Genomic DNA, 49970 nt, shown 5'->3' on the forward strand with positions numbered 1-49970 from the left:
AGTTCAACTTCATTTGCATTAAGTATACCATTCTCATGGAGATTATCCAATTCCTTTTTGCGTCAAGCTTAAAATGATATAGGGCTTCGGCGAGCTTTAATTTTGTTCTTTCTGTATAATGTTTTGCTTTTAACATACGGCTGTATAGTTGCACCTGTTGGAAGGGGATTAAGAGATACATTTTCTTTCTCGAAAGTTCGGATACAGTTTCACTGGCGGATATACAGGGAAGGTCGTAGGTGACCATCTTGCCATCCGGCAGGTGCAGATTGACAGTTATCTTATATAATACATACAAGCCAATGCTGGTTAAAAAAGATAAATGAGGTTGTTAATAAAAATTTTAGAACTATACAAAATGTACTGTTTGACTTACACATATTCCATCGTACATGAATAGAAATTTTATATACCTTAAAAACAAAACCCCACCCGGCAATCCACTTAATTTTATTAAGAATTAAAATTAGGACTTGATTTTTTTGACATACAGGAGTATCCTACTGCTATCGAATAAATAACGAACTTGAACAAAGGTGTTCTCATTAGTTGAGGACACCTTTTTTGTTATTTAGAAGTAGTATTAGGATGTTTCAACAGAAAGGAAGTAAAGTGTATGATGAACAAGATTTCAGCCGTGTTTGGCTCCCATGTATTTTCAGATCAGGTAATGAGAGAGCGTCTTCCAAAGGCAGTATATAAATCTCTTAAGGAAACTATAGATAAGGGTGCTCCCCTTGATACATCTATTGCAGATTCAGTTGCAGCAGCAATGAAGGAGTGGGCAATGGAGCTTGGTGCTACTCACTACACACATTGGTTCCAGCCACTTACAGAGACAACAGCAGAGAAGCATGACTCATTTGTAAGTACTGTCGGTGATGGCGGTGTTATCCTGCAGTTCACAGGAAAGGAGCTTATAAAGGCTGAGCCGGATGCTTCATCATTCCCTTCAGGCGGTCTTCGTGCAACATGTTCAGCAAGAGGATATACAGCATGGGATTGTACATCACCTGCATTTGTCAAGACAACAGCAGAAGGTACATGTATCCTTTGTATCCCGGCTGCATTCACATCATATACAGGAGAGTCACTTGATTATAAGACACCACTTCTCCGTTCCATGGATGCCATAAGTGATCAGGCAATCCGTGTACTGAGATTATTTGGAAATACTACAGCTAAGAAAGTAACGGCTTCAGTTGGACCTGAGCAGGAATACTTCCTTGTAGATAAGGAGAAATTCGCAGGAAGAACAGACCTTAAGCTGTGCGGACGTACATTGTTCGGTGCAATGCCACCAAAGGGACAGGAGCTTGACGATCAGTACTTTGCATCTATCAAGGACAAGATCGCAGGTTATATGACAGAGTTAAATGAAGAGCTCTGGAAGTTCGGTATCCTTGCAAAGACACAGCATAACGAGGTTGCTCCGGCACAGCATGAGCTTGCACCAATCTTCTCAACAACAAATATTGCTACAGACCAGAACCAGTTGGTTATGGAGACAATGAAAAAAGTTGCTCATAAGCATGATCTTGAGTGCGTGCTTTATGAGAAGCCATTTGCAGGGGTAAATGGTTCAGGTAAGCACAACAACTGGTCGATTTCAACAGATGAAGGTGAGAACCTTATTGATCCTGGTAAGGAGCCAGAGAAAAATCTCCAGTTCCAGTTATTCCTGGCTGCTGTTATTGCCGCAGTAGATGAGAATGCAGAGCTCTTGAGACTGTCAGCTTCATCAGCAGGTAATGATCACAGACTCGGTGCAAATGAAGCACCACCTGCAATTATTTCAGCGTATCTTGGAGAGCAGCTTGAAGCGGTAGTTGACCAGATCATAAATGGCGGCGAGGCTAAGGAATCTCCTAAGGGCAAGAAATATGTATCAGGAACAAGAACACTTCCTACATTTACAATGGATGCGACAGATAGAAACAGAACTTCACCATTTGCATTTACAGGCAATAAGTTCGAGTTCAGAATGGTTGGTTCAACCCAGTCTATAGCATTTCCAATGATGGTTCTTAATACTATAGTTGCAGATCAGTTGGAGAAGATAGCCGATGAGCTTGAGAAGGCAGATGACTTCGAGGCAGCAGTAAAGGCAAAGACCAAGGAATTACTTACAGCGCATCAGAAAGTTATCTTCAATGGTAACGGATATTCAGAAGAGTGGGTAGAGGAAGCAGCTAAGAGAGGACTTCCAAACATACCATGTATGGTTGAGGCTGTTCCATATCTTGCCTCAGAGAAGAGCGTATCAATATTTGAAAGACTTGGTGTAATGAATAAGGCAGAGCTTGAAGCCAGAGCAGAGGTAATGCTTGAGAATTATGCTAAGAAGATCAACATTGAGGCACTTACAATGATAGAAATGGCAAATGAAGAGATCATTCCGGCAGTTATGGAATATCAGGCAGATCTTGCCAAGGGTGCAGCCGAGATCAAGGCACTTGGCATTGAACCATCAGTACAGATATCATTGCTTAAGACAATATCAGAGAAGCTTGCAGAACTTAAGGCTGCTACAGTTGCTCTTGAAGATAAGGTTGCCGGTGCTCATGCCCTTGAGGATGACATACCTGCATGGTCTAAGTACTACCATGATGAGGTGTTCGGATCCTTCGATGCAGTAAGAAAGCCTGCCGATGAACTTGAGAAGGAGCTTCCTAAGGATGCATGGCCATTCCCAACATATGAACAGCTTCTGTTTGAGCAGTAATGTCCATATGAAATTATGGGACGGCATTTAATGCTACAGGTTTTGTGAATAAAACATATAAATCTACATATAATACAGCTTATAAGATCACCTTGTTTCCTACGCGGAGGCAGGGTGGTTTTTTTTCGCTCCGGATATACACTTGCGTACCGAAGAAAGATATGATCTGCCTATAAGCAGGCTGCGGCCATTTGACATATATGCGTTGTTTCCCCGTATGTGTTCAACATGCCTGATGTTGATTATACTTGACTTATGGCATTGTACGAATTGGGATGGAAGCTTGGCCAATACACCGGACAGGGATGTACGTTCGTTGTAGGTCTGCCCTGTAGTGGTACAGATATGTATATAGTGTGCCGACTTTGCTATGCATACAATGTCATCAAAGGCAATCTGTGTAATATGACTTCTGTCGTTTATGTAGTAGAAATTGCCGAGCTGGGTATCTATCGCACGCTTCATAACACCCGATAAGCTGTCGTGGGAAAGGGGCTTTAAGATGTAGCCTGCAGCACTGACATCATATCCCTTAAGGGCATAATCCCTGTTATTTGTCAGGAACACCAGACTGTTATGATATCCAAGCTCGCGTAATTCTCTGCATATAATGAAACCGGAACCGGTGTGATCAAGATCTATATCTGCAAATAATATATCAAATTTATCTTCTGTGAATGTTTTTAATATCTGATCATCTGTAAACCTTATTATAGCTGTATTTATACCCCGCTCCTGAGACCACTCACTTATAAATAAGCAGGCATTTTCAAAATCTTCGTTGTTGTCTTCAAGTATTGCAACCCTTAAGCTCATTGTTCTCCTCCATAGCATAAAACCCCATAAAATGGAAGGCTGAATTTAGTAATATTATTAAGTAATGGCAAAAATGTTTCTCTGAAATATGCAAGAAAACTCATATGAGAATTGGTATTGATTATAGTGCGGTGAAATGCTACTTTAAAAAACTTCTTCCCAAACATATAATCTTGACTATATAAAATCCCTTTAAAACATGTCATCATGGTAATTATATCACGGCTCATAATTTAATTAAACACTAAAAACGCAATAAAAATGCAGTTCACGACCATTTTTATGCTGTTCACGCCAAGAGGATTGATAGAACTCGAAAAATGTTGTAAGCTTAAAATGTAATGCATTACATCTTAAAAAATATACTGTATTCAGTATCGAAAAAATAATTACGTACAAGGAGGGAAAACAATGTTTTCAATTAAGAAAAAGATAATAACATGTACACTGGCTGTAGCTATGGCAATGGGGGCTCAGGCAGTGCCGGTAAATGCAACAACTATAACTACTGATGTAAAAAGCACATCCGGAGGGTATACATACTACGTTAGGAAATCAGGAACTGGTGCAGAGTTAGGAACCATGAAACTGTGGAAGGACAGCGGTACTGTGTATAATTTATTCACTGCGAGTACAAAATGCAGTGTAGTTAAATCTTATGTTTCTCAGAATAATTCCGGATTTAAATCCAATACTGCATATGATGTTGGAGCTAGTGCATCCGTGCTTGCAACTAAATCTGTAAGCAATCCGACAAAGATATATGGATATTGCAGCGTAACATATTAAGATTTAAAAGATAAAAACTAAATAAATTGCCATGCCCAAGGTGCATTGTGCCTTGGGCATGGTCAGTGTTATTAAAAGTCAATATATTGTATTTAGTGCATATTTAGAAGGTGAAAGGATGGGGCTATGAGGAAAAAAATAATTATTATATCATGTGTAATTTTAGGAATACTGCTTATTGCTACCGGAGTGTATGTAATTCCACGATTGTTGAGGAGATTTCCTGATAAGGCGGCATATGCAACTTATTTAAAATGCTACAGTGAGGACGGGCTGTATTATAAGAAGGGCAATAAAATATATTTTCTTGATGCAGATACCCATAAGAGTGCCGTGGTGTGTAGTAAGGCTAATTGTAATCACGATTCAGAGGACTGTAATGCCTATATTGAGGGTGCCAACATGTTCATGTATTATGATGGCTATGTGTATGTATCAAGTTTTGTAGTTGATGCTAACTCCGATAATGGTGAAGTTGAGTTTTTCGGTGGGGCAAGGTTGGATGGCATATCCTGTGATGGATCAAAGAGGGTGAATATATATAACGCTGATTGCGGGGCTGTTTTGTCTGTAAAGGCGATAGACGGGGATATTTATTTCACAGCGTATAAATTCAGAAATGAAAAGGATTTTACAGATCCGGTGCATGATAATTATCTGTATAAGTATGATCTGAGATGGAACAAGAGTACATGCTTGTATGAATATAATGACGATTCGGAGAGCCAGTATAGTTCGGCATTAGAGATTGCAGAGGGGGATTCGAAGAATATATATATACAACATAGCTGGTGTACCGATAGCAGTGGCTCAGAACCCGATATAAATGTTGATCTTTTTAAACTGGAAGATGATCAGATGCAGCTTTTGGATAGTTGGGAAAATGTTTATTGGATAAATGTTTTGGATAATGAAGAGTATGGAATTGCATCTGTAAAGGGGCAGGAAGAAGATGCAGATACGATCATCTATGAATTTAAAGACGATAAGATTGGTGAAACTGAGCTGATGAGGATAAAAGATGGATATGGAGATATTATGCATGAATACATAAGTGTTGTGAACACAGATTATAAAAAACTGCTTTATGATATAAAAAATAATAAATACTACATAGCGAATACCACATTTACAGAAGAGGGAACGTATATCTCCGATGTGCATGATATTGACGAAGAACATAACAGGATATACATAGATAATCATGATTATACAGGAATGTTGCCTGGAACTGTTTATACTGAAGATATGAGTGATTATGGCGTGGTGGATTTTGATGTGTTCAGAGACACCTTTTACACAGAACTTGATGATCTCACAGATGAGCAGAGAAAGCAGTTTGATGCTATGGATTGGATAGTTATCGGGGAAAGGTAGATTTGTTCAAACAGGGGAGGATATGGTTATGGAATTGGCGTTAAAAGGGATTACGAAGCAATATGGCAGCAAGAGGGCACTGGATGATTTCTCATATTCCTTTGAGGAGGGAGTATATGGATTACTGGGTCCTAACGGTGCCGGAAAGAGCACACTTATTAAGATAATAACCCATAGTGTAAAGCCCACAGGAGGCGAGATCACTCTGGATGGTGACGATATATTTAAGCAGAAGGAGGAGTATAGAAAACGTATAGGTTATATGCCGCAGCAGCAGACTATATATCCGTTTTATACCGGAAGGCAGTTCCTTAATTATATGGGATTGTTAAAGGGAGAGGACAGGAAAAGCCTTGATGACAAGATACAGTTCTATCTTGAGAAGGTAAATCTTATATCTGTGGCGGATAAGAAGATCGGTACATATTCCGGAGGTATGAAGCAGCGTCTGCTTATTGCCCAGACCTTTCTTGGAGATCCGGATATAATGATCTTTGATGAGCCGACTGCAGGACTTGATCCTAAGGAGAGGATACATGTCAGAAATCTTATACATGATAATTCTGCAGGCAAGATAATTATTGTTGCTACCCATGTTGTACAGGACATAGAAAGTATTGCGGATTGTATAGTACTTCAGAAGGAAGGAAAGGTTGCGGAGGCTGATGCACCGGACAAGCTGGTAGAAAAGATGGGGGTTGATCCGGATCAGGGACTTGAAGGAGTATACATGAAGGTGTTTGAAGAGACAGAGCTTAAATAGGAGGTAGGATATGGTATGTTTAGTTAATGAACTTAGAAATATGCTGCATAACCGTAAGATCTGGATGGCCTTTTTGATACTTTTGTTTCTGAATGGTGTATTTTATGTTCTGTATATTAATGCTGATACGCTGGATCATTCCACATACAGGGATATGTGCAACAGGATAAACACAGGAGAACTTGAGATTGGTGATATCCTCATGGAAGCCCAGGAGTCCGGTGAAGCCCAGGACATAATTGATGAATATATGGCAGTGGCTGATTATGATATTTATCTTGAGAAGGTACAGACTGAGGCGGATAATAACAGAGATATATCTATATTCCAGAGCAGATATTCTATTAACAATATAGAGAAGACAAAACAGGCTTATGCCAAGCTTAAGGGTGTTCAGCCTGAGTTCTTTGGATCACGTGGAATATGCAGATTTTTCGGATATTATGGAATGATCATAGTGGTGGTTATATTTGCAGCAGTGTTGTCTATAGAAGGTGTGATGAGAGATAAGAAGAATGGTCTTCTTAACCTGTATAAGACAACAAGGAAGGGCGACAGCAGGCTCGTCATAGGCAAGTACCTCGCATCCGCAATAATACTGCTTCTGATGTGGGCGTGTGTGTATGTATCCGATATATTTATAACCGAGATCATGTATGGTGCAGTGGATAAGAGCCTGCCGGTACAAAGTCTGGCAGACTATATTGATTTCGGCTACAGGATGAATATATATCAGTTTATGCTGGCAGATTTCCTGTGTAAGTATATAGGGCTTCTTGCCGTACTTTCCCTGATAATGCTTATGAACATGATATCGGCAAATGAAGCTATGGCCTTTGTGAAATGCATCATAATAGTCGCCTTGGCAGGTGCTGCATCAGGGGTGGCGAAGCTGGCTGGAAATGAGCTTGGATACAGAGTGTTTGGAGGCAGCATATTTAATAGTGAAAGGTTCTTCGGATACCTGAATTACAATATATTTAATAATGCCGTAAGTGCAATTATGGTTGACATAATTATATTTGTAGTAATCATTGTTGTTGGCATATGTATTTCGTGCGTATATTTCATGAACAAGGAGATCTACTATAATCAGATAATGATTGGAAGCAGACTGAAGGCAAGGCTTTTTGGAGGCTACAGGATCCGGGGGCTTGGGGCGTTGGAGTCTTATAAGCTGTGGATTGGATATAAAATGATATTCGTTCTGTTGCTTCTGGTGTTCATAATAGGCTATATGTATTATGGTAAGACCATGAAATGGGGGATCAGTGAAATTTACTATAGGTATTATGTAAACCAAATCGCCGGAGATGTCACTGAAGAAAAGATGGATTATCTGGAGTCGGAGAAAGAGAATTTTGATAAACTCAGACTTGAATATGAAGAAGTAATTCAGAAATATGATGCCGGAGAGATATCCTATGATAAGTATAACAGGGCAAATGACAGTATCCAGGAACAGTTAAATAAAGAACCGGGGTTTGACCGGTGCAGAGAGTATGTTGAGTATGTTGTTGAAAAGAATAAGGACAATGATGGAGCGGAGCTTGGCTTCGTGTATGACAGAGGCTATGATCTGCTTATTGGGGATAAATCAGTAGAATCCCGCAGACTTAATGCCATAATGTTTCTGACATTTGGATTTATAATCCTGTCATTTATGTATCTGTCAGATTACAAGGATAAGATAAATGAACTGGTGATGACTACAGAGAAATACAGGACGTTAGATAGCATAAAGACAATAAAGTCGGTTGCTGTTCTTGTGTTTGCTTATGTGGCTATCTATGGGACGGAGTTCTTGTGGATCACGAAGAACATAGACCTTGAAGGCAGCGGTTACAGTATCTACAGCCTGTACAGTATGAGAGAGACAGCTTTTAATGTGACGATATTACAGTATCTGATCATAGTGCAGCTTGTGAGAATATTGATATTTGCCCTGTTGTCGGTATTGTTTGTCTTTATAGGAAAGAAGGTTAAGAATACATTTTATATGCTTGGTGGAGCACTTTTGATCGTAGTGCTGCCGCTGGTATTCATGTATGTGTCAGGAATGTAACATTAATAAAAGGGTGATGGTTATCATATGTATCGAGCAGGCTTCTGCCTGCTCGATTTTTTGCTTATATTGTTTCAAAAAAGCTCTGTTTGATATATAATGGAGAGAAATGAAAAAATTCCGGAGGTAATATTTGAAGAATTTATATATAGCAGAGAAGCCCAGCGTGGCAAGACAATTCGCTGATGTGCTTCATGTTAATGGAAATGGAAGAGATGGATATCTTGAGTCGGAGGACTCTATCGTTACCTGGTGCGTAGGACATCTTGTCACTATGAGTTACCCGGACGCCTATGATGAGAAGCTTAAGCGGTGGAGCCTTGACACTATTCCGTTTGTTCCGAAAGAATACAAATACGAGGTTATACCTGCTGTTGCCAAGCAGTTTAACATAGTGAAGAAGCTCCTGAACAGAGAGGATGTAGGCTGTATATATGTGTGCACTGACTCCGGACGTGAGGGAGAGTACATATACAGGCTTGTGGACGACATGGCGGGACATCCTGATAAGGATAAGCGTCGTGTATGGATAGACTCCCAGACTGAGGAGGAGATACTCAGAGGCATCAGAGAGGCCAGGCCGGAATCAGAGTATAACAGCTTAAGTGACGCCGCATACCTCAGGGCGAAGGAGGACTACCTTATGGGTATAAACTTCTCCAGAGCTTTGTCACTTAAGTACAGCTATGTGGTGAAGAGTTATCTGGGCCTGGACAAGTGTGTCATAGCTGTAGGCAGGGTGATGACCTGTGTCCTTGGAATAATCGTTAAGAGGGAGCGGGAGATAAGGGAGTTTGTCAAGACTCCTTTCTATCGTGTTGTGGGAAATATTGCACTGTCAGACGGACAGTTTGACGCAGAGTGGAAGGCTGTGAAGGACACAAAATATTTTCAGTCCCCGCTTTTGTATAAGGAGAACGGCTTTAAGAAAAAAGAGGACGCCGAGAAGCTTATAGAGGAGCTTAATGCAGGCGGAATGGACGCCAGGGTGCTTTTCGTGACCAATAAGCAGGAGAAGAAGGCACCACCGTTGTTATATAATCTGGCGGAGCTTCAGAATGACTGCTCCACACTTTTTAAGATAAGTCCCAGCGACACTCTTAAGATAGTTCAGGAGCTTTACGAGAAGAAGCTTGTGACATATCCGAGAACCGACGCCAGGGTATTGTCCACGGCAGTTGCCAAGGAGATATATAAGAACATAAATGGTCTGACAAGGGTACAGAATATGCAGGGCTATGCTGCCGAGGTGCTGCAGATGGGAAGCTATAAAAAGATAGCGTCCACAAGGTATGTGAATGACAAGCAGATCACAGATCACTATGCAATCATTCCTACCGGGCAGGGACAGGCTGCGTTAAATGGTGTGTCTGATATCCATAAAAAGGTGTATGAGATAATATGCAGGAGATTTTTAAGTATATTCTACCCTGCGGCGGTTTATAAGAAGACTGCTCTGGAGGTACTTAAGAATGGCGAGCATTTATTTGCCAATTTCAAATATCTTATGGACCGGGGGTATCTTAAGGTGGCAGATAACAGCTATTCCAAGAAGAAGGATGAAGAGAAGTACAGCCCTGAATTTGTTGAGGCATGCGGCAAGGTGAAGAAGGGAGACATCCTTCAGGTGAACAGCTTTCAGGTTAAGGAGGGTGAGACCACACCTCCTAAGAGGTATAACTCCGGTTCTCTTATCCTTACCATGGAGAATGCCGGCCAGTTCATCGAGGATGAAACCTTAAGAGAGCAGATCAAAGGTGCGGGGATTGGAACCAGTGCCACAAGAGACGGAATAATAACCAAGCTGGTGAATAACAAATACATATCTCTTAACAAAAAGACACAGATCGTTACACCGACACTTCTTGGAGAGGTGATCTATGATATTGTATATTATTCCATCAACGGATTGTTGCGGGCGGACCTTACAGCGTCCTGGGAGAAGGGGTTGTGCGGTGTGGCTGACGGAAGTATATCCGAGCAGGAATATACTGATAAGATGACTTCGTTTGTGATCAGGTATACCGATATGGTGAAGAAGATCAACAATCAGAACCGCATAACGACAGTATTTGACCGGGCGAAGAAGTATTATAAGAAATGATCAATAACCTATATTATATAAATGATCACAGGAGGAAATGATGATGGAAGCAGTAGAAAACAGAGTGACAATAAAGGAATTATATAAGGAGCTTGACGAGACAATGGCGAAGGAGCTGCTTGACAGCCTCGTATATCCATGGGAGGCACTGCCCCTTATTAAGGACTACATACTTAAGATAGGAGCCACATTAAGTGAGGATGAGTATGACAAGAGGGCTGATGATATCTGGATCCATAAGACCTGTAAGGTATATGAAACCGCCAGTATTACCGGACCATGTATCATAGGTGAGAAAACAGAGGTGAGACCATCAGCCTTCATCAGAGGTAATGCTCTTGTGGGTAAGAACTGCGTTATAGGTAATTCCACAGAGCTTAAGAATGTTATCATATTCAACAATGTGCAGGTGCCACATTACAATTATGTGGGAGACTCTATCCTTGGATTTCATTCCCATATGGGAGCCGGAAGTATCACTTCAAATGTTAAGTCAGACAAGACCCTTGTATGTGTAAATGGTGATGGCTTCAAGCTTGAGACAGGAATGAAGAAGTTTGGTGCCATGCTTGGTGATTATGTAGAGGTTGGTTGTAACAGCGTGCTTAATCCCGGTACAGTAGTGGGAAGCCACACTAATATCTATCCTCTGTCAAGAGTAAGAGGCTATGTGCCATCAGACAGTATCTACAAGGATAAGGATGATATTGTGAAGAAGCACTAGGCAGCAGACTATTCAACCACTGCTGCTGTAAGGGCTTCCTTAATGGCGTTACATATGACGGATGTGGTGTACACGTTGTCAGATGAACAGGTTATGTCATCAATGGAATTTACATATTCAAGCTGGGTGTTTATATCCTGTATGGTTTCTTCCATAAGAGGATACATGGTCTTGACCGCGTCATCCATGTTGGACAGAGATACGGAGGTTACGGATTCTTCATTACATGTGACCATTACACTTAAGGAGCCGTCACCCATTGACAGGGTTGCACTGTAGGTTCCGGGCTTGTAATGTACACCTGACATGTCCCCTGTATCAGTTGTGTCAGCCACGGCTTCATCCTCTGTTGCAGAGTCTCCATCAGGCTGGACGGTGGCTGTTTCTTTGGTGGCTGAGTTACCGGCCTGATCGTTTTTTCTGTCGGCAGATGGTTTGAACATGGATTTTAATATTATTATCATCAGTACCACAAGCCCTATAAACACAGCCGTGTACAGGATTTCTTTGGATTTAAGCACGATTAATTTAGTATTTGCCATGAGTATTCTCCCGTAATATATAAGTTTAATACTATACTTTATTCGGGGGTATGGGAGAATATGAATACAATTTTCCCCTTTTTTATGACATGAAATATCAGGAGGCATAATGTCGGTTCAGTTTGTTTTTGGTGTATCCGGTTCAGGTAAATCGGAGGAGATATACAGAAGAATAATAGAGGCGTCCATGGAACATCCGGACAGGAATTATTATCTTGTTGTTCCGGAGCAGTATACTATGGAGGCTCAGAGAGATCTGGTGGCGAGACATCCCAACGGAGGGATATTAAATATTGACGCCATTGGCTTTAACAGGATGTGCTACAGGATATTTGACGAGTTAAATGAGCCTGTGGAGTCTGTGCTCATGGATTTCGGTAAAAGCATGCTCATAAAAAAGGTTCTTGATAACCACAGGGATGAGCTTATGGTCTATGGCAGATGTGCAGGGAAGATCGGCTTTGTTGATGAGATGAAGTCCATGATGTCTGAGCTGTTCCAGTACGGTATCACAAGAGATCAGGTGGCACAGGTTATGGAGGGGCTTGACCCGGAGTCTGTGCTGTATAAGAAGCTGGCAGATCTTCTGTGTGTGTATGACGGTTTTACTGAGGAGACCGGCAGGGCGTATATTGTGGCCGAGCAGCTTATTGAGAAGCTTATACCCGTGGTGTCAGGTTCCCGGATAATGAGGAACAGCACCCTTTATTTTGATGGGTTTACAGGCTTTACCCCGGTTCAGATGAAGCTTATAGGCGAGCTTATGGGCATATGTCCTGATATGACATTTTCATTTACCATGGATCCTGATGATATATCCCTTGCTGCCATAAAGCCCTATGAATTGTTTTATCTCAGCAAGCAGTCGGTAAAGGATATAACCCACATGGCCATGGAGGCGGCCTGTGAGATACTTCCTCCTGTTCTGATGAGAACAGATTCTGCAAACAGGTTCTCGGACAACCCTGAGCTTGCCCATCTGGAGAGCCAGATATTCAGATTCCCCTATAAGAAGTATAAGAAAAGTTTACATAACATAGAGATGTGGGCTTCTTCCGACCTTAACAATGAGATACGTTTTGTGGCGGATAAGATAAGTGAGCTGGTGAAGAGCGGCAGATATCGTTACAGGGATATAGCGGTTGTTGCGGGAGATCTGGAGACTGCGGTCCACGGCTACAGCAAGATAATGGAGGAGTATGGTATTCCGGTATATATAGATACGAATACTGTCCTTGGGGCAAATCCCTTCACTGAAACCATAAGAAGTGTAATATCCCTGTACAGTGAGAACTTCTCCTACGACAGTGTCATGAGATATCTTAAGGCGGGGATGACTGGAATAGATAACAACAGCATTGAGTATCTGGAGAATTATATTATAAAACGCAATGTCAGAGGGTATGCCGCATGGAACCGGGAGATACCGGAGAAATATGAGAAGTATCCGTTTGTGAGTCTTGAGGGCTGCCGGCAGGAGTTTATGGCAACTTTGGTTGACATAACTAATTGCTTTAAAAAGCGGAATGCTACAGTGAAGGACTATGTTGACGGTCTGAGGGCATTTGTGAAATATATCCACATGGAGGACAAGCTGGAGCTTAGGTGCAAGGAACTTACAGGATCCGGAAGACTTTCGGAGGCGGAGGTATATGGACAGGTTTATGAGAAGCTTGAGAATTTATTCGACAAGATAGATGAGCTTATCGGCACTGAGAAAATGAAGATAAAGGAGTTCTACGACATAGTTGATGTGGGACTTTCAGAGCTTGAGATAGGTACTGTACCGCCGACCACCGACAGGGTTGTCATTGGAGATATAACCAGATCGAGACTTAACCATATAAAGGTGCTGTTCCTTACCGGTGCAAATGAAGGCATAATCCCGAAGGCTGCCAAAAAGGGCAGGATATTGTCGGATACTGACAGGGAAACTCTCGAGGCGAAGTCCATAAAGCTTGCTCCGTCAGAGAAGATAAATGCATTTGTGGAGCAATTTTATATCTATCTTGCCATCACAAAGCCTTCGGACAGGTTTTACCTGTCCTACAGAAAGGTGAGTGAGTCCCTTAAGGCCATGAAGCCTTCGTATCTTATAACCAGAATAACAAATCTTTTCGAAGACATTAAGATCAATGAGTATGATCCCATGGAACGGAGGCCCGGCAATATTGGGGCTGCCTTAAGATATGTTACAGGCAACATCTGGAACAGGGATAAGCAGGTGCTTAATAATACCTATGCCAGGATATTAAGGGAGCAGGGCTTTGATACATATATTAATGCCATGCTTAAGGGTGCCAGGTATGTGAATACGGAGAAGCCTTTAAGCAATGAGACGGTGAAGCTGTTGTACGGAGAACAGCTTAAGCAGTCGGTGTCCAGGCTTGAGACATTTGCAGAGTGCAATTTCAAATACTTCCTCAGATACGGGCTGGGACTTAATGAGCGTGACACCTATGAGGTGGACAGCCGCAATGTGGGAACCATATTACACAGTGTAATGGAAAAGGTGTTCTATAATGTAAAGGATCACCATAATAATGACTGGAACACCATAGATGATGAACTCAGGGATGATCTGGTGAAGAAGGCTCTGGCTGAGGCGGCAGAAAGTGTCAGTGGAAGCTTCTTCCGGGATGTTGCCAGAAATGAATACATGTATCATATGCTGGAGCGTATATCCTTAAGAACCATGAAGGTGCTCCAGCGTCAGATAAAGCTTGGAAGCATGAAGCCTGTTATGATCGAGGAGACCTTTAATTCCGAGAGGATCAAGGACTCGGGATATAACTATATACTTGAAAATGGTATGAAGATGTCCCTTACAGGTAAGATCGACAGGGCGGATATGGTTTTGGAGGACGGAATTGTGTATGTGAAGCTGGTGGATTACAAATCTTCCTCCATGGATGTAAAGTTTGATGAGATAATCCAGGCAAGGAAGCTGCAGCTTATTGCCTATTCGGGAATAGTGAGGGAACTGGTAAGGGCAAATTACAGGGATCATGATGTTGATATGGCAGGCATACTGTACTATGCCTTTGACGACCCTATAATAGACGGAAGCCTTGATGATGAAGATCATGAGGAGGCGGCTATGAACAGTCTTAAGATGAAGGGATTTGTTCATTCAAGCACTGACGTGATAAAGCTTCTTGACAGGACCATGACAACGGCTGTTCCCGTGTCCCTTAAGACAGATGGTATAAAGAATACCGAGAGCACCCTTACAAGGGAGCAGATAGATAATCTTATTGAGACCACAAGGGAGAATATAGGTGCCATAGGCAACATGATGGTCAGGGGTGATATAAGCAACAGCCCTTTAAATAAGTCAAATGCCTGTGATTATTGTCCCGGAAGGAATGTGTGCAGATTTGATGTGAAGTACGGAGGAAATTCCGTGAAATACAGTGTGTTTGAGGAAGGAGGTGCAGCCCATGAAGTGGACAAAGGGACAGAGTGATGTTATTACCTCCAGAGGCGGCGACCTTCTTGTATCAGCGGCGGCAGGCTCCGGTAAGACTGCTGTTCTGGTTGAAAGGATAATCAGGATGGTGCTTGGAGATGAGAGTGAGGATGGTGCTTCTTGCGGCATAGATATAGATGAGCTTCTGGTGGTGACATTTACCAGGGCTGCGGCTTCCCAGATGAAGGAGAAGATCGAGGCTGCCCTTGAGAAAAAGGTGGAGGAGAGACCTTTTGATGAGCACCTTATAAAGCAGTTATCCCTGATACACAGGGCAGATATAACCACCATAGACAGCTTGTGCCTTAACATTGTGAAGGAGAACTTCAATGTGGTGGGACTTGATTCTTCCTTCAGCATAGGAGATCCCGGAGAGCTGGAGCTTCTGGCAGGGGATGTTATGAAGGATTACATGGAAGAGCTTTATGGCAGTGGGGACAGTGACTTTTATGATCTGGTGGACTGTTTTTCCAGGAAACACTCCGATATGGCTGTTGAGAATATGATAAGGGATGTAGTGAAGGTGGCAGACAGCTATCCCGATCCCAAGAGATGGTACAGGAACGCCCTTAAGGCACTGGAGATAAACACTGTGGAGGAGCTTGATGAGACTCCGTGGATGAAGGATTATCTTGAAAATGTAAACAATACCCTTAAGTCCGTGGTGCTTGACATAAGGGGTTATATAGATATGTGTAATCTGCCGGGAGGACCTTATACCTATGAGGGAACTCTTCTTGAGGATATAGGTCTTATAGAGAGCGTAGGCTGTGTGAAGTCGGTAAGCAGACTTGCAGGCCGGGACATTAAATTCCCAAGGATGGCAAGGAAGCCTGCGGATTCCGATCCGGACATTGTGGACTATATCACAAAGGGCAGGAAGAAATACAAGGATACGGTTACAGGACTTTTTCTAAAGAAGGATGTGGATACCATACTGCTGGAGCAGAAGTATATCGGAAATCTCATGAGCACGCTGGTAAGGATAGCAGATGGCTATCGGGACAGGCTGCTTGAGGCTAAGAGGGACAAGAATATATTTGACTTCTCGGATATAGCACAATTTGCCCTGTCTGTGGTGTGCGACGGCTATGACAGCGAGGGAAACTGTATCCCTTCCGTTGTGGGCAACAGGATCTCGGAGCAGTACCGGGAGATATTCATTGACGAGTATCAGGACAGTAATTTCCTTCAGGAGGATATAATCAAATGTATATCCGGTCATGGTGAGGGAATAGATAATATGTTCATGGTTGGAGATGTGAAGCAGAGCATATACCGTTTCAGAATGGCAAGACCTGACCTGTTCATAAAGAAGTACAATACCTATGGTGCCCCGGGGGATGAGGATCACAAGCGTATACTGCTGTCAAATAATTTCAGAAGCTCTGAGATAATATTAAATACAGTCAACAGTATATTTGCAGGGATAATGGGGGCAGATCTTGGAGAGATAGAGTATGATGAGGCGGCAAGCTTAAAGCCGGGACTTATAAGACCGGAGCTTAACAGGGATACATACAGATCCGAGCTGTTGCTTATAGATATGGATGACAAAGAGGCTGAGACCGGTAGTGTGACAGGTACTCTTGACAAGAATGAGACAGAGGCTGTTGCCATTGCCAGAAAGATAAAGGAGATCGTGGATGGTCCGGATCCCCTTATGGTCACAGACGGAGAGGACGAACAGGGAAATACCCTGTTCAGGAAGGTCAGATACGGAGATATCGCCATACTCCGGCGTGGGGTTAAGGACATATCCACGACCTATGATTATGTGTTTGAGGAGTATGGGATACCCCTCTATCAGGAGAGTGACAATGGATATTTTGACGCTACGGAGATCCGTGTGCTCCTGTCAATGCTTGCGGTTATCGATAATGCCCATCTTGATTATGAGCTGGCGGCAGTGCTGAGATCACCTATAGGGAATATGGACTCCAATGAGCTTGCCTTGGTGGTTGGCTCATATAGGAGAGACATGGAAGCGGCGGATGCCGGTTCAGGCGAAACTGAAAATACAGGCTTGGGTGAAGCCGGACATACAGGTTCTGTAGAAGTGACATACAGGAACGCAGATCTGTATGACAAGATTTGTAGTTATGTAAACTTGCATAATGATGACACAGCAGCGAAGCTTGCAGAATTTCTTGACCTTCTTCTGTATCTTAAAGAGCATAAAAATTATATGTCAATCAGCGAGATAATAAATTATGTTCTTGATAAGACCGGGTATTACTGGTATGTGGGAGCCATGAGAGCGGGAAAGAAGCGTCAGGCGAATATCGACATGCTCATAGATAAGGCTGATAAGTACGAGGACAGCATATACAAGGGACTTTTTAACTTCATAAGATATATGGAGAGACTTAAGGTAAATGAGGTGGATTTCGCCGAGGCGAATGTCATATCCGATGAGGATGATGTGGTAAGACTGATGACCATGCATAAAAGTAAGGGACTGGAGTACAAGGTGGTATTTGTGTCAGGTTTACATAAAAAACTAATGAACCTGGATGCCAGAAAGCCTGTCTATGTACATCCTGACTATTATCTTGCCTGTCATGCCATCGATCCGGTAAAGAGGATAAAGCAGAAGGATACCTTTATGAGAAGTGCATTTGTCCAGTTCATGACCAGGGAGTATTACAGTGAGGAAATGCGTATCCTTTATGTTGCATTAACCAGAGCGAAGGAGAAGCTTTATATGACAGGCTGTGTCAAGGAAGCTTATGGTTACCTGGAGGCCATGTCAAGAACTGCAAAGGATCCTGAGGGACACATCAGTTATCTGAGTAAGCTTTCTGCGGGAAGCTATCTTGACTGGATATTGATGGCAAGAAGTGATATTGCTGCCCTTGAAAGCCATGAGGATGGGAATATCAGCATAAAGGTTCTAAAAGCCCGGGATATTGTGACGGAGAGAGACTTCAGGGCAGTGAAGAATATAGCTGAGAGATCAGAGCTTATAGATACTGACAACATAGATCAGGATATCTACAATGAGATTAAAGGCTCTGTAGACTTCAAATATCCATATGCCAACAGCAATATAAAGAGCAAGCTGTCTGTAACCGAGATAAAGCGTATGAAGAATCGGGGCGAGGAAAATGAAGGAACCGAACTGAGATTCTCCGATAAAACAGCGAATGCAGAAGGTGAAGATAAATCTTCAGATGAAATTGAAAAAACAGAAGGCGAAGATAAGGCTTCCGATAAAATTGAACGTGAAGGCAAGATAAAGGGCAGTGATATAGGAACTGCCATGCATAAGTGTATGGAGCTTCTTGATCTTGACCGGGGCAGCAGGGAAGAGGTGCAAGCCCAGGTTGACGGCTTCTTTGAACTGGGAATATTCGATGAGGAGCTTCGCCCGTATATAAGCATTTACAGACTTTCGAGAATGTTGTGCAGCGACCTTGGAAGACGTATGGCAGCAGCCGGTGAAAGAGGTGAGCTGTACAGGGAGCAGCAGTTTTACTATGGAGTTAAAGCAGGCGACATCTATGGCAGAAATTGCGGTGATGCTGATGAAATGATACTTGTACAGGGAATAATAGACGCTTATTTTATAGAGGATGGTGGACTTGTTATAATAGATTACAAGACCGACAGGGTAGACAGTCTTGAAAAGCTAAAGGATATGTATCATGTCCAGCTTGATATGTATGCGGATATAATCAGTAAGCTTACGGGACTTCCTGTGAAGGAGAAGGTGCTGTATTCCTTTAACCTGAACGACAGCATATCATTCGGGTAGGATTTTATAAACAATGGGAGAGATTCATATTTTCTATGAATATCTCCCATTATGTGTTAGAATAGGAAGGTAAGACTTTGACCGTGACAGACGTGCTTTCTGCGGTATGGAATGGGAGGCATATAACATAAATAAAAACATCACAGAAAGGATATAGGGGATGATAAAAGCCAGCAATTTAAGGAAGGTCTACGGAGGGGATTTCGTATCTGTGGATAACTTAAGCTTTGATATAAATAAGGGTGAGATCGTGGGCTTTGTAGGTCAGAATGGTGCCGGAAAGACTACAACCATAAAAATGCTTACAGGTATACTTAGACCCACCTCGGGAACAGTGGCAATAAATGGAGCAGACATAGAAAAGGAGCCGGTAAAGGCTAAGCAAGCTATCGGATATATAGCGGATAATCCTGATATATTTCTCCATCTCACAGGATCTGAATATGTTAATTTCATAGCAGATATATACGGAGTGTCGGAGGCTGACAGGAAGAAGCGTATAGAGCAGATGGCTGACCGCTTTGGAATGGAAGACAGCCTTAACAAGAAAATGCTTGGATATTCCCATGGCATGAGACAGAAGATGATGGTAATCGGAGCTCTTGTACATAAACCGCCTGTATGGATCCTTGATGAGCCTATGACGGGACTGGATCCGAATGCAGCCTACGAGCTTAAGAAGATGATGCGTGAACATGCAGATGAGGGCAATTGTGTATTCTTTTCTACCCATGTTCTTGAGGTGGCAGAGAAGCTCTGCGACAGGATAATTATGATAAAGAAGGGCGAGAGTATATATCAGGGAACCCTTGAGGAGCTTTGTGAGAAGCATAAGAATAAATCTCTTGAGGATATATTCATTGACATGACACAGGAATAAATCTTGCAGGATTTCAAACGGTTTATATAATGACATATATTCAATGACAGGTAGGAGACTTAATGAAAAATTATCGTGTTTTACTTAACGTAATAAGAAAGAACTCAGAGCTTGTGGTAAATGAAAACGGCAAGAAGAATAAATCCTATGAGATAGCCGGAAGCCTTGCGATGCTTGCCATAATGCTTCCCTGCTGTTTTATCGTAGGGCTTGTGGTAAATGTAATGACCCAGGCACTTATGGAATCAGGGGGAATGACAGAGGGACTGGAGCTGGTGATATTGCTTCTGTCTGTATTCGGAGTAATATTCTCCGTAATGGTCATATTTAATGTGTTGTATTTCTCATCGGATATTGAACAGCTTCTTCCCCTTCCGGTGAAGCCTTTTGAGATTGTGGCAGCCAAGTTTACCTATTCATATCTGGCAGAAAGTGTAATGGAGTTTGTAATACTCATAAGCGGATTTATAGGTTTCTTTATTGCCGGCCCTAAGAATGTGGTATCAATTATAACGGCGGTGCTCGGAGTGTTCCTTCTTCCGGTGCTTCCCCTTGTGTACTGCGGAATATTTGCCCTTATAGCAATGGCATTCTTCTCGAAGGTAAAGGCGTTCAGGAATGTTGACCTGATGGTTGGAATCGCAACGATTTTATTTGGCGGATTATTTGTATATTCATTTATCCGGATGGATAGTATTAATATAAACAACTATATAGAAAGCCTTATGGATGGCAGTAATATATTCATGAATATAATGGATAAGATATTCTTTACTGTGCCGTTTTTCCTTAAGGCACTGGGTGAGGGAGATGCCCTGGCAGGCATAATATTCGTAGGGATAAATGCTCTGTTTATTGCCGTGATGTTATTCCTTGGAGACAAGCTTTATCTCAAGGGAGTGTACATGGCAGGCTCCGCAGGAAGAAGCGGACGCAAGAGCGTGGCAAAGGACAGATATGATTACAGGGCAAGGAAACCATTTGCAGCTTATGTAAAGAAGGAGTGCAAGATATTGTTCAGGACTCCCGCGTACAGAAAATATTGTGTAGTGGTAAATATAATATGGCCTCTTCTGGCAGTGGGAATATTTGTGATCCCATCCACAAGGAATTTCATGGTGAGCATGACAAAGCTGCTTCATGCAGGATATGTGGCGTCTGACATTATAATGCTGCTTACGGTCATAGGTGTTGCTTTCTTCGCTACAGCCATGAACAGTATTGCTTCAACGGCATTTACCAGAGAGGGCGGGCACCTGGCATTTGTGAAGTATATCCCATTTGATTACCGGGAGCAGATAAAGATAAAATATTTCGTTAGTATGCTTTACAGTGGAATTACTGTTGCCATAAGTGTTATCATATTCAGTGTGATGATGAATGGTGGTGTGGTACGGACCATATATCTTCTGGTCATAGGACTTATGTGTACTGCCATATGCACATATATAGGCGTTATGCTTGATGCAGCCCATCCTAAGCTTAAGTGGGAGGATGAGTACGGTGCCCTAAGAGGAAGCGCCAGCGTATTTTTTAATATGGCTATTGCCATACTTATAGCAGGTGTTTTATGCGGCTTTGGATTTGTACTTTTTAAGTTCACAAGATTTTACTCTGACACCATTTACGCAGCTTTTTTTGTTGTGCTGCTCATAAGCTGTATTGTTATCAGAAGAGTGTCCATGGCCAGATCGGTTGACAGCATTGTAAATGATATTGACGCGTAAAATGCTGATCCCGTACGTTATATGTATTGCGGTGATTGGTATATCTGCAACTTGGAGAATAATAAAAAGATGATATATATCTTGAAGAAAGGAAGCTGATTTAAATTATGAAGAGAGAAAATGCCTGGAAGAAATATGGCAGGGAAGAGCTTAAGGAGTTAGATTCCCTGTGTGAGGATTACAGAGAGTTCCTGAATAAAGGAAAGACAGAGAGAGAATGTGTCAAGGAAATAGTAAAGGCTGTTAAGAAAGCGGGATATGTTGATATCAATGATATCATTGATGAAAAGAAGAAGCTTAAGCCGGGTTCAAAGGTATATGCAGTATGGATGAACAAGACTGTTGCCCTCTTTAACATCGGAACAAAGGATATTGAGAAGGGAATGAACATACTTGGAGCACATATAGATTCCCCTAGAATGGATGTTAAGCAGAATCCTCTTTACGAGAAGGAAGGATTTGCATATCTTGATACCCATTATTATGGCGGTATTAAGAAGTATCAGTGGGTTACACTTCCACTTGCCATACATGGTGTTGTAGCTAAAAAGAATGGCGATGTAGTTGACATAAATATTGGTGAGGATAAGAATGACCCGGTATTCTGTGTTACAGATCTTCTTATACACCTTGCAGGAAACCAGATGGAGAAGAAGGCAAGTAAGGTTATCGAGGGAGAAGAGCTTGATATCTTATTCGGAAGTATTCCTCTTAAGGATACTGAGAAGGAAGCAGTCAAGGCAAATGTCCTTGAGCTTATAAAGGACAAATACGGCATGAAGGAAGAGGATTTCATATCTGCCGAGCTTGAGGTTGTTCCTGCAGGTAAGGCAAGGGACTGTGGAATAGACAGAAGCATGATACTTGCTTACGGACAGGATGACAGAGTATGTGCATACACATCTCTTGTAGCCATGATCGAGGCAGACAAGGTTGAGAAGACCACCTGCTGTCTCCTTACAGATAAGGAGGAGATCGGAAGCGTAGGTGCAACGGGTATGCAGTCTCATTTCTTTGAGAATACAGTGGCAGAGATCATAAATGCTCTGACAGATTACAGTGAGCTTAAGCTCAGAAGATGTCTTGCTTCTTCAAGAATGTTATCATCAGATGTATCAGCCGGCTACGATCCGACGTTTGCCAGTGCATTTGATAAGAACAATGCGGCAATATTCGGTGAAGGTATGGTATTTAACAAGTTCACGGGAGCAAGAGGAAAGTCAGGTTCCAATGACGCAAACGCTGAATATCTTGGAGCCATCAGAAAGATCCTTGATGATGAGAAGGTGTGCTACCAGACCGCAGAGCTTGGCAAGGTTGATATAGGCGGCGGCGGAACAATAGCTTATATCCTGTCTCTCTACGGCATGGAGGTTGTTGACTGTGGCGTTGCAGTACTTAACATGCACGCACCATGGGAGGTGACATCCAAGGCTGATATTTATGAGACTAAGAAGGGCTATGTGGCATTTCTTCTGAATGCATAATATATTGACATCAGGTTTCCCCGGAGATCTGATATATACCGGTAGGAGCTTATGAAAAAAACTGTTTTAAGAATAAAATGCATAGTGCTTATATGCGCCATGGTGGTGTGTTCACTGCCATGGCTTAAGTTGTATGCGGATGATACATTTACTTCAAATTACATACAGAGGGAGATGTCCGAGGATCAGGGCTTTGAGAGTGGAGAGGCAAACTGTCTGTGCCAGAGCGGTTCAGGGTATATATGGATAGGTACTGACAGCGGTCTGTACAGATATGATGGAAGTGAGTTTGTTCTATACACCATGGATCCCAAAGTTGATGGTTCAACCTATAAGATAAATGCACTTCTCTACACTTCCTCGGGAGATATCTATGTGGGAACAGAAGGTTCGGGACTTTTCCTGTACAAGGACGGAAGCTTCACCAGAGTGTCGGAGATGTACAATCTGGGTGTTACCACAGTAAGGGCAATGTGTATGGATTCCGATGGATGTCTGTATGTGGGCACCACCGCAGGTGTGTACAGACTGGCGGAGGACGGAGCCTCAAGAATCGAGGATTCACGTCTTATGGGTGACGATATAAATGCCATTGCGGCATATGACAAGGATGTCTATGCCATTGCAAATAACGATACATTTGTCACAATAAAAGACAATGAGGTCACATATTACGAGAAGAAGACAGAGGACATTATAAGCGACCTTAACAGCATATATATAAGCGGGAACGGTACCAGATATTACGGAACCTTAGGACACAGCATTGTGAAGATATACGGAAATGGCAGTACGGATGTTATATCAACAGGAAATCTGTCCGGTATCAATAAGATGATATACGACGGAACCAAGATATGGGTTCTGGCAGATAATGGTGTCGCCTATATAGGAACTGACGGCAGGATAAATCTGGTGAGCGGACTTGACATGAATGAATCCATGAGTGACATGCTGGTGGATTTTGAGGGAAATTATTGGTTCACATCCTACAGAAGAGGACTTACCTATCTTGAGAGAAGTAAATTTACAAGCCTTAACAACATATATGGTCTTACCAGTATCGTAAACTGTGTTACGGAATTTGACGGCTGTCTGTACATAGGAACTGATGACGGTCTTGTGATAGTTGATAAGGACGGCAGGATCATAGCGGACAATGAGCTGGTGAATATGCTGGACGGCATAAGTATACGAGATCTTTATGTAGATTCCAAGGATACTCTGTGGATATGTACCTACAGAGTATACGGTGTGGTACATCTTATAAATAATGAGTCATACGCATATTTCAACAGAAATGTAAGTGACCTTATAAGCAATTCTGTGAAATGTATCACTGAGCTTAATGATGGATCAATGGCCATCGGTACTGAAAATGGTATATCCATCCTTCGGGACAATAAGATCGTGAAGAATTTCAAGAGAGACGACAATCTGGGAAACAGCAATATTACAGCTATATATCAGGATGAAGACGGACTTATCTATGTGGGAACCGACGGCTCGGGATTATTTACCATTGATGGAAATAACAGGGTTACACCGGTAGGGATTTCCGATAATCTTGATGCCAAGATCATCTCATCAATCACGAAGGGAGCAAGTGGTATATGGATAGGAACCGATAATGGACTGTATTACAAGGAAGGTGTCATCAGGCAGATAAGTGCTGTTGATTCCACTAACAGTATATCGGATATAATAATAGACAAAGACGGATATATGTGGATATACAGCTCCAGAGGTCTTCTTAAATATTACGAGAGTGATCTTTTAAGTAGTTCAAATCCGGAGTACAGCCTTTATAACAGAAATGATGGGATTATTTCCTCCATTACAGAGTCAAGCTTTAATTATGTAAGTGATGCAGGGCTTGTGTATGTGTGTTGCGATGAGGGGTTGTGTTATCTTGATACAAATAGTATTTATGTGAACCAGAATGCGCCTAAGGTTAGGATATCATCTATTTCAGTTGATGGAAAAGAATACAATATACCTGATATAGCCGGTAATATTTCTGTTCCCGGAAATGCTCAGCGTATAACGATAAAGTTTTCTGTGCTTACTTATGTAAACCGCTCTGATGTGGAAGTCAAGTGCTATCTTAAGGGCTTCGACAGTGAGGAGAGAGTACTTAAGGGAACAGATCCTCTTGAGGTGGAATATACCAATCTTGAGGGCGGAACCTATGAATTTATCCTGTCTGCTTATAATTCTGACGGAGAAGAGTGTGAGCAGGTGGTTTCATTTGGAATAAATAAGAAATTGAAATTCTGGGAGACTGACTGGTCAAGGCTTATTGTGGCAGTTATCCTGGTGTTTGCAATTATATGTATATTCCTTCTGGTGAGACTGTTCCTTAAGATACTTAAGAGCAAGACCAGAGAGGTGGAGGAATTAAGCAAGAAGAGTGCGGCTGCCATGAAGTCCAACGAGGTTAAGAATGAGTATGTCAACTATCTCAGCAACGAGATACGTGCCCCTCTTAATTCTATTATAGCTTTAAGTGAAATGCTCATAAGAAACAATGAAAATGGTGACTCAGAGACCCTGAGCCAGTTGGAGAATGTCTACAAGTCAAGTCATGCCATCCAGGGAATAGTTGATGGTATAACCAGACTTTCGGGAATAAAGGACGGAACCATTGATCTGGATGAGAAGGAATATGCAGTTTCGGATGTAATATATGATCTTTCAGGTCAGTTTAAGCAGATGGTGAACCGGGATCAGGTGGAGCTCAGGGTAAGCATTGAGGATGATATACCTAACGGACTCTACGGCGATGTGGACAAGGTGAAGGAACTGGTGACAAATGTATTCCAGAGAGCAGCCAGCACCACAAGAGAGGGATATATAAGTATAAACATAGACTGGAAGAAGGTGGAGAGATCTTCATTATATGATGAGGACGGCACACCGGAATATGAAGATATATATCTTGATTTCACCATATCCGACACAGGAATGGGCATAAAGGAAGAGAGGATTGATTATGCATTTCAGCTTGATGACTCCTACGACCGGGAGGATATAGGAAGATTTGACTTAAGTGTCGGCATGGCAATAGCCAAAGAGCTGGTGGAGCTTATGGATGGTGAAATCGACGTGCAGAGCGAGTATGGTGTGAGCACTACCATACATTTCTATATAAAGCAGGAAGTGTTTGATCACAGACCTGTCAATTATAACAAGAGGAAGAAGAGGGAGCGTGAACAGAAGAACTCCAAGCTCCGTATCTGGCTTCCTGATGTCAAGGTTCTGGTGGTTGATGATTCCGAGGTGAACCTTCAGGTTGAGAAATCCCTTCTTGAGACCTATGGACTCCAGGCTGATGCAGTATCCACAGGCTTTGAAGCCATAGATAAGATTATGATGAACGATTATGACATGGTATTCCTTGATACGGTTATGCCGGTTATGGATGGCATGGATACGGTAAGAGAGATAAGAAGCCTGGACGGACAGGAGTACAAAAAGCTTATAATCATTGCCATGAGCGAGAACATTATCGATGGAGGCAGGGAAGATTTTATTATCTCAGGCTATAGTGATGTACTTGAAAAGCCTCTTGAGGTTGATATTATTGAGCGTCTGTTTAGGAAGTATATAAACAAGGATAAGATAAAGAAAAAGGCAAATGATGTTAAGCAGTATATTGAGGTGAATGACTACGAGCAGTACCTTGGCATGCTGGAGCAGAATATAAATGTAGAGGGCGCCCTTAAGATAATGGGTGGAAATATTGATGTATTTAACAATTACGTTGAGAACTATTACAACGAGTATGTTAATTATGTTGATCATCTTGGTGAGTGTCTTGACGGTGACGTGAGACATTTCAGAGGACTTCTTCATGATATCAAGAGCAGCAGTGCCAATATCGGAGCCTACAATATCGAGCAGAAGGCATTTAACATTGAGTCGGCTATAAATATTGGAAACCTGCAATATGCAAGGCTTCATATACATGAGCTGGTTAGTCCTATGAAGGAGCTGTTAGTCAATATTAATAATTATCTTGTTAAGATAAAGGGAGAGCAGGAAAAGACTGAAAGAATCCACCTTGAGGAAATCCCAAAGGAAATGCTCAAGGACATGAAGCGTTTTCTGTCGGCAGGTGATGTAGACAACGGACTTAAGGTTCTTGAAAACATTGAAGCATATGATTACGGCGAAGATGACAGAGAGTTTCTTGAGGCACTTAAGATGACATTGCAGTCCATGGATTATCCGGGGGTGGCAGATATCATCGACCAGTATCTTAACAGTAAATGATTTAAAATATAGGATCTAAAATATAAAGAATAAGATCCAGAATATAAAAAATATAAAGTATAAGATACAAGATATAGGATATAAGTGACGTCAGATGCCCTGACAAATTCACATTTTCTTATGTGGGTATAAGGTTATGGACAGATGTCAGAACAATAAGGAGTCATACATGAAGATAATACACTGTGCGGATATTCATCTTGGTTCGGGAATTTCTTATATAGAAGATCCGGCAAAGCGGAGAGAAAGACAGGATGAGCTTTTAGAGACCTACCGCAGGATGTTCAGGTATGCAGTATTAAATGAAATAGAAGCAATCATAATAGCCGGAGATTTATTTGACACGGATCAGGTTGCAGCCCCCTTGATGGGGGCTGTGATCCGGGAGATAATAGATCATCCGGATATTTCTGTTTATTATCTAAAGGGAAATCATGATGTAAATATAAAAAGCGGCATAGAGAATATCCCCAATCTGCACTGCTTCACGGATGTGGTGAAAGTATATGGTTTACATAATAACGCACTGCCGAAAATGAATGATATACATGATTTACATGGTGATACGGATGTGATTAGAAGTTTACATAATTCAAATGAAATTCGGAATGACCGTGTAAATGTCAATATCGCCGGTGTGGAGCTTACACCTGACAATAGAGACAGCTTTTATGACGAGCTGAATTTCGCACCGGAGGATTTTAATATCCTAGTCCTGCATGGACAGTTGTATGAAAATGGCGGAAGTAATGAGCTTGCCATAAATAAAAGGCTTCTTCAACATAGAAATATTGACTATCTGGCACTGGGGCATATCCATGCATACAGGTCAGGAGGCATAGATGCCAGAGGAATATACTGTTATCCTGGATGCCTTGAGGGACGTGGCTTTGACGAATGCGGCTCCCATGGATTTGTAGTGCTGGATATTGACACGGCAGATGGAAACTGTAAAAGAAGCTTTGTAGAATTTGCCCGGAGAAAGCTTCATGAAATACAGGTTGACATAACTGATATGACAGGCGGGGCGGAAATCTTAAATTCAGTGGAAAAGAGCCTGGATAATGCCAGATGTCCGGAGCAGGATATGATAAGGGTGGAGCTTACAGGAATGGTGGATCAGGAGCTTTCACCTGTTTGTGCGTACATAAAAAAGGTACTGTCGGAGAGATATTATTATATTAAGGTCAAGGACGCTGCAAAAAAGACTTATAGTTTACATAATAACGCAAACTGTAATGAAAAAATATATGGTTTACATAAAGATAAACAAATGGATGATAAATCAGGAGGGTATGACCGAGTTTCCTTCAGAAAAATGTTCACAGATACAGTTAGGAGCAAAAATGATATTTCTGAGGCTGACCGTGAGGAGATAATAAGACTTGGCATAATGGCACTTAATGGGGAGGAATTGATATAATATGCGGCTTCTCAGGTTACATGTTGCAAATTTTGGAAAAATAAATGATCTGACAGTGGATTTCTCCCGGGGGCGCAATGTATTTGCCCGGGAAAATGGATGGGGCAAGACAACCCTCACCAGATTTATAAAGGTAATGTTCTATGGATTTGAGGGCGAGAGAAGCAAAGCCCTAAAGGACAGAGAACGTAACCGCTATATGCCGTGGCAGGGTGGCCTGTATGGCGGCGAGATCATATTCGAAGCAGACGGCAGGACTTACATGATGAGGCGAGAATTTGGAAAGAAGCCTGCTGAAGACAGCTACATATTGTACAACGCAGACACTATGATGGCAGTAGATGATTTCGGGGCAGATGTAGGTGAAGAGTTGTTTCACATGGACGCAGAAGCCTTCATGAATACCATATACATAGGTGAAAATGACTGTAATATGGAGATAACAGGTGGCATAAGTGCCGCCATGAACAACAGAAATCAGAATAACAACGTGACCGAAAAAAATATCCCCGGCGTGTGGGATGAGGCGGCTATTGGATCGTCTGATGATATTTCTTCACTAAATGGGCTGGTTGACAGGGACGTTGCCGGATATGATGTGGCAGATAAGAGGCTAAAGGATGCCATAAATAAACTGTCTCCCACAAGAGCTACCGGGATGTTATATAAGAAGAAGCAGGAGATCACTGCCATGGAGGCTGAGCTCAGGCAGTTGGCTGATGTGGAGGCGAAGCTTGATGCTACGGAAGAACGTGTAGATATGCTGGGTTCAAGACTTGCCGATACTGAAAGGGCATATGCCGTTGCGTTAAAGTCTGATGCTGATAAGTCGGGACGTTCCCCAAGACAGAGCTATAAAAAGGACAGCGTATACAGCAGGAATGGAATTAATGACAATGGATATAGAAGAAGCGAAGAAAGTGACTCTGGCAATAATGACGGACTTGAAAGTCGGGGTACAGTAATTATGTGGCTTCTTGCGGTGTTAATGCTAATTGCCGGAAGTATTCTGATTGTTATTGGCAAGTCACTTGGAGTGGCAATGCTGGCTGTTGGAGTTGTTCTTGTATTGATTATTGTGTGCCATAGAAAAAGCAGTATTTACGATGATAACGGAGATAATAATGATAAAAAATATTCTCGGATGGAATATAATCATAATGAAATCGGGGAGTATGGAGACCTGGCGGGGAACGGACAGTATGATGAACCGGCGGCGGAATATCGGAAGAAGGCGGAAGCTTTAAGGAACGAAATATTTGAGGGGAAGACGACACTCTTAAAGCTCAGAGAGAAAAAAACAGAGCTTGACAGATTATCCGGAAAACTGGAAATGCTTACGGAGGATTATAAGAAAGGTTTGCATAAGTATAAGCTTTTAAAGGAGTGTCGTACATCTCTTAAGGAAGCGAGAGAAAAGTATACCTTAAGCTACAGCACGCCATTGCTTGAGGCATTTATTAAATACATGGATATGTTTGATGACTATTATAAACAGAAACTCAATGGTACTTTTATAATAGACGGAGAAAATAATATAAGTCTTATGTCTGATGGGGCAAAAAGGAATATTGAAAGTCTCAGCCGGGGTTATCGCGATATGACAGGACTGGCGGCAAGACTTGGCTGCATAGATGTAATTTGTGGTGAGGAAAAGCCATTTATAATTATGGATGATCCATTTGCAGGATTTGATGATGAACATGTTAAGCTGGGGCTTGAGCTTTTGAAGACCCTAGAAGAGCAATATCAGATATTGTATTTTACCTGCAGCTCCGCGAGGATATAAATAAAAAATAAGAATAAGGATAAAAAACGGATACATGGAAGAAAACAATATTAGAAACAATGTATACAAGAAAGCAGGCATAATAGGAGCAGGCAAGGCAGGCTGCTCTCTTGGGATGTTTATAAAAAATAAGTGTGGAGACGTTGAACTTCCGGACAAAAAAATGCTGGGGCTCTCCGGTTATTATAGTTTACATAAAACTAGCGCCGAAGAAGCTGCAGAAAGAACCGGAAGCATATGTTACGCTTCCATAGAAGAGCTTCTTATGGCTTCTGATGTATGTGTGATCACAGTGCCTGACGGACAGATAGGCTCCGTATGGAATGAAGTCAGGAAATATGATATTAAGGGAAAGCTTATCATACATATGAGTGGAAGTGTGTCTGCGGCGGTATTTGAAGGAATTGAGGATACGGGAGCATACGGATATTCACTTCATCCGATGTATGCTATAAGTTCAAAGTATGAAAGCTATCAGGGATTTTCAAATGCTTTTTTCACCCTTGAGGGAAATGAAAAATATAAGGTTTACATAAAAACATTTGCAGATGAAGTTGCCGGAGGCTGCGTATGCATTGATGGAAGCAATAAGGCACTATATCACGGAGCGTCAGTATTTGCCAGTAATCTTGTGGTAGGGCTTTTTGAAACCGCTTCAGAGTTGCTGGTGAAGTGTGGCTTTAATAAGGAACAGGCGGTGAAGGCACTGGGACCGTTATTTACAGGAAATGCCCTTAAGATAGCAGAGCTTGGAACTGAGGCGGCACTGACAGGACCTGTTGAGAGAAACGATATTGCTACAGTAGAGAAACATCTGGCTGTGCTTGATGATGATGAAAAGCAGATATACACAAGCCTGTCCGAGAAGATATTGAGGGTGGCAGAACGCAAGAATCCGGACAGAGATTATTCGGAGCTTGAAAAACTGTTAAAAAAATAAAAAATTGACGGATTTTATTTACATTTTAAGCTTCAGATGGTATTGTAGACCCGGATGGTATTCGAAAGAAACTATACCTGAAATTATAGAACACCCTTATATCAGGCGGCTACCAGTAAATGATGAATGAAGCATGCAGTCTGTGACGTGTGACTTTTGTATCGGTGAATCCATGATGACCGGTGGGATATAAGCAGTGTGACACAAGTATCATATGTACTTTATGGTATCTTAATTTTCTCAGGAAAACAGAAATGTATCTTTTCGATTCATCCTATAGAAAGTTGTATTAATTATATAGGAGAATTTTTATGAAAAACACAACAACCACGATCAAGGCCCAGAAGGGCACAGAAAACAAAATATCAATGATAACAGCCTACGATTACTCAATGGCCAAGCTTGTTGATTCAGCAGGCGTGAACACTATCCTTGTGGGAGATTCCCTGGGAAATGTTATGCTTGGCTACGAGGACACTGTTTCAGTTACCATGGAGGACATGATACATCACAGTGCAGCAGTGGCAAGAGGTGCGAAGAATGCATTGGTGGTAACAGATATGCCTTTTATGTCATATCAGACCAGCGTATATGACGCAGTTGTAAATGCAGGGCGTCTTATGAAGGAAGGAAGAGCCGGGGCAGTCAAGCTTGAGGGCGGTGTTGAGGTATGTCCTCAGATCAAGGCAATAACAGCAGCAGGAATACCTGTATGTGCTCATCTTGGACTTACCCCACAGTCAATAAATACTCTTGGCGGTTACAAGATCCAGGGAAAGACAGAGGAGGCAGCAAAGAAGCTTCTTGATGATGCCAGGGCAGTTGAGGAGGCAGGTGCATTTGCCCTTGTTCTTGAGTGTGTGCCTAAGAAGTTGGCAACTCTTATTACAGAGAGCATTGGAATACCGACTATCGGTATCGGTGCAGGTAACGGCTGTGACGGACAGGTTCTGGTAAATCAGGATATGCTTGGAATGTTCACAGACTATGTTCCAAAGTTCGTTAAGCAGTATGCGAATGTAGGCGAGATAATCAAGAACGCAGTTGCGGATTATATAAATGAGATCAACACAGGAGCGTTCCCGGATGATGCCCGTTCATACAAAATAGACGATGAAGTAATAGAAAAGTTGTACTAAAGACATAAGAAAGGATAAGAAAAATGAAGATCGTAAAGACAGTTGATGAGGTTAGAGCGCAGGTTAAGGAGTGGAGAAAGGCAGGTCTTTCGGTAGGTCTTGTGCCTACAATGGGATACCTTCATGAAGGACATCAGAGCCTTATAAAGAAGTCTGTAGAGCAGAATGACAGAACAGTAGTAAGTGTATTTGTAAATCCAATGCAGTTTGGACCTACAGAGGATCTTGAGAGTTATCCAAGGGACCTGGAGGCAGACGCAAAGCTTGTGGAGAGCACAGGCGGAGATCTGATATTCAATCCGGAGCCTGAGGAGATGTATAAGGACGGCTTCTGCTCATTTGTCAATATGACAGGACTTCCTGACGCATTATGCGGACTTACAAGACCGGTTCATTTCAAGGGAGTCTGCACAGTTGTAAATAAGCTCTTTAATATCGTTAAGCCTGACAGGGCATATTTCGGTGAGAAGGATGCACAGCAGCTTGCCATAATCATGAGAATGGTTAAGGATCTCAACATGGATATCGAGATAGTTGGCTGTCCTATCATAAGAGAGGCTGACGGTCTTGCCAAGAGTTCGAGAAATATCTATCTTACACCGGAAGAGAGAAAGGCTGCGGTTATCTTAAGCAAGTCGGTTGCTCTGGGTAAGAAGATGGTGGCAGAAGGCGAGAAAGATGCGAAGAAGATAGTCACTGCAATGAAGGAGCTCATAAACAGCGAGCCTCTTGCGACCATAGATTATGTAGAGATGGTAGATATGGATACAATGAAGGCTATTGATGAGGTTAAGGGACATGTGTTATGTGCCATGGCTGTTAAGTTCGGCAAGGCAAGACTTATCGATAACTTTATCGAGACATTATAATCAGGATAGAATATGACGACCAGGTCTGGTTCTGTGGAGATATTGTGACTACAGTTGCCAGACCTGGTTAATTTTATTATAATAGATACGATAGGCGTCTATTATATGGCTGATCAATGGTAATTGAAGATGATCATTAGAATAGAATTATTTCTGAAAGGATAGAATTATGTTAACTGGAAAGACAGTGGTTTTAGGAGTTACAGGAAGTATAGCTGCATATAAAATGGCAAATGTTGCCAGTATGTTGGTAAAGAAGCATGCAGATGTACATGTGATAATGACGCAGAATGCAACAAACTTTATAAATCCCATAACCTTTGAGACCTTAACCGGCAATAAATGTCTGGTTGATACATTTGACAGGAATTTTCAGTTCAATGTTGAACATGTATCACTGGCTAAGAAAGCAGATATATTCATGGTGGCTCCTGCCTCTGCAAATGTCATCGGAAAGATTGCAGGCGGTATTGCGGACGATATGCTCACAACAACCATAATGGCGGCAAAATGTCCTAAGCTTGTGTCTCCGGCAATGAATACCAATATGCTGGAAAATCCTATAGTCCAGGACAATATAGGGAAATTAAGGCATTACGGATACGAGATAATTGATTCGGACTGCGGTTACCTTGCCTGTGGAGATACAGGCGCAGGTAAGCTCCCTAAGGAAGAGGTGTTGGTGGATCACATTATGAGGCATATTGCCAGAGAGCATGACATGGAAGGTGTCAGGGTGATGGTCACAGCAGGACCTACAAAGGAGGCCATAGATCCTGTCAGATATATATCCAATCATTCAACCGGAAGGATGGGCTACGCCATAGCAAAGATGGCAATGCTCAGGGGAGCTGACGTTACTCTGGTAACCGGAGATGTGAATATTGAGCCACCTAGATTTGTAAATGTAGTTAACATAACATCTGCACAGGACATGTTTGATGCAGTAACGGAAGATGCTCCGTCCATGGACATAATAATCAAGGCAGCGGCAGTTGCTGATTACAGACCACAGACAGTTGCCGACAATAAGATAAAGAAGCAGGATGGAGATATGACCATTGCCCTTGAAAGGACTAAGGATATCCTTGCATATCTTGGCAGTAACAGGGATTCCTACGGCTATGAAAATCCTCAGGGAAGGAAGCAGGTTATCTGTGGTTTTTCCATGGAAACTAAGGATCTTATTGACAATTCCCGTGCCAAGCTTCAGAAGAAAAACGTAGACATGATAGCTGCGAATAACCTCAAGGTGGAGGGTGCGGGCTTTGGTGTCGACACAAATGTCTTAACATTGATAAGCAAAGATGATATAATGGAACTTCCATTGATGTCAAAGGAAGAGTGCGCAGACAGACTCCTTGACGAATTAATGAAACTTCATAAATAATCTGGAGGCTTGTTTTGAAGAAAAATGATACGGATAAGAGACGTATTCTGTGTATAGTATTATTTGTATTATACATTCTGGCAATATTTTATTTTCTGGTGTTCTCCGATACCTTCGGAAGAGGCCAGTATGAGGAAAGACGTATAAATCTTGAACCCTTTCTGGAGATAAAGAGATTTATATACTATAGGCAGTATTTTACTGTTACCAGCTTTGTGCTTAATGTGGCAGGGAATGTAATAGGTTTTATGCCCTTTGGCTTTCTTCTTACTGTCGTAAGGAACAAGAAGACGAATTTTGTGGTGGCATTACTTTATTCATTTACGTTCACATTCCTCATTGAAAGTGTGCAGTACATAACAAAGCTCGGTGTCTTTGACATTGACGACCTTATGCTTAATACATTGGGCGGTATCCTTGGATACATAATTTACTTTATACTATCTTGCGTGGAAAACAGGAGGAAGAAATCTTGATCAGCAGAAGGAGATTCAGTGCAGTTTCGGAGAGAACTGCCACGGATACGATTATTTCATATATATTGGGAAGCCTCAGTCTGGTATTTCTCATATTGTCTGTTGTTAAATCCATTGCTTCCAAGGGGAACGTGGCTGCAATATACGGAGTGCTTATGCTCAGTGGTGCGCTCATGTCCATAACAGGAATAGTATTTGGCGTTACCGGATATTATAACGACAGAGGCGGAATGTATGGCAAGAAGATGGCTATACGGATGAATGTTGTACTGGTCATATTATTTGCGATATTTCTGATAAAGGGGTTATAGAAACCGGGTATAAAAAACTTACAGAGATAGCAGATAAATGTAGAACAGGTAGGCTAAACAGAAAAATATAGATAAAGATAATACAAAGGTAGTAGCTATAGACATAAAAGAGACAGACATAGAAGGCGGAGATTACATGGCAGATTATTATAGAAACAATATAGAGGAGTGCGAGGACATAGAAGAGAGATATTCCCTTATGCTGGACAGGATAAAAGAGCTAGCTGATGAAAATGAAGCTCCGGAAAGCTACAGGGGATATTTTACAGCGGTGGCTGAGTTTATCCTTAAAACTGCAGATGTTCTTGAGCTTGTTAAGACAAAGGCTATAGACAACATGTCAAAGGAAGAGCTTGCAGCTCTTAACAATGACTTATATTCAGATATACTGGGAGACAATTACAATTATAGTTATGTAAACTACGAATATTCATATAAAGCCTTTGGCTGCAAGACAGAGGATGATAAGACCGTATCCCAGATGCTGACATTTTTATTTGCGGAGATCAGGGGAATGATAGCGTATGCCTTTGAGGGCAGGATAATAGACATGACTTTGTTCATGGAGCTGTTTGTTGAGGTTTACTCTATGATTGCAGGAGCCAATGCGGTTTCCGGTATCAGGAAATCCCTTGAAGAGGCAATCTATTATTTTGAGCATGACTATGCTGAGTACTTTGTGGAGTACAGGATAAGAGAGCAGCTTGATCCGGCACTTTCATTTGCAACGGATATAATCATGAACAGCGATCTTAATGACCTTTCATATCTGTACAGATACGGAGAATATATCTCGGATAATGAACTTAAGCTTGCAGAGTTCCTTAATACCCTTGAGGACTCAGAAATCGAAGCTATGGCTTCCACCTATACAGAGGGCTACAGACTTGGATTTGTTGCAGCACATATAGACCTTTCAGAGAAGAAGACGGTCAATATAAGATATGCAGTGGGGCAGGAGCGTATGGTGAGGGCTGCCATAAAGCAGTTTGAAGCCATGGGACTTAAGCCTGTATGTCACAGATATGCAGTAAACAGAATAAACAGACGGAGTATAGTAAAAATCGGCTACGAGGCTGCCGGTGCTAACAGACAGTATGAGTTTGATCACCGAATGGATGAGGCACTGTTTATGGACAGACGTCTTATGGAGAGAAAGCTTGAGGTCTTAAGACTTGCATACAAGAATTATGAATATCAGGCTTCAACCTATGCGGGACCTGCCTGCATAGAGACCTTCGGCGGTGCGCCGTTTGAACCGGTAAACAGCAGCCATTCACCGGTGCTTTCAAAGAAGCAGCAGGAGATAGGCGTTGAGTATACCAATGTTAGCTCACAGATCGTAAACGAATATATACCGGGAGATAAGAGGAGCTTCACCATAATTGCATATCCAATGCCTGAGATCGGTGAGAATTTCCCTGAGATATTCCACGAGATAGTGAAGATAAATACTCTTGATAACAACAAATACAGACGTATACATCAGAGCCTTATTGATGAGCTTGACAAGGCGGTGAAGGTAAGAGTTCTTGGCACAGGGGATAATAAGACAGATATGCTGGTGAGCATGCACGAGATGAAGGATCATTCAAAGGAGACTAACTTCGAGAATTGCGTTGCAGATGTGAACATACCTGTCGGAGAGGTGTTCACTTCCCCTAAGCTTACAGGCACCGAGGGGATACTTAATGTAAGTGATGTGTTTCTTAATGACTTGAACTTCAAGAACCTGACCATGACCTTTAAGGATGGCAAGGTTGATACCTATGACTGCGATAACTTCGAGGATCATGAGGCAGGCAGGGCATATATAAAGGACAATATCCTTATGGGCAGGGATACCCTTCCTATAGGTGAGTTCGCCATAGGAACCAACACTACTGCCTATGTAGTGGCAAATAAATACGATATAGTTTACAAGCTGCCTATTCTTATAGTAGAAAAGATGGGACCTCACTTCGCAGTGGGAGATACCTGCTACAGTCACAGTGAGGACACGATTCTCTATAATCCTGACGGCAAGGAGATAGTGGCAAAGGAAAATGAGTGCTCGGTAAAGAGAAAGACCGACATAGACAATGCCTACTTTAACTGCCATACAGATATTACTATCCCGTACAGAGAGATAGGTGCTATTTATTCAATCCATGAGGATGGCACCCGGGTGCCGCTTATCTTAGACGGCAGATTTGTCCTTCCCGGTACTGAGGAATTAAACGAACCTCTTGACGCAGCTGACTTATAAACTATTAAAACAAACTTACAATACGAGAATAAACCACATAAAGTACAATCCAGGTTAAAAACAGCGGTAAAACGCACTTTCCTTGTTGGAATAACAAAATAAGGCTCCGGGTGTATATCAAAATCGTAGTGGATACGTTTTTTGATACACACCCGGAGCCTTTTTTTAGTCTAACTGCTTTATAACTGACATACGCTTATATCGTTTGTTGGAGTACAGTGCATTGTCTGCCTGTGACAGCAGATCCTCGATCTTCATATTATTATTACAATGAAATTCCGAAATGCCCACACTCATTTCAATGAAATAAGGCTTGCCGCAGGTTTCGTTAAGCTCGTCCGACAGCTCGTTTATCCTGTCCTGGACATCTGCTATGAAATCCGTGTCATCAACAAAGGCGAAGCATACGAACTCGTCACCGCCTATTCTTCCGATGATGTCGGCAGGTCTGAAGCTGGCAGAAAGGATAGTCGCAATATTCTTGAGAGCAAAATCTCCATCCTTGTGTCCGAAACGGTCATTTACAACCTTGAGACTGTCCATATCGGCAAATAACATCATGGCGTTTCTGTCGTTATTTGCAGGGGACTTGATAAGAAACTCGACCTTGTCCATGAAGCCGCGTCGGTTGTTGACACCGGTCAGCTCGTCAGAGGTGGACAGCATACTGAGCAGCTCGTTTTTCTCGTGGATTTCGTTTAATGACATCATGAGCTTGTTCTGCATGGTCTTCTGTTCACGGAGAAGAGAGAGGTACTTAAGGGAAGCACCTAGCTGCAGGCTGGTGGTATATATCTTGTTAAAATTATCTACGGTGGTGTTGCAGATGAACAGACCGTGGTGCTGCTCATTTGTAAATATAGGAACGATAACATCTGTGAAGCGTTCCGGGTAGTATGTATACTCGTTGTCGAATAATTCGTAGGATGGAGTACGCCTTGCCTCGCCGCTTAACACGTCCGTATTGTTCTGGTTGTAGTATGCCTGTAGATACAGGTACTTTGGAACAGTCCAGCTTCCGTCCTCATTGATCTTTATCTGCTTGTCATACAGGTATATGTAACTGGAATCAAAGGACAGCTCCTTTAACTTGTTCAGGATGAGAGAGAAGGACTTCTCTTCATCATCACCGTTGGTCAGCGTGTCTCTTGTTATATATGTTGATGACCAGGTGCTTGTGATGTTATCCTTCATCTTCGTATATAACTGGGTGGACAGGAACTGGGATATGGTGCTGGTGATATGGGCGTCAAGCTTGTGATAGCTAGCCTTCTTGTCGTAGTTTGTGGTGTTGGCTGTGTACAATGCAGTGAGTCTCCTGAACACAAATCCAATCTTCGAAACTGAGAAGAAAGAGATCATAGGGGAGTGGAGCATTATATTGAGCCTGTCTATTATCTCGTGCTTTGGAAAGGCATTGTTGTCAGGATCCATTATGACGTTTACTATATCTGTAAATATTATCTTGAAATTATCGAATATCCATGGTGAATAGAAGGAGTCCCCTATATTTCCAAGAAGTATCTGGCAGAGCATGTCAACCACATTCTCAACCGGTTCACCTTTCTCGGCAAGTGTGTCGAAGTCCACCTCTTCAGCGTCAGCCATGTCGCAGTTGCAGGAGGTTCTCTTTATGAAACCTGACTCAAGAAAACTGGTTTTATAATCGGCAGAACCGCACATGCCTACCATGTCAAGTACTGCTCGGTATCCAACATCTGAGGAGCGTGCGTTGACAGTGGATAAAGGAGGATCCATAGTCACGGCAACGGGGGAATCGTCAAAGCCTATAACACTTATATCAGGACCGATCTTTATACCCCGGCTTTTAAGTTCGGCATAGCCACCTATGGCCATCTGGTCATTTGCAAATACTATAGCGTCACAGTCGGGATTACAGTCAAGAAGCTTAGCTACATTGTTGCGGCTGTACTCGGAAAAGTCTCCGAATACCATCATGTCTTCCGTGAGTGGGAGTTCGTTGGCAGCAAGAACTTCCTTGTATACCTCCAGGCGGTTGACAGCGTCATCGTTGTCCTTTGGACCGCCTACGAAACAGATCTTTCTTCTGCCGTGCACACTTATAAGGTGGTTAATGGCTTCCCTCAGACCAGTGGTGCTGTCTGCCTGTATGCATGGATAGCCTGGAATCTTACGCTCTAAGGTAAGTATAGGTATACCCTCAAAACCGGCAAGGAAGCTCTCAATGTCCTTCTCGGACAGGAAGTCTGCTATGGAGCCTATGGATATAATCAGTCCGTCCAGGTTTTCCCTGTTGGCATAATAAAAGATAGAATTATATTGATAATCGTAGAGCTGGTTCGCCGGATCATAAAATGACGCACTTAAAAACATGCCCGGAAATACAATAAGATTCACGTCTAATTCCCTGGCGGCATATTCCGCACCCTTGCATATCTCCTGGGCATAGTCATTGTCAAGATGACAGGTGAACAGTCCGATGTTTAGTCTGTTATTTGTCATAATATCCCCTTTTATAATACTAAATCAATAATATAGTTTCTGACCCAAATTACTGTAAATATTTTAGCATATCAGGTAAAGTTAGGCAATTACTTCCTTTACAAAGCAGACTGAATAAATTATAATCTATGGGAGTATTATTATGTATTTGCAAATAAAGACAAAATACCAATTAATAAACAGGAGGGCAATATACAATGGATTACAAGAATGCCGGCGTGGATATTGAAGCAGGATACAAATCTGTAGAGTTAATGAAGGAACACATTAAGAAGACAATGAGACCGGAGGTGCTGGGTGGCATTGGCGGATTTGCCGGAGCGTTCAGCTTAAACAAGATAAAGGATATGGAAGATCCAGTGTTGTTGTCCGGAACAGACGGATGCGGAACAAAGGTTCAGCTTGCCTACATTATGGACAAGCATGATACCATAGGAATAGATGCAGTCGCAATGTGCGTAAATGATATTGCATGTTCAGGCGGAGAACCGTTATTCTTCCTTGATTACATTGCATGCGGTAAGAACTATCCTGAGAAGATCGCGACCATCGTAAAGGGTGTTGCGGAAGGATGTATCCAGAGTGAGGCTGCTTTAGTAGGCGGCGAGACAGCAGAACATCCGGGTCTTATGAAGGAAGAGGAATATGACCTTGCAGGATTTGCAGTGGGCGTTGTAGAGAGAAAGGATCTTATAACAGGCGAGGATATCAAGCCTGGTGATACTCTTATCGGTATTGCTTCAACGGGGGTACACAGCAACGGCTTCTCACTTGTCCGTAAGGTGTTTGATATGACAAAGGAAGCACTGGACACATACTATGATGAGCTTGGCACAACTCTCGGTGAGGCTCTCCTTGCACCTACAAGAATATATGTTAAGGCACTTAAGTCTGTTAAGAACGCAGGCGTTAAGATAAAGGGCTGCAGCCACATCACAGGCGGCGGATTCTATGAGAATATCCCAAGAATGTTACCTGATGGAGTAGTAGCGAAGATCAAGAAGGATTCATATGAGGTCCCTGCAATATTTAAACTCCTGGCAAAGACAGGAGATATTGAAGAGCAGATGATGTACAACACGTACAACATGGGTATTGGTATGTGTATCGCTGTTGATCCGGCAGATGTTGACAAGACCCTTAAGGCTCTTGAGCTTACAGGTGACAAGGCATATGTTATCGGCTCGGTGGCAGCAGGCGAAAAGGGAGTAGAATTATGCTAAAGATTGCAGTTCTTGTATCCGGCGGCGGAACCAATCTGCAGGCCATCATAGACGCAGTTGCCGACGGAGGAATAAAAGATACAGAGATAACAGCGGTTATAAGCAATAACAGGAATGCATTTGCCCTGGAGAGAGCGAAGAAAGCAGGTATAGAGGCGCTGGTGGTGGCTCCTAAGGATTATGAGGACAGAGCACAGTTTAATCAGGCATTGCTTGATACCTTAAACTCACTCAAGGTGGATCTTATAGTACTGGCAGGCTATCTTGTGGTCATACCGGAGGCTGTCATAGATGCATATCCTAATAAGATCATAAATATACATCCATCATTGATACCGGCATTTTGTGGGACGGGCTACTATGGGCTTAAGGTTCATGAGGCAGCCTTAAAGAGAGGTGTCAAGGTGGTTGGAGCTACAGTCCACTTTGTAGACAAGGGGACAGATACAGGTCCTATCATCATGCAGAAGGCAGTAGCGGTGGAGAATGGAGATACACCGGAAATTCTTCAGAGAAGAGTTATGGAGCAGGCAGAATGGAAGCTTCTTCCGGCGGTTATTGACAAGATCGCCCATGGCAAGGTCAGGGTAACAGACGGAGTAACTGTTGTAGAAGATTAATCCCATAGTATACAGATTGTGTCAAGTTTTATATGAAAACTTGACATGCAGCGTCAGCCCTTTGCGGAGAGGAGGTCCCCATGCATCGTAGATGCATATAAAATGGTCCCGACGATATGCCGCCGAGAGATTGTGCCCATGCGTTGAAAACGCATATTTGAATGGCACAATCGACTTGCCGCCGAGTGTACACGAGGGGGCGTTACCCAGAGATTGTGCCCATGCGTTGAAAACGCATATTTGAATGGTACAATCGACTTGCCGCCGAGTGTACACGAGGGGGCGTTACCCATAATGGGAGGGGGCAATACCTATGAAGGCAAATTTTAAATGGGCTGATATTCAGCTGATGTTTAAAGGAGGAAGATGTCATATGAAGATATTGGTTGTAGGCGGTGGCGGCAGGGAGCACGCCATAATTACAAGTATTTCAAAGAGCAGTAAGGTTTCAAAGATATATTGTGCACCGGGTAACGCAGGAATAGCAGATCTGGCTGAGTGCGTTGATATTGGTGTAATGGAGTTTGACAAGCTGGTAGCATTTGCAAAGGAAAAAGAGATAGATCTGGTTGTGGTTGCACCGGATGATCCACTTGTTGCAGGTGCCGTTGACGCGTTCAACGAGGCAGGCATCAGAGCTTTCGGACCAAAGGCAAATGCAGCCATTATTGAGGGCTCAAAGGCATTCTCCAAGGATCTTATGAAGAAATATGGTATCCCTACAGCAGCATATGAGAACTTCACCGATCCTGATGAAGCAATAAAGTATCTTGAGACTGCTGACATGCCTATAGTACTTAAGGCAGACGGGCTGGCTCTCGGAAAGGGTGTTCTTATCTGTAACACACTTGAAGAGGCGAAGGCAGGAGTTAAGGAGATAATGCTTGACAAGCACTTTGGAAATGCCGGAAATACCATGGTAATAGAAGAATTCATGACAGGCCGTGAGGTTTCTGTACTCTGCTTCTGTGACGGCAAAACTATCAAGCCTATGACATCAGCACAGGATCACAAGCGTGCAGGTGACGGAGACACAGGACTTAATACAGGCGGAATGGGAACATTTTCACCAAGCCCATTCTACACAAAAGAGATAGATGAATATTGTATGGAGCATATCTACAAGCCGACCATAGCAGCCATGAGTGCAGAGGGAAGAGAGTTTAAGGGCGTTCTGTTCTGCGGACTTATGATCACACCAAAGGGTGTTAAGGTTCTTGAGTACAATGCAAGATTCGGAGATCCTGAGGCACAGGTAGTGCTTCCTAGAATGAAGAACGATATCATAGATGTGTTCGAGGCATGTATAGACGGAACTCTTGATAAGATAGATCTTCAGTTCGAGGACAATGCAGCAGTATGTGTAGTCCTGGCGTCTGACGGATATCCTGTTTCTTACAAGAAAGGACTTCCTATTTCGGGACTTGAGACCTTTAAGGATAAGGACGGATACTATGTGTTCCATGCAGGAACAAAGTTTGACGGGGATAAGATCGTTACAAACGGCGGCCGTGTGCTGGGTGTTACAGCCACAGGCAAGGATTTGTTTGAGGCGAGAAAGAACGCTTATGCAGCTACAGAATGGATAAGCTTTGATAACAAGTATATGCGCCATGATATCGGTAAGGCCATAGACGAACAGTAAAGTGGGATGAAATAGCATTGAGGGGCTCTGTTTATTGTAAGGATTTACAGAGCCCTTTGTTGTAAATACCCAAGGGATATGAAGATATCCTTATGTGTAAAAATATAAAGCAGGTGATCTTAATATGAAACTGGAATTTAATGAACCTACGAAAGATATGCTTGAACATGCCAAGACAACAGCAAAGAAGTTAGGCAACGGTTTCGTGGGAAGTGAGCATATTCTCCTTTCCATGTTGGATACGGAAGATATTACAGCACATTCTATATTATCTGAGAATAAAGCAACCATGCAGAACGTGCTTGCAGTGTACAAGGATCTGGTGAAGGTTCCAAAGGGGACAGGAAGCAGAAAGGGTGAGTATACCGAGAAAGCCAAGGCAGTGATCGAGGATGCCGGAAAGATTGCAAGACAGCTTGTGGACAGAGAGATAGGCTCTGAGCATTTGCTTCTGGCTATTATAGATAACAGGGAATGTCTTGCCTATAAGCTCCTTTTGAGCTGTAAGGCTGATATACAGAAGATAAAGGCAGATACTCTCATAGTGTGTGGGATGAGTCCTTCAGAGGCGAAGAAGGAGAGTAGTATGCCCGGAAAGAAAAATTCCGGCAAGAAGAACCAGACACCTACCCTTAAGATGTATTCAAAGGATCTTACGAAGGAAGCTCTTGAGGGAAGACTGGACCCTGTTATAGGCCGGGAAAAGGAAATTGAGAGAGTAATGCAGATCCTTAGCCGGAGAATGAAGAACAACCCATGTATGGTGGGAGAGCCGGGGGTAGGAAAGACAGCCGTAGTTGAAGGAATTGCTTATATGATAGCAAGAGGTGACGTGCCTGATACGGTAAAGGGCAAGAAGCTCATATCCCTTGACCTTTCCAGCATGGTGGCAGGCTCCAAGTACAGAGGAGAATTTGAGGAACGTATCAAGAAAGTGATGGCGGAGGTTAAGGCTGACGGCAATATCATATTATTTGTAGATGAGCTTCATACAATTATAGGCGCCGGTGGAGCAGAGGGGGCAATAGACGCTTCCAATATACTTAAGCCGGCTCTGTCCAGAGGTGAGATCCAGATGATAGGTGCCACCACCATGGCGGAGTACAGAAAGTATATAGAGAAGGATGCTGCCCTTGAGAGGCGTTTCCAGCCGGTGTATGTGGAGGAACCCACAAGAGATGAGGCTGTTGATATATTAAAGGGACTCAGGCATTGCTATGAGCAGCACCATGAGCTTACCATAAGTGATGAGGCTGTCAAAGAGGCGGTGGACCTGTCCATCAGGTATATAAGTGACAGATTTCTCCCGGATAAGGCGATAGATCTTATGGATGAGGCGTGTGCAAGAAAGCGTCTGGGATTTTCCGATAAGGGAAGAAAGGTTGAAGACCTTGAGCTTGAGATAAAGAACCTTAATGATGAGTTGGAGGACGTACTGGTAAGCGGTGATCTGGAGACGGCAGGCATGATAACCGGCAAACAGAGAAAGCTTGAGAACAGGATCCACAGACTTGTAAATGGCGAAAAATCAGCGAAGAATCTGGTGGTGACCGGTGAGGACATAGCCCAGGTAGTTGCGGTGTGGACCAAGATCCCTGTAAATAAGCTTACTGAGGGGGAGTCCCACAGGCTTGCAAGGCTTGAGGAAGTGCTGCATGAAAGGGTTATCGGTCAGGAGGAGGCTGTATCCTGTGTTGCCAGGGCTGTGAAGAGGAGCCGTGTGGGACTTAAAGATCCTAAGAGACCGGTTGGTTCTTTCCTGTTCCTTGGACCTACAGGTGTAGGTAAAACAGAGCTTTCAAAGGCTCTGGCAGAGGCAGTGTTCGGCAGTGAAGACGCTCTTATAAGAGTTGATATGTCGGAATATATGGAGAAACACAGTGTGTCCAAGATCATAGGATCACCTCCGGGATATGTAGGCTTTGAAGAAGGCGGTCAGCTTTCTGAGAAGGTAAGGACAAATCCTTACTCCGTGATATTATTTGATGAGATTGAAAAGGCTCATCCGGATGTGTTCAATGTACTATTACAGGTGCTTGATGACGGACATATAACCGATTCTCAGGGAAGAAAGGTGGATTTTAAAAATACCATACTTATCATGACTTCAAATACAGGTGCGGAGCGTATCATTGACCCTAAGAAGTTGGGCTTTGTATCAGATAATAATGCAGAAAAAGAGCATGAAAGCATGAAGTCTAATGTTATGGAAGAAGTTAAACGCAGTTTCAAACCGGAATTTATCAACAGAATTGACGACATAATCGTATTCAGAGCACTTTCTGAGAAAAATGTTATGGATATCTGCAATCTTCTTCTTAAAGAGCTTAAGAAGCGTACCGCAGATCAGCTTGGAATAGAACTCAGATACGGTGATACCTTGAAGAAGTATATATTTGACAAGGGCTATGACAAGAAATACGGTGCAAGACCATTGAAGCGTGCTATCCAGACTTACGTTGAGGACGGGCTTGCCGAGGAGATTCTTAAGGAAAATGTGAAGCGGGGGGACAACGTGCTGATTACTGTAAGGAATGATAAGGTTAAGTTCGTGAACAAAACAAAAAAGATAAAGAGCAAATAATTAAATAAATATAAAAACACAATATTTACATGGTTTTCATATAGCCAGAACCATGTAAATATTGTATAATAAGTAAGAAAAGTTTTGTATGGATTGTACATACGATAATGAACTAAGGGAATGTTCCCATAAAATACCGCCAAACAAAGGTAGGGGTAACCATATAGTATACACAGGAGGATGAACATTATGGCAGTAGTTAATGATCTTATAATAGCAGGAGAGGGCAGTCTTGATTTCGGTAATTACGAGCTTAAGTCAAAGACCAAGAAGGATAATTTCGAGTTTCAGGGCGATATTTATAAGATTAAGACTTTTAATGAGATAACAAAGCTTGAGAAGAACGGTACATTTGTATATGAGTCAGTTCCGGGAACAGCGGTACATGATTTTAAGTCATCAGAGTCAGACGTTTCATTTGTTGTTGAGGGACCTGAGACGTCGTCTATCACACTTGAGCTTGAAGCGGAGACAGAATACAAGATACATATTGATGAGATCTATGCAGGCAAGGATAAGACAAACCTTGGAGGAAAACTCAATATAAGTGTAGATCTTGAGCCGGGCAGGGCAGTTAAGGTTGATGTAAAGAAAGTAGTTGAATAATAGGAGCATATATGGCAAAGGAAAAACAGATATTTTTCTGCCAGGAATGCGGTTTTGAATCTGCAAAATGGATGGGGCAGTGCCCTGGGTGCAAGTCCTGGAATACATTTTGCGAGGAAAAGGTAGTAGTAGGCGCTAAGAAGCAGACTCTTATGAGGGAAGCTATAGCGCCTACAAGCATTTTACAGGTGGAAAAAACAGACGAAGTAAGATTTACAACAGGATTTGCAGAGCTGGACAGAGTGCTTGGTGGGGGAATAGTAAGGGACTCTCTTGTGCTGGTAGGTGGAGATCCCGGTATAGGTAAGTCTACAATTTTATTACAGATGTGCAGAAATATCACTGAGGCAGGCAAGACTGTTCTTTATGTATCGGGAGAGGAGTCCATGTCCCAGATCAAGATGAGAGCTGAAAGGATAGGGACATTTTCCAAGGATATGTTGTTGCTGTGCGTAAATGAGCTGGCATATGTGGAGGATTATCTTAAGAAGGCCAGACCTGACGTAATGATCATAGACTCCATTCAGACAATGATAACAGATGACATATCCTCTGCACCAGGGAGTATATCCCAGATAAAGGAAGTTACAGCCAGACTTATGCGTATAGCCAAGCAGATGGGCATTGCCATATTCATAGTAGGACATGTAACAAAGGAGGGAACTGTTGCCGGTCCGAGAAATCTTGAGCACATGGTGGATACGGTTCTCTATTTTGAAGGTGACAGGAATGCCGGTTTCAGGGTTTTGAGGGCTGTTAAGAACAGATTTGGCTCTACAAATGAGATAGGTGTATTTGAAATGACCGAGACGGGGCTTGCAGAGGTGAATAATCCATCACAGGTTATGCTGGATGGAAGACCGGAGGCGTCATCCGGTTCTGTGGTAGTATGCTCCATGGAGGGAACCAGGCCGCTTCTTATAGAGATACAGGCGCTGGTGAGCCAGACAAACTTTAATCTGCCAAGAAGAACGGCAGTGGGACTTGATTACAACAGGGTCAACCTCCTGCTGGCAGTCCTTGAGAAGAGGGCAGGGCTTATACTGTCAGGCTGTGATGCTTATGTAAATATTGCAGGAGGAATAAGACTTGATGACCCATCCTCAGATCTTGGTATAATATATGCCATTGTGTCAAGCTATAGGAACAGGCCTGTTGATGAACACCTGGTAGCCTTTGGCGAGGTGGGACTGTCCGGTGAGGTGCGTGCCGTATCGGCAGCGGAGCAGAGGGTTTATGAAGCACAGAAGATGGGATTCACCACCTGTGTAATACCAAAGTCCAATAAGGATAAAATGAAAAAAATAGAGGGAATGAAGGTTATAGGAGTAGCTTCTGTGACAGAAGCCCTTGAGATAATCGTGTAAAAGATGTGCCGTATGTCCTACGGCACATTTTCTATTAATATGAGGGGGCAATACCAAACAGGCAATTTCAAATGGATGCTGCTCTATTTATTGTAATGATGTCTGAGACATCGTTACGTTGCAGCAACCCTTGCCGTAGGAAGCACCAAGTGTCGAAGACACATTTAGAATGGTGCTGACGACTTGCCGCCGAGTGTAAACGAGGGGGCGTTACCAAACAGGCAATTTCAAATGGTTGCTGTTCTATTCGCATATTTATTTCTTGAGAAAAATATAAAAATATAATATAGTAATTATGTATAAATTAAATCGTTAATATGTATATATTAGATTTTGGGGTGATGTTATTTGAAAGAAAGAAATAATAAAGGTTTTACTTTGGTTGAATTAATAGTGGTGCTTGTTATACTGGCTATTCTTGCTGCCATTCTTGTACCTGCCTTGCTTGGCTATATAGATAAGGCAAAGGATTCACAGGATATATTAGCTGCCAAGAACATTATGACTGCAACACAGTCTAAGATGGCTGAGGCTTATGCCGAAGGTGGAGTTGCACAGGCTTCCAATGTGGCTGTTAATGCCAAGAACAATGATGTGTCTCTTATAGGGACAGATTTTGCAAATGATATACTTAAGACGGCAGATGATGAGCCATATATGACAATAGTGGGGCTTGGAGATTATAATGAATATGGAAAGAACAGTGACATAAGCCAGAGACATAAAGCATATACTGTATATTTTGTTGTATACTGGAAGACGAAGGACTCTGATCCTTTGTTTTTTGATGGTACCAATTGGACTAAGACGTATCCGTGGAAGAGTAGCGGCGGCAATGTATTCATGGTAAAGGGTGAGAAGATTAAGTTACAGTTCTTTTTTCTTACGGCACCCAACAAGGCTAATCTGAGTGATAACTGGAACGAGCTCAAGGGCAAACTTAATATTAAGTAAACTGCATATGATCATGTAGATATAGAAAAAACAGGGGCAGATGATGTATAGAATTAAATACATTATCTGCCCTTAAAAAGTGTTGACATTTAACGACTGATTTAGTATTATATCACTTGCGCGGTCGAAAGACGCCGATCTTCGAATCAGGCCTGAGACATAAACGCAAAGGGAAATAAAAAAGTTGTTGACAGATGCTTCTAAATGTGATAACCTATACAGGCTGTCGCAAGTGAGAAACACAGACGACAACAAAACAAAATAAAAAAGTTGTTGACAAACGGTTTTAAATGTGATATCTTATAAAAGTTGTTGCGAACGAAATCGTGAAACAACAAAAACAAATGAACCATGAAAATTTAACAACATGACAACCCTGAAATTTCTTATAAA

General features: G+C 42.4%; 32 protein-coding genes. 29 read left to right on the top strand and 3 right to left on the bottom strand.

Annotated features, from left to right (window positions below; all coding sequences use genetic code 11):
- The first annotated feature begins 616 nt into the window (after positions 1-616).
- Positions 617-2725: a glutamine synthetase III family protein gene (locus tag DXB54_RS09220; protein ID WP_118694996.1), complete on the top strand. Its 2109-nt coding sequence runs from the start codon at positions 617-619 to the stop codon at positions 2723-2725.
- A gap of 99 nt (positions 2726-2824) precedes the next feature.
- Here DXB54_RS09220 and DXB54_RS09225 read toward each other — a convergent pair whose 3' ends face one another.
- On the bottom strand, positions 2825-3541 hold the full coding sequence (locus DXB54_RS09225; RefSeq protein ID WP_158578223.1) for a LytR/AlgR family response regulator transcription factor: 717 nt from the start codon (positions 3539-3541) through the stop codon (positions 2825-2827).
- A gap of 411 nt (positions 3542-3952) precedes the next feature.
- Between DXB54_RS09225 and DXB54_RS09230 the strand changes: the two genes are divergently transcribed.
- The 6 genes from DXB54_RS09230 (at position 3953) to DXB54_RS09255 (ending at position 11363) form a co-directional block, all read left to right on the top strand.
- On the top strand, positions 3953-4330 hold the full coding sequence (locus tag DXB54_RS09230; protein WP_118694998.1) for a hypothetical protein: 378 nt from the start codon (positions 3953-3955) through the stop codon (positions 4328-4330).
- A gap of 126 nt (positions 4331-4456) precedes the next feature.
- Positions 4457-5707 (top strand): hypothetical protein, encoded by a 1251-nt coding sequence (locus tag DXB54_RS09235; protein ID WP_118694999.1) that lies wholly within the window; start codon positions 4457-4459, stop codon positions 5705-5707.
- A gap of 28 nt (positions 5708-5735) precedes the next feature.
- A complete protein-coding gene (locus tag DXB54_RS09240; RefSeq protein WP_158578224.1) occupies positions 5736-6470 on the top strand; it encodes an ATP-binding cassette domain-containing protein in 735 nt (244 codons plus the stop codon).
- A 10-nt stretch (positions 6471-6480) separates the two neighbouring features.
- Positions 6481-8535 carry a hypothetical protein gene (locus tag DXB54_RS09245; protein ID WP_118695001.1) on the top strand — a complete coding sequence of 685 codons (2055 nt, stop codon included), beginning with the start codon at positions 6481-6483 and terminating at the stop codon, positions 8533-8535.
- 133 nt (positions 8536-8668) lie between these two features.
- The gene (locus DXB54_RS09250; protein WP_118695002.1) at positions 8669-10639 is read left to right on the top strand and encodes a DNA topoisomerase; all 1971 of its coding nucleotides are present in this window, start codon (positions 8669-8671) and stop codon (positions 10637-10639) included.
- A 43-nt stretch (positions 10640-10682) separates the two neighbouring features.
- Positions 10683-11363: an acyltransferase gene (locus DXB54_RS09255; RefSeq protein ID WP_118695026.1), complete on the top strand. Its 681-nt coding sequence runs from the start codon at positions 10683-10685 to the stop codon at positions 11361-11363.
- 8 nt (positions 11364-11371) lie between these two features.
- Here DXB54_RS09255 and DXB54_RS09260 read toward each other — a convergent pair whose 3' ends face one another.
- On the bottom strand, positions 11372-11905 hold the full coding sequence (locus DXB54_RS09260; RefSeq protein WP_021938598.1) for a hypothetical protein: 534 nt from the start codon (positions 11903-11905) through the stop codon (positions 11372-11374).
- 109 nt (positions 11906-12014) lie between these two features.
- On the opposite strand from DXB54_RS09260, the gene DXB54_RS09265 reads away from it, so the two are divergent.
- The 15 genes from DXB54_RS09265 (at position 12015) to DXB54_RS09335 (ending at position 38094) form a co-directional block, all read left to right on the top strand.
- Complete coding sequence (locus tag DXB54_RS09265) at positions 12015-15374, top strand: PD-(D/E)XK nuclease family protein (protein WP_118695003.1); 3360 nt, start codon at positions 12015-12017, stop codon at positions 15372-15374.
- Positions 15349-19137: a UvrD-helicase domain-containing protein gene (locus DXB54_RS09270; RefSeq protein WP_118695004.1), complete on the top strand. Its 3789-nt coding sequence runs from the start codon at positions 15349-15351 to the stop codon at positions 19135-19137. The genes DXB54_RS09265 and DXB54_RS09270 overlap by 26 nt, the downstream gene beginning before the upstream one ends.
- Before the next feature lie 160 nt (positions 19138-19297).
- Positions 19298-20017 carry an ABC transporter ATP-binding protein gene (locus DXB54_RS09275; protein ID WP_021938594.1) on the top strand — a complete coding sequence of 240 codons (720 nt, stop codon included), beginning with the start codon at positions 19298-19300 and terminating at the stop codon, positions 20015-20017.
- 62 nt (positions 20018-20079) lie between these two features.
- Positions 20080-21744 (top strand): hypothetical protein, encoded by a 1665-nt coding sequence (locus tag DXB54_RS09280; RefSeq protein ID WP_118695005.1) that lies wholly within the window; start codon positions 20080-20082, stop codon positions 21742-21744.
- A gap of 107 nt (positions 21745-21851) precedes the next feature.
- Entirely contained in the window at positions 21852-23231 is a 1380-nt protein-coding gene (locus DXB54_RS09285; RefSeq protein WP_021938592.1) for an aminopeptidase, read from the top strand.
- A gap of 51 nt (positions 23232-23282) precedes the next feature.
- Positions 23283-27509, top strand: coding sequence for a two-component regulator propeller domain-containing protein (locus tag DXB54_RS09290; protein ID WP_118695006.1), 4227 nt, complete (start codon positions 23283-23285; stop codon positions 27507-27509).
- Between the two features lie 169 nt (positions 27510-27678).
- Positions 27679-28932, top strand: coding sequence for a metallophosphoesterase family protein (locus DXB54_RS09295; RefSeq protein ID WP_199708748.1), 1254 nt, complete (start codon positions 27679-27681; stop codon positions 28930-28932).
- Position 28933: 1 nt separating this feature from the next.
- Positions 28934-30721, top strand: coding sequence for an AAA family ATPase (locus DXB54_RS09300; protein ID WP_118695008.1), 1788 nt, complete (start codon positions 28934-28936; stop codon positions 30719-30721).
- A 34-nt stretch (positions 30722-30755) separates the two neighbouring features.
- Positions 30756-31661, top strand: a complete 906-nt coding sequence (locus DXB54_RS09305) for a Rossmann-like and DUF2520 domain-containing protein (protein WP_118695009.1) — start codon at positions 30756-30758, stop codon at positions 31659-31661.
- 311 nt (positions 31662-31972) lie between these two features.
- The gene (panB, locus tag DXB54_RS09310; RefSeq protein ID WP_021938587.1) at positions 31973-32800 is read left to right on the top strand and encodes a 3-methyl-2-oxobutanoate hydroxymethyltransferase; all 828 of its coding nucleotides are present in this window, start codon (positions 31973-31975) and stop codon (positions 32798-32800) included.
- 23 nt (positions 32801-32823) lie between these two features.
- On the top strand, positions 32824-33669 hold the full coding sequence (gene panC, locus DXB54_RS09315) for a pantoate--beta-alanine ligase (RefSeq protein ID WP_118695010.1): 846 nt from the start codon (positions 32824-32826) through the stop codon (positions 33667-33669).
- A 169-nt stretch (positions 33670-33838) separates the two neighbouring features.
- A complete protein-coding gene (gene coaBC / locus DXB54_RS09320) occupies positions 33839-35059 on the top strand; it encodes a bifunctional phosphopantothenoylcysteine decarboxylase/phosphopantothenate--cysteine ligase CoaBC (protein WP_118695011.1) in 1221 nt (406 codons plus the stop codon).
- 14 nt (positions 35060-35073) lie between these two features.
- Positions 35074-35535 carry a VanZ family protein gene (locus tag DXB54_RS09325; protein ID WP_021938584.1) on the top strand — a complete coding sequence of 154 codons (462 nt, stop codon included), beginning with the start codon at positions 35074-35076 and terminating at the stop codon, positions 35533-35535.
- Entirely contained in the window at positions 35532-35846 is a 315-nt protein-coding gene (locus tag DXB54_RS09330; RefSeq protein WP_021938583.1) for a hypothetical protein, read from the top strand. Before DXB54_RS09325 ends, DXB54_RS09330 begins: the two co-directional genes overlap by 4 nt.
- Before the next feature lie 136 nt (positions 35847-35982).
- Positions 35983-38094: an aminopeptidase gene (locus DXB54_RS09335; RefSeq protein WP_118695012.1), complete on the top strand. Its 2112-nt coding sequence runs from the start codon at positions 35983-35985 to the stop codon at positions 38092-38094.
- Between the two features lie 165 nt (positions 38095-38259).
- Here the strand turns inward: DXB54_RS09335 and DXB54_RS09340 are convergent, their stop codons facing one another.
- Positions 38260-40578 carry a substrate-binding and GGDEF domain-containing protein gene (locus DXB54_RS09340; RefSeq protein ID WP_118695013.1) on the bottom strand — a complete coding sequence of 773 codons (2319 nt, stop codon included), beginning with the start codon at positions 40576-40578 and terminating at the stop codon, positions 38260-38262.
- Positions 40579-40775: 197 nt separating this feature from the next.
- On the opposite strand from DXB54_RS09340, the gene purM reads away from it, so the two are divergent.
- The 7 genes from purM (at position 40776) to DXB54_RS12095 (ending at position 49577) form a co-directional block, all read left to right on the top strand.
- The gene (purM, locus tag DXB54_RS09345) at positions 40776-41801 is read left to right on the top strand and encodes a phosphoribosylformylglycinamidine cyclo-ligase (protein WP_021938580.1); all 1026 of its coding nucleotides are present in this window, start codon (positions 40776-40778) and stop codon (positions 41799-41801) included.
- A complete protein-coding gene (gene purN, locus DXB54_RS09350) occupies positions 41795-42421 on the top strand; it encodes a phosphoribosylglycinamide formyltransferase (RefSeq protein ID WP_118695014.1) in 627 nt (208 codons plus the stop codon). The genes purM and purN overlap by 7 nt, the downstream gene beginning before the upstream one ends.
- Positions 42422-42794: 373 nt before the next feature.
- The gene (purD, locus tag DXB54_RS09355) at positions 42795-44066 is read left to right on the top strand and encodes a phosphoribosylamine--glycine ligase (RefSeq protein WP_021937612.1); all 1272 of its coding nucleotides are present in this window, start codon (positions 42795-42797) and stop codon (positions 44064-44066) included.
- 124 nt (positions 44067-44190) lie between these two features.
- On the top strand, positions 44191-46650 hold the full coding sequence (locus DXB54_RS09360; RefSeq protein ID WP_118695015.1) for an ATP-dependent Clp protease ATP-binding subunit: 2460 nt from the start codon (positions 44191-44193) through the stop codon (positions 46648-46650).
- Between the two features lie 189 nt (positions 46651-46839).
- Positions 46840-47256, top strand: a complete 417-nt coding sequence (locus tag DXB54_RS09365) for a hypothetical protein (protein WP_021937614.1) — start codon at positions 46840-46842, stop codon at positions 47254-47256.
- A gap of 11 nt (positions 47257-47267) precedes the next feature.
- Positions 47268-48623: a DNA repair protein RadA gene (radA, locus tag DXB54_RS09370; protein ID WP_118695016.1), complete on the top strand. Its 1356-nt coding sequence runs from the start codon at positions 47268-47270 to the stop codon at positions 48621-48623.
- Between the two features lie 348 nt (positions 48624-48971).
- Entirely contained in the window at positions 48972-49577 is a 606-nt protein-coding gene (locus tag DXB54_RS12095) for a type II secretion system protein (RefSeq protein ID WP_243104789.1), read from the top strand.
- Positions 49578-49970: the final 393 nt, after the last annotated feature.

The sequence above is a fragment of the Coprococcus sp. OM04-5BH genome, assembly GCF_003482105.1.
GTDB lineage: Bacteria > Bacillota > Clostridia > Lachnospirales > Lachnospiraceae > Coprococcus.

Coding starts and splice junctions, on each gene's coding strand:
- DXB54_RS09295 (WP_199708748.1), top strand. CDS start 27,679: ATGAAGATAATACACTGTGCGGATATTCATCTTGGTTCGGGAATTTCT.
- DXB54_RS09275 (WP_021938594.1), top strand. CDS start 19,298: ATGATAAAAGCCAGCAATTTAAGGAAGGTCTACGGAGGGGATTTCGTA.
- DXB54_RS09230 (WP_118694998.1), top strand. CDS start 3,953: ATGTTTTCAATTAAGAAAAAGATAATAACATGTACACTGGCTGTAGCT.
- DXB54_RS09220 (WP_118694996.1), top strand. CDS start 617: ATGATGAACAAGATTTCAGCCGTGTTTGGCTCCCATGTATTTTCAGAT.
- DXB54_RS09290 (WP_118695006.1), top strand. CDS start 23,283: ATGAAAAAAACTGTTTTAAGAATAAAATGCATAGTGCTTATATGCGCC.
- DXB54_RS09240 (WP_158578224.1), top strand. CDS start 5,736: ATGGAATTGGCGTTAAAAGGGATTACGAAGCAATATGGCAGCAAGAGG.
- DXB54_RS09305 (WP_118695009.1), top strand. CDS start 30,756: ATGGAAGAAAACAATATTAGAAACAATGTATACAAGAAAGCAGGCATA.
- purN (WP_118695014.1), top strand. CDS start 41,795: ATGCTAAAGATTGCAGTTCTTGTATCCGGCGGCGGAACCAATCTGCAG.
- coaBC (WP_118695011.1), top strand. CDS start 33,839: ATGTTAACTGGAAAGACAGTGGTTTTAGGAGTTACAGGAAGTATAGCT.
- radA (WP_118695016.1), top strand. CDS start 47,268: ATGGCAAAGGAAAAACAGATATTTTTCTGCCAGGAATGCGGTTTTGAA.
- purD (WP_021937612.1), top strand. CDS start 42,795: ATGAAGATATTGGTTGTAGGCGGTGGCGGCAGGGAGCACGCCATAATT.
- DXB54_RS09365 (WP_021937614.1), top strand. CDS start 46,840: ATGGCAGTAGTTAATGATCTTATAATAGCAGGAGAGGGCAGTCTTGAT.
- DXB54_RS09255 (WP_118695026.1), top strand. CDS start 10,683: ATGGAAGCAGTAGAAAACAGAGTGACAATAAAGGAATTATATAAGGAG.
- DXB54_RS09335 (WP_118695012.1), top strand. CDS start 35,983: ATGGCAGATTATTATAGAAACAATATAGAGGAGTGCGAGGACATAGAA.
- DXB54_RS09235 (WP_118694999.1), top strand. CDS start 4,457: ATGAGGAAAAAAATAATTATTATATCATGTGTAATTTTAGGAATACTG.
- DXB54_RS09245 (WP_118695001.1), top strand. CDS start 6,481: ATGGTATGTTTAGTTAATGAACTTAGAAATATGCTGCATAACCGTAAG.
- DXB54_RS09340 (WP_118695013.1), bottom strand. CDS start 40,578: ATGACAAATAACAGACTAAACATCGGACTGTTCACCTGTCATCTTGAC.
- DXB54_RS09300 (WP_118695008.1), top strand. CDS start 28,934: ATGCGGCTTCTCAGGTTACATGTTGCAAATTTTGGAAAAATAAATGAT.
- DXB54_RS09265 (WP_118695003.1), top strand. CDS start 12,015: ATGTCGGTTCAGTTTGTTTTTGGTGTATCCGGTTCAGGTAAATCGGAG.
- DXB54_RS09270 (WP_118695004.1), top strand. CDS start 15,349: ATGAAGTGGACAAAGGGACAGAGTGATGTTATTACCTCCAGAGGCGGC.
- panC (WP_118695010.1), top strand. CDS start 32,824: ATGAAGATCGTAAAGACAGTTGATGAGGTTAGAGCGCAGGTTAAGGAG.
- DXB54_RS09360 (WP_118695015.1), top strand. CDS start 44,191: ATGAAACTGGAATTTAATGAACCTACGAAAGATATGCTTGAACATGCC.
- DXB54_RS09260 (WP_021938598.1), bottom strand. CDS start 11,905: ATGGCAAATACTAAATTAATCGTGCTTAAATCCAAAGAAATCCTGTAC.
- purM (WP_021938580.1), top strand. CDS start 40,776: ATGGATTACAAGAATGCCGGCGTGGATATTGAAGCAGGATACAAATCT.
- DXB54_RS09280 (WP_118695005.1), top strand. CDS start 20,080: ATGAAAAATTATCGTGTTTTACTTAACGTAATAAGAAAGAACTCAGAG.
- panB (WP_021938587.1), top strand. CDS start 31,973: ATGAAAAACACAACAACCACGATCAAGGCCCAGAAGGGCACAGAAAAC.
- DXB54_RS09225 (WP_158578223.1), bottom strand. CDS start 3,541: ATGAGCTTAAGGGTTGCAATACTTGAAGACAACAACGAAGATTTTGAA.
- DXB54_RS09285 (WP_021938592.1), top strand. CDS start 21,852: ATGAAGAGAGAAAATGCCTGGAAGAAATATGGCAGGGAAGAGCTTAAG.